Annotated in this window: 53 protein-coding genes and 1 pseudogene (1 of these 54 running past the window's edge); 28 read left to right on the top strand and 26 right to left on the bottom strand. The window is 47.4% G+C overall.

Going from position 1 to position 57,671, the window contains the following annotated elements; translation table 11 throughout:
- Positions 1–121 precede the first annotated feature (121 nt).
- A complete protein-coding gene (locus tag BN3349_RS02070; protein ID WP_040975642.1) occupies positions 122–3,022 on the bottom strand; it encodes a DNA translocase FtsK in 2,901 nt (966 codons plus the stop codon).
- Positions 3,022–3,510, bottom strand: a complete 489-nt coding sequence (gene lrp, locus BN3349_RS02075; RefSeq protein ID WP_040975643.1) for a leucine-responsive transcriptional regulator Lrp — start codon at positions 3,508–3,510, stop codon at positions 3,022–3,024. The genes BN3349_RS02070 and lrp overlap by 1 nt, the downstream gene beginning before the upstream one ends.
- A 146-nt stretch (positions 3,511–3,656) precedes the next feature.
- Between lrp and BN3349_RS02080 the strand changes: the two genes are divergently transcribed.
- The gene (locus tag BN3349_RS02080) at positions 3,657–3,992 is read left to right on the top strand and encodes a PM0253 family protein (protein WP_040975644.1); all 336 of its coding nucleotides are present in this window, start codon (positions 3,657–3,659) and stop codon (positions 3,990–3,992) included.
- A gap of 20 nt (positions 3,993–4,012) precedes the next feature.
- Here the strand turns inward: BN3349_RS02080 and radA are convergent, their stop codons facing one another.
- Together radA and BN3349_RS02090 are read right to left on the bottom strand one after the other, a co-directional pair.
- On the bottom strand, positions 4,013–5,389 hold the full coding sequence (radA, locus tag BN3349_RS02085) for a DNA repair protein RadA (RefSeq protein WP_040975645.1): 1,377 nt from the start codon (positions 5,387–5,389) through the stop codon (positions 4,013–4,015).
- 16 nt (positions 5,390–5,405) lie between these two features.
- Complete coding sequence (locus tag BN3349_RS02090; protein WP_040975646.1) at positions 5,406–6,473, bottom strand: CYTH domain-containing protein; 1,068 nt, start codon at positions 6,471–6,473, stop codon at positions 5,406–5,408.
- 172 nt (positions 6,474–6,645) lie between these two features.
- Between BN3349_RS02090 and BN3349_RS02095 the strand changes: the two genes are divergently transcribed.
- The 7 genes from BN3349_RS02095 to BN3349_RS02125 all read left to right on the top strand — a co-directional run bounded on the left by BN3349_RS02095 (position 6,646) and on the right by BN3349_RS02125 (position 13,252).
- Positions 6,646–7,326: a TIGR00153 family protein gene (locus BN3349_RS02095; RefSeq protein ID WP_040975647.1), complete on the top strand. Its 681-nt coding sequence runs from the start codon at positions 6,646–6,648 to the stop codon at positions 7,324–7,326.
- A 27-nt stretch (positions 7,327–7,353) separates the two neighbouring features.
- Positions 7,354–8,616: an inorganic phosphate transporter gene (locus tag BN3349_RS02100; RefSeq protein WP_040975648.1), complete on the top strand. Its 1,263-nt coding sequence runs from the start codon at positions 7,354–7,356 to the stop codon at positions 8,614–8,616.
- A gap of 122 nt (positions 8,617–8,738) precedes the next feature.
- On the top strand, positions 8,739–9,356 hold the full coding sequence (locus BN3349_RS02105) for a TIGR04211 family SH3 domain-containing protein (RefSeq protein WP_040975649.1): 618 nt from the start codon (positions 8,739–8,741) through the stop codon (positions 9,354–9,356).
- A gap of 59 nt (positions 9,357–9,415) precedes the next feature.
- Positions 9,416–10,678: a multifunctional CCA addition/repair protein gene (locus BN3349_RS02110; protein WP_040975650.1), complete on the top strand. Its 1,263-nt coding sequence runs from the start codon at positions 9,416–9,418 to the stop codon at positions 10,676–10,678.
- Positions 10,679–10,717: 39 nt separating this feature from the next.
- Positions 10,718–11,350 (top strand): lipoprotein insertase outer membrane protein LolB, encoded by a 633-nt coding sequence (gene lolB / locus BN3349_RS02115; RefSeq protein WP_040975704.1) that lies wholly within the window; start codon positions 10,718–10,720, stop codon positions 11,348–11,350.
- Positions 11,350–12,255, top strand: coding sequence for a 4-(cytidine 5'-diphospho)-2-C-methyl-D-erythritol kinase (gene ispE, locus BN3349_RS02120; RefSeq protein ID WP_040975651.1), 906 nt, complete (start codon positions 11,350–11,352; stop codon positions 12,253–12,255). The genes lolB and ispE overlap by 1 nt, the downstream gene beginning before the upstream one ends.
- Positions 12,256–12,304: 49 nt before the next feature.
- The gene (locus BN3349_RS02125) at positions 12,305–13,252 is read left to right on the top strand and encodes a ribose-phosphate pyrophosphokinase (RefSeq protein ID WP_040975652.1); all 948 of its coding nucleotides are present in this window, start codon (positions 12,305–12,307) and stop codon (positions 13,250–13,252) included.
- Positions 13,253–13,440: 188 nt separating this feature from the next.
- On the opposite strand, the gene BN3349_RS02130 is transcribed toward BN3349_RS02125, so the two are convergent.
- The 5 genes from BN3349_RS02130 to mepM form a co-directional block, all read right to left on the bottom strand.
- A complete protein-coding gene (locus BN3349_RS02130; protein WP_040975705.1) occupies positions 13,441–14,355 on the bottom strand; it encodes a siderophore ABC transporter substrate-binding protein in 915 nt (304 codons plus the stop codon).
- A 28-nt stretch (positions 14,356–14,383) separates the two neighbouring features.
- The gene (locus tag BN3349_RS02135) at positions 14,384–15,148 is read right to left on the bottom strand and encodes an iron ABC transporter ATP-binding protein (protein ID WP_040975653.1); all 765 of its coding nucleotides are present in this window, start codon (positions 15,146–15,148) and stop codon (positions 14,384–14,386) included.
- The gene (locus tag BN3349_RS02140) at positions 15,139–16,104 is read right to left on the bottom strand and encodes an iron chelate uptake ABC transporter family permease subunit (RefSeq protein WP_048736520.1); all 966 of its coding nucleotides are present in this window, start codon (positions 16,102–16,104) and stop codon (positions 15,139–15,141) included. Before BN3349_RS02140 ends, BN3349_RS02135 begins: the two co-directional genes overlap by 10 nt.
- Positions 16,097–17,050 carry an ABC transporter permease gene (locus tag BN3349_RS02145; protein WP_281256006.1) on the bottom strand — a complete coding sequence of 318 codons (954 nt, stop codon included), beginning with the start codon at positions 17,048–17,050 and terminating at the stop codon, positions 16,097–16,099. Before BN3349_RS02145 ends, BN3349_RS02140 begins: the two co-directional genes overlap by 8 nt.
- A 168-nt stretch (positions 17,051–17,218) precedes the next feature.
- Positions 17,219–18,781 carry a murein DD-endopeptidase MepM gene (mepM, locus tag BN3349_RS02150; RefSeq protein WP_040975655.1) on the bottom strand — a complete coding sequence of 521 codons (1,563 nt, stop codon included), beginning with the start codon at positions 18,779–18,781 and terminating at the stop codon, positions 17,219–17,221.
- Between the two features lie 196 nt (positions 18,782–18,977).
- Between mepM and znuC the strand changes: the two genes are divergently transcribed.
- Both znuC and znuB read left to right on the top strand, forming a co-directional pair.
- Complete coding sequence (gene znuC, locus BN3349_RS02155) at positions 18,978–19,784, top strand: zinc ABC transporter ATP-binding protein ZnuC (protein ID WP_040975656.1); 807 nt, start codon at positions 18,978–18,980, stop codon at positions 19,782–19,784.
- Positions 19,784–20,569, top strand: a complete 786-nt coding sequence (gene znuB / locus BN3349_RS02160; protein WP_040975657.1) for a zinc ABC transporter permease subunit ZnuB — start codon at positions 19,784–19,786, stop codon at positions 20,567–20,569. The genes znuC and znuB overlap by 1 nt, the downstream gene beginning before the upstream one ends.
- 66 nt (positions 20,570–20,635) lie before the next feature.
- Here znuB and metF read toward each other — a convergent pair whose 3' ends face one another.
- On the bottom strand, positions 20,636–21,520 hold the full coding sequence (gene metF / locus BN3349_RS02165; protein WP_040975658.1) for a methylenetetrahydrofolate reductase: 885 nt from the start codon (positions 21,518–21,520) through the stop codon (positions 20,636–20,638).
- A 234-nt stretch (positions 21,521–21,754) separates the two neighbouring features.
- Here metF and BN3349_RS02170 point away from each other — a divergent pair, with 234 nt between their 5' ends.
- From BN3349_RS02170 to BN3349_RS02230, 13 genes are all read left to right on the top strand, one after another.
- Positions 21,755–23,857 (top strand): hypothetical protein, encoded by a 2,103-nt coding sequence (locus BN3349_RS02170; protein ID WP_040975659.1) that lies wholly within the window; start codon positions 21,755–21,757, stop codon positions 23,855–23,857.
- Positions 23,858–23,997: 140 nt separating this feature from the next.
- Complete coding sequence (gene trhP, locus BN3349_RS02175) at positions 23,998–25,380, top strand: prephenate-dependent tRNA uridine(34) hydroxylase TrhP (RefSeq protein WP_040975660.1); 1,383 nt, start codon at positions 23,998–24,000, stop codon at positions 25,378–25,380.
- Between the two features lie 214 nt (positions 25,381–25,594).
- The gene (queA, locus tag BN3349_RS02180) at positions 25,595–26,686 is read left to right on the top strand and encodes a tRNA preQ1(34) S-adenosylmethionine ribosyltransferase-isomerase QueA (protein ID WP_040975661.1); all 1,092 of its coding nucleotides are present in this window, start codon (positions 25,595–25,597) and stop codon (positions 26,684–26,686) included.
- A 137-nt stretch (positions 26,687–26,823) separates the two neighbouring features.
- Positions 26,824–27,969, top strand: a complete 1,146-nt coding sequence (gene tgt, locus BN3349_RS02185; protein ID WP_040975708.1) for a tRNA guanosine(34) transglycosylase Tgt — start codon at positions 26,824–26,826, stop codon at positions 27,967–27,969.
- Between the two features lie 21 nt (positions 27,970–27,990).
- Entirely contained in the window at positions 27,991–28,503 is a 513-nt protein-coding gene (locus BN3349_RS02190; RefSeq protein ID WP_040975662.1) for a hemerythrin domain-containing protein, read from the top strand.
- Positions 28,504–28,517: 14 nt separating this feature from the next.
- Positions 28,518–28,739 (top strand): sulfurtransferase TusA family protein, encoded by a 222-nt coding sequence (locus BN3349_RS02195; protein ID WP_032109808.1) that lies wholly within the window; start codon positions 28,518–28,520, stop codon positions 28,737–28,739.
- 124 nt (positions 28,740–28,863) lie between these two features.
- Complete coding sequence (gene yajC / locus BN3349_RS02200) at positions 28,864–29,166, top strand: preprotein translocase subunit YajC (RefSeq protein ID WP_032109807.1); 303 nt, start codon at positions 28,864–28,866, stop codon at positions 29,164–29,166.
- Positions 29,167–29,200: 34 nt separating this feature from the next.
- Positions 29,201–31,051, top strand: coding sequence for a protein translocase subunit SecD (gene secD, locus BN3349_RS02205; protein WP_040975663.1), 1,851 nt, complete (start codon positions 29,201–29,203; stop codon positions 31,049–31,051).
- A gap of 90 nt (positions 31,052–31,141) precedes the next feature.
- Positions 31,142–32,035 carry a protein translocase subunit SecF gene (secF, locus tag BN3349_RS02210; protein WP_370738129.1) on the top strand — a complete coding sequence of 298 codons (894 nt, stop codon included), beginning with the start codon at positions 31,142–31,144 and terminating at the stop codon, positions 32,033–32,035.
- A 104-nt stretch (positions 32,036–32,139) separates the two neighbouring features.
- Positions 32,140–34,296, top strand: coding sequence for a transglycosylase SLT domain-containing protein (locus tag BN3349_RS02215; RefSeq protein WP_052461925.1), 2,157 nt, complete (start codon positions 32,140–32,142; stop codon positions 34,294–34,296).
- A gap of 30 nt (positions 34,297–34,326) precedes the next feature.
- Complete coding sequence (gene trpR / locus BN3349_RS02220) at positions 34,327–34,635, top strand: trp operon repressor (RefSeq protein WP_040975665.1); 309 nt, start codon at positions 34,327–34,329, stop codon at positions 34,633–34,635.
- The gene (gene mtgA, locus BN3349_RS02225) at positions 34,613–35,335 is read left to right on the top strand and encodes a monofunctional biosynthetic peptidoglycan transglycosylase (protein ID WP_040975666.1); all 723 of its coding nucleotides are present in this window, start codon (positions 34,613–34,615) and stop codon (positions 35,333–35,335) included. The genes trpR and mtgA overlap by 23 nt, the downstream gene beginning before the upstream one ends.
- An 11-nt stretch (positions 35,336–35,346) precedes the next feature.
- Positions 35,347–36,093: an SDR family oxidoreductase gene (locus BN3349_RS02230; RefSeq protein ID WP_040975667.1), complete on the top strand. Its 747-nt coding sequence runs from the start codon at positions 35,347–35,349 to the stop codon at positions 36,091–36,093.
- Between the two features lie 262 nt (positions 36,094–36,355).
- On the opposite strand, the gene napF is transcribed toward BN3349_RS02230, so the two are convergent.
- The 8 genes and pseudogenes from napF to BN3349_RS02270 all read right to left on the bottom strand — a co-directional run bounded on the left by napF (position 36,356) and on the right by BN3349_RS02270 (position 44,144).
- Positions 36,356–36,910, bottom strand: a complete 555-nt coding sequence (gene napF, locus BN3349_RS02235; RefSeq protein ID WP_040975668.1) for a ferredoxin-type protein NapF — start codon at positions 36,908–36,910, stop codon at positions 36,356–36,358.
- Positions 36,911–36,931: 21 nt separating this feature from the next.
- Positions 36,932–37,525 carry a Tat proofreading chaperone DmsD gene (gene dmsD / locus BN3349_RS02240; RefSeq protein ID WP_032109800.1) on the bottom strand — a complete coding sequence of 198 codons (594 nt, stop codon included), beginning with the start codon at positions 37,523–37,525 and terminating at the stop codon, positions 36,932–36,934.
- A gap of 16 nt (positions 37,526–37,541) precedes the next feature.
- Positions 37,542–38,372, bottom strand: coding sequence for a DmsC/YnfH family molybdoenzyme membrane anchor subunit (locus BN3349_RS02245; protein ID WP_040975669.1), 831 nt, complete (start codon positions 38,370–38,372; stop codon positions 37,542–37,544).
- Between the two features lies 1 nt (position 38,373).
- Positions 38,374–38,994 (bottom strand): DMSO/selenate family reductase complex B subunit, encoded by a 621-nt coding sequence (locus tag BN3349_RS02250; RefSeq protein WP_040975670.1) that lies wholly within the window; start codon positions 38,992–38,994, stop codon positions 38,374–38,376.
- Between the two features lie 10 nt (positions 38,995–39,004).
- Complete coding sequence (locus BN3349_RS02255) at positions 39,005–41,434, bottom strand: DMSO/selenate family reductase complex A subunit (protein ID WP_040975671.1); 2,430 nt, start codon at positions 41,432–41,434, stop codon at positions 39,005–39,007.
- 305 nt (positions 41,435–41,739) lie between these two features.
- A pseudogene (msrB, locus tag BN3349_RS02260) lies at positions 41,740–42,231 on the bottom strand (peptide-methionine (R)-S-oxide reductase MsrB); the annotation flags it as partial.
- Positions 42,232–42,276: 45 nt separating this feature from the next.
- Positions 42,277–42,576 carry a DUF4298 domain-containing protein gene (locus BN3349_RS02265; RefSeq protein WP_040975672.1) on the bottom strand — a complete coding sequence of 100 codons (300 nt, stop codon included), beginning with the start codon at positions 42,574–42,576 and terminating at the stop codon, positions 42,277–42,279.
- A 119-nt stretch (positions 42,577–42,695) separates the two neighbouring features.
- Complete coding sequence (locus tag BN3349_RS02270; RefSeq protein WP_040975673.1) at positions 42,696–44,144, bottom strand: YdgA family protein; 1,449 nt, start codon at positions 44,142–44,144, stop codon at positions 42,696–42,698.
- Between the two features lie 261 nt (positions 44,145–44,405).
- Here BN3349_RS02270 and dnaK point away from each other — a divergent pair, with 261 nt between their 5' ends.
- The 3 genes from dnaK (at position 44,406) to BN3349_RS02285 (ending at position 48,228) form a co-directional block, all read left to right on the top strand.
- Positions 44,406–46,310, top strand: a complete 1,905-nt coding sequence (dnaK, locus tag BN3349_RS02275) for a molecular chaperone DnaK (RefSeq protein WP_040975674.1) — start codon at positions 44,406–44,408, stop codon at positions 46,308–46,310.
- Positions 46,311–46,421: 111 nt separating this feature from the next.
- Entirely contained in the window at positions 46,422–47,543 is a 1,122-nt protein-coding gene (gene dnaJ / locus BN3349_RS02280; RefSeq protein ID WP_040975675.1) for a molecular chaperone DnaJ, read from the top strand.
- Between the two features lie 79 nt (positions 47,544–47,622).
- The gene (locus tag BN3349_RS02285) at positions 47,623–48,228 is read left to right on the top strand and encodes a DUF1919 domain-containing protein (RefSeq protein ID WP_370738128.1); all 606 of its coding nucleotides are present in this window, start codon (positions 47,623–47,625) and stop codon (positions 48,226–48,228) included.
- 73 nt (positions 48,229–48,301) lie between these two features.
- Here BN3349_RS02285 and yfbR read toward each other — a convergent pair whose 3' ends face one another.
- The 4 genes from yfbR to nrdR are packed head-to-tail and all read right to left on the bottom strand — an operon-like array spanning position 48,302 to position 51,538.
- A complete protein-coding gene (gene yfbR / locus BN3349_RS02290) occupies positions 48,302–48,904 on the bottom strand; it encodes a 5'-deoxynucleotidase (protein ID WP_040975677.1) in 603 nt (200 codons plus the stop codon).
- A gap of 1 nt (position 48,905) precedes the next feature.
- Positions 48,906–49,940 carry an outer membrane-stress sensor serine endopeptidase DegS gene (gene degS, locus BN3349_RS02295; protein WP_040975678.1) on the bottom strand — a complete coding sequence of 345 codons (1,035 nt, stop codon included), beginning with the start codon at positions 49,938–49,940 and terminating at the stop codon, positions 48,906–48,908.
- Positions 49,941–49,953: 13 nt separating this feature from the next.
- A complete protein-coding gene (gene ribD / locus BN3349_RS02300; protein WP_040975679.1) occupies positions 49,954–51,087 on the bottom strand; it encodes a bifunctional diaminohydroxyphosphoribosylaminopyrimidine deaminase/5-amino-6-(5-phosphoribosylamino)uracil reductase RibD in 1,134 nt (377 codons plus the stop codon).
- Between the two features lies 1 nt (position 51,088).
- The gene (gene nrdR, locus BN3349_RS02305) at positions 51,089–51,538 is read right to left on the bottom strand and encodes a transcriptional regulator NrdR (protein WP_040975680.1); all 450 of its coding nucleotides are present in this window, start codon (positions 51,536–51,538) and stop codon (positions 51,089–51,091) included.
- A gap of 200 nt (positions 51,539–51,738) precedes the next feature.
- Here nrdR and tehB point away from each other — a divergent pair, with 200 nt between their 5' ends.
- Positions 51,739–52,599 carry an SAM-dependent methyltransferase TehB gene (gene tehB / locus BN3349_RS02310; protein WP_040975681.1) on the top strand — a complete coding sequence of 287 codons (861 nt, stop codon included), beginning with the start codon at positions 51,739–51,741 and terminating at the stop codon, positions 52,597–52,599.
- Positions 52,600–52,635: 36 nt separating this feature from the next.
- On the opposite strand, the gene modC is transcribed toward tehB, so the two are convergent.
- From modC to modA, 3 genes are all read right to left on the bottom strand, one after another.
- Positions 52,636–53,694, bottom strand: coding sequence for a molybdenum ABC transporter ATP-binding protein ModC (gene modC / locus BN3349_RS02315; RefSeq protein ID WP_040975682.1), 1,059 nt, complete (start codon positions 53,692–53,694; stop codon positions 52,636–52,638).
- On the bottom strand, positions 53,681–54,406 hold the full coding sequence (gene modB, locus BN3349_RS02320) for a molybdate ABC transporter permease subunit (protein WP_040975683.1): 726 nt from the start codon (positions 54,404–54,406) through the stop codon (positions 53,681–53,683). Before modB ends, modC begins: the two co-directional genes overlap by 14 nt.
- Positions 54,407–54,485: 79 nt before the next feature.
- A complete protein-coding gene (gene modA, locus BN3349_RS02325; RefSeq protein WP_040975684.1) occupies positions 54,486–55,250 on the bottom strand; it encodes a molybdate ABC transporter substrate-binding protein in 765 nt (254 codons plus the stop codon).
- 128 nt (positions 55,251–55,378) lie between these two features.
- Between modA and BN3349_RS02330 the strand changes: the two genes are divergently transcribed.
- Complete coding sequence (locus BN3349_RS02330; RefSeq protein WP_040975685.1) at positions 55,379–56,155, top strand: TOBE domain-containing protein; 777 nt, start codon at positions 55,379–55,381, stop codon at positions 56,153–56,155.
- 64 nt (positions 56,156–56,219) lie between these two features.
- Here BN3349_RS02330 and uvrD read toward each other — a convergent pair whose 3' ends face one another.
- Positions 56,220–57,671 carry the 3' portion of a DNA helicase II gene (uvrD, locus tag BN3349_RS02335; RefSeq protein WP_040975686.1) on the bottom strand. Its footprint extends 732 nt past the window's final position, so 1,452 of the gene's 2,184 nt are visible here — the last part of the coding sequence; its start codon lies beyond the right edge, outside the window; its stop codon occupies positions 56,220–56,222.

Raw genomic sequence — 57,671 nt, forward strand, 5'->3', positions numbered from 1 at the left:
AAAGTGCGGTGAATTTTAGTGCTGTTTTTTTCATCGTTGCTTTCCTTAAACAAAAAATGAATGGCATCCGTTAGACAATCAAACGCGCGATTAATTCCCTCGCCGGTTTCCGGCGCTCAAGCTAATAATCGGTTTGTCGGGATAAAATCTCGCGCTTGCCGTTTTGCATTGGCGATACGATGCCCTGTTCCTCCAGTTGATCCATAATCCGCGCAGCACGGTTAAAACCGACACGAAAACGGCGCTGAATGGCGGAAACCGATGTCGTTCCGGTGCTGATCACAAATTCCATCACTTCATCAAACAGATCATCCAATTCACCGTCATCAAAACCACGCTCGCCGTCGCTTGATTCCTCATCTTCCGCACTCTCTAAGATGCCGTCAATGTAATTCGGTTTACCGCGTGCACGCCAGTCATCCGCCACGCGTGCTACTTCATCGTCACTCATAAATGCGCCGTGTACGCGAATCAGATCAGAAGATCCCTGTCCCGAATACAGCATATCTCCACGTCCCAGCAGGGCCTCCGCGCCGCCCTGATCAAGAATGGTGCGCGAGTCAATTTTACTTGCCACGGTAAAGGCGATACGGCTTGGGATATTGGCTTTAATCAGCCCGGTAATCACATCCACCGACGGGCGTTGAGTGGCTAAAATCAGGTGAATGCCGATGGCGCGGGCTTTCTGCGCCAAGCGTGCGATCAGCTCTTCAATTTGTTTACCGGCAACCATCATCAGATCGGCAAACTCATCGACGATCACCACAATATAACTGAGTTTTTCCAATGCTGGCGGTAAGGCATCCATGGTATCACCCGGACGCCAAATTGGGTTCGGGATCGGCATGCCCATGGCATTATATTCTTCGATTTTTTCGTTATAGCCTTCGATATTGCGCACCCGCAGCGCCGATAATAGCTGATAGCGACGTTCCATTTCATCCACACACCAACGCAGCGCATTCGCCGCTTTTTTCATATCGGTCACCACTTCGGTCAGCAAATGCGGAATACCGTTGTAAATCGACAGCTCCACCACTTTCGGGTCAATCATAATAAATTTTACATCTTCCGGCTTAACTCGAAACAGCAAACTCAAAATCATGGTATTCACCCCGACGGATTTACCCGACCCGGTGGCGCCCGCTACCAATAAATGCGGCATTTTCGCCAAATCCACCACCACCGGCTTCCCGCTGATATCTTTACCCAGCGCCATAGACAACGGCGATGCGGAACGGCGGAATTCGTCGCTGTCCAGCACATCACGCAGCGGCACCGTCTGGCGCTGCACATTCGGGGTTTCTATCCCAATATACGGCTTGCCGGGGATCACTTCCGCCACGCGAATCGAGCGGAACATTAATGCGCGCGCCAAATCCGTATCAATACCGGTAACTTTCGAGGCTTTCACGCCCGGTTGCAGTTCCAGCTCGTAACGGGTAACGACCGGACCGACCAGTACATCTTTCACCGTCGCTTTCACATTAAAATTGCGCAGCTGCTGTTCAATGCGCTGTGAGGTTTCAATAATTTCTTCCTGCGTAATATCCTGCACTTTGGTAGGACGATGCTCCAGCAAATCTAAACTCGGCAGCGGTGTCGTCGGTTTTGCCGTGGTTGTCACTTTCTTCTGCAATGCCGGATGAATCAGCGAACCACCGTAAGAGGCATATTGAGGCGCCGACGGTGTTGCCAGTTCAGCGGTTTTCTGCGGTTCGGCTAAAATCACTTGTAGCGCATCTTCCGCGTGCATGGCTTTGGCACGCTGTTCCATTTCCGCCAAACGTTGCTGTTCCTGTTCGGCAAACTGACGCGCCAACTCCGCCATTTCCGCTTCATTGTTATCCTGCGTATCCTGTGCCTCCGGTTGCGTGCGCCCGCTATTTACCGTAAATGGAGAAGAATCCTGCGCTGAATTCATATTACGTTCAGGAATAGACACCGTAGGCATTGAAATATCGGTATAAACTGACGAATATCCGCCCTCTACAAAAGAATTCGGGGCAAAATCCACCGCACTTTGCACCGTCGCAGCAGCCTGCTCGGAATAAGGTACCGCAACGGCAGGTGCCGGCGAGGTAATACTGACTTGCGGCAGCTCATTGCTTTGGGCTGTCTCATATGCTGCAAACGCTGGCGCCGATGCAGCTTGCGCTGCTACTGACAACGGCTCGCCTTGTAGCGCGGCGGGGTTGTTGTCATCGTGTAATCCGCTGATATTAATCAAGCTGTTGACATTCACCAAACCATTGCCGGTTTCGTGCTTGCCTTGTTCAGCATCCGTATTTGCCGTCGATTGCGTGTTATCTGCGTCCGATAAAGTCACGCTATCCGACAGCGGTTTGCGGATAATAATTTCTTCCAACGGCTGCGCCACGGTTTCTTTACCGAGGGCATCCACCTGCGGTTCATCAGTGACTGCCATGGGGTCGTGCGGTGGCGTATCTTCGTTTTTCATAGTCAGCCAGTAATAAAATTTCATCAGCACGCGCAGCAATGAGGCACCAGAACAGAAAATAAAGCCCACCACAGCGAAAATTACCGCAGTAAATAAAATACCGAATTTGCCCAACAGCGGGAAAAGCCACACCGTCAGACTTGCGCCCAGCACGCCGCCCGCCAGATAGTAATGCGTATTGGACAGCAGCAAGGTCGCCAGTACGGTTAAACCGCACAACAACAAGACAAAACCGAATAAACGAAAGCTAAACCGCATCCATGTCAGGCTGTCGGTGCGTTTGGTTTTAATAAAACTGATCGGCGCAATGCACAGTACAAAAGGCAGCAGATTTCCAATATGCCCGAACAACGCGAAAAACAAATCAATAATCCAAGCGCCGAGCGCACCGGCTTTATTAATGGTAGCGGGCTGCGAGGTTGATACCGACCAAGAACTGTCCAGCGGGCTGTAACCTGACCACGCGATAATCAAATACAAGCCGAAAAGTGCGGTCAATCCTAACAATAATTCGACGAGATATTGTTGCGGGGTAAAATGATGAGTAATTCGTTTAATCATTATCTATTCATTTTTAATTGTAAAAAATTCGTCTGTTTCACTTCTTCCATAACCACATAGGTGCGGGTATCATTCACGCCGGGCAGACGTAGTAACGTGGTGCCGAGCAATTGCCGGTAAGCCGCCATATCCGCCACTCGGGTTTTCAGTAAATAGTCAAAATCGCCGGACACCAAATGGCATTCCTGAATTTCTTCCAACTGCTGCACCGCCTCATTAAATTCTTCAAACACATCCGGTTTGCCACGCACCAGCGTAATCTCTACAATCACCAGCAGCGGTGAATTCAACAGTTCAGGGTTCAACAGCGCACGGTAGCCCATAATCACGCCTTGCTTTTCCAAACGTTTTACCCGCTCCAAACAAGGGGTCGGCGACAAACCGACTTTTTTCGACAAATCAATATTGGAAATTTTGCCGTTGCGCTGTAATTCATTCAGAATTTTTATATCAATATTGTCAAGTGCTCTCGTTAATTTCTTTTCCATAAAATCTCCAAATTTAACTGACCCGAAATAGGTAAATAACGTCAAAACCACGGAAGAACGTCTGATTTTACACTATTTCATTAGATTTTTATGTGATTTTTTTTATAAAATGTCAGCCCGCAATCATTCATTTGGAGGCTGTTAAAATGACTAATCCGTTTATCGCCCATTGGACCGCCAGCGGCAATACATTATGTTTAGGTCACTGGGAAATTACCTACCGTGACAAAGCACTGGTTCTTCCCGAAAAGATCCGCGAGCACGATATGGGCACCCGAGGAATTTATTATTTTATCGATCCCACCGATGAGCTGTATCTTGAAGGACTGGATGAAGACGACTGGATTTTAGCCAATATCGACTGGCTGAGCGAGCTGTTTATTGACGCGGATATTCCGCTGGAAGAAGAATATATGCGCCTGTTTTATCAGGCGGTCAATAAACAGGACTGGCGCTGCGGCAGTTGCGGCGGCTGTATTTAAACCCAAGCCCGCAACACAGATTAAAAGTTTTCCACAATCGCCAGTGCATCCGCCAACTTTTTCACAGTAAAAACCTGCATATTTTGCACCGCACTTTTCGGTTTATTGGCAAACGGCACAATCGCCCGTTTAAACCCGTGTTTCGCCGCTTCGCTAATGCGCTCCTGCCCGCTCGGCACCGGGCGGATTTCACCGGCAAGTCCTACCTCGCCGAAAACCACCAGATCCTGCGGTAGCGCTCGGTTGCGAAAACTGGAAATCAACGCCAGCAACAGTGCCAGATCGGCGCCGGTTTCCGCCACTTTCACGCCGCCGACCACATTCACAAACACATCCTGATCGGACATTTGCAGTCCGCCATGACGGTGCAATACCGCCAGCAACAGTGCCAGTCGGTTCTGTTCCAGCCCCACCGCTACCCGACGCGGATTTGCCAACATGGAATGGTCCACCAGCGCCTGAATTTCCACCAGCAGCGGGCGCGTGCCCTCCCAGATCACCATAACCGAACTGCCGGCGGTTTGTTCTTCGCCACGACTGAGGAAAATAGCGGACGGATTTTTCACTTCGCGCAGCCCTTGTTCGGTCATGGCGAACACGCCCAACTCGTTTACCGCGCCGAACCGATTTTTATGGCTGCGCAAGGTGCGGAAACGGGAATCCGCTTCGCCTTCCAACAATAAAGACGCGTCGATCACATGTTCCAGCACTTTCGGTCCTGCCAACGTACCGTCTTTGGTCACATGCCCTACCAGAATTATCGCCACCTGACGGGTTTTCGCATAACGGGTCAGGAAAGAAGCACATTCACGCACCTGCGCCACGCTGCCCGGTGAAGACTGAATGTCCGCCAAGTGCATCACCTGAATGGAATCGATCACCATAATCTGCGGCTTTAATTGATCCGCCAGCAGGCAGATTTGCTCCACCGAGGTTTCCGACAGCAGATTCAAGCGATCCGATGGCAGCCCCAGCCGATTGGCACGCATCGCCACCTGTTGCAAAGATTCCTCCCCGGTCACATAAAGTGCGGTCATATTTTTCGCCAAATCGCACATCACCTGCAACAATAAGGTACTTTTGCCAGCACCGGGATGTCCACCGATTAAAATTGCGCTGCCCGGCACAATGCCGCCGCCGAGCACGCGATCCAATTCGTTAAATCCGCTGCTAAACCGCGGCAGCTCCTGCAAACTAATCTCCGACAGAGTTTGAATTTTCGTCTGGGTTTCCCCGGCATAACCGCTGAAACGATCGTTTTTACTCGGCTTTGCTGAGACCAGCCGTACTTCACTGATGCTGTTCCATGCCTTGCAGGCGGAACATTGCCCTTGCCAGCGGGCAAATTCCGCGCCGCACTGATTGCAAACATAAGCAGTTTTAGGTGCTTTCGCCATTCTCGTTTCGTTCCGTTTAATCTAAAGTAAGAAAAATCAAATGCAGCATTCGCTTCACATAAAGTACTGATTGCAGCAGTTCGAGCAGCTTATCCAACGCCTGACGGTTATTTTTATTTTCGCTGTGCAGGCAGATGATCGCCTTAATTTGCGACAACAAACGGGCGTTGCTTTCCACAATCGCCGTCAGATTCTCCTGTTCGTCGTCCGCCGCGCCCTGTTCCAGCCGTTCATGCAGCGCACCTTCAAGTAAACTGCTGTTTTCCGTATAAAAATGATACAAATTGAAAAACGCCCCGATACGCTCGACGGTGCGCAGAAAATCCTGTGCCAAATATTCGGCGCCCAGCGTCATGGTTTCTTCAATCAGCTCCTGTTCCAACTGAAAAAGTGCGGTCAGTTTTTGCCGAGAATTCGCCGCCTGCTGCGCAAACTGCAAAAATTCACGCCAGCTGTCCAGCCAGTTTTTCACCTCTGCGGTGGTTTGTTGCTGCGCCAGACGATAGCCGCGCTGTGCCTTGCTGACCGCGCTTAAGCGTACGCCGTTTTCCAAACTCAATGCGGCGACGAAATGCAATAAATCCTCAATACGCCCCTGTTTTAGCTCAAATTCCACCTCACAAATCGGCTCGCGTTTATCCCCGGCGCGGATCTCGCCCTGATCCAAGGCAATTTCCACCACCACGCCGTTGCCGCATTCCACCAGCCACACACGACGGGCAAAATCGGTGGCAAAAATCGGTTGTAGGGTAAGCGTGCGCCACGCCGGATCAAGTCGGCAGGCATCGACTAACTTCGGCAAATCGGGCTGCGGATTATCCAGCTCAACATTATATTCCGGTCGGATATGCAAGCCGCCTAAGCTTTTTCCGTCGGTTTTCAGGGTAAAGGTATAACCTTCACCGGCTTTGCGTACCCGCAGTCCCATATGCTGCGCGGCAAAAAGACGCTGCGGCGTATCGTAATAACAGTTGCCGAGCAGCTGTGTTTCCTGCGCTAGAATGCGGAAAGCGGAAATCTCCTGACTTAAAAAAGCGGCAAAATCGGCGGATACCGCCAATTTCAGTTCAACTTCATTCTTCATAACATGCCTTGAGAGTAAAAAAATCTACCGCAGTGCGGTCGGAATCGTTCGGAAATCTTGTCGGCATTATCCAATAAATCCGGATCTTTTTCGATTAAAATCGTGAATTTTTCATTCACATAGGGTAATATGCGCGCTGAATTACTTTCAACCCCCTTAAGGAGTTAGCTAAATGGCAGTAAATAATATTTTCGGTTTATTTGCCCACTCGCCTTTAAAGCCGCTGCAACAACATTCGGACAAAGTAACCGAATGCTGTAGCTTTTTGGTACAGTTTTTTGAATACACTTTTGAAAATGATTGGCAGAACGCAGAACAAGTACGCCAGCAGATTTCTGAAGCGGAACGTCAGGCCGACGCGCTGAAACGGGAAATCCGGCTCAAACTGCCGCGCGGGCTGTTTATGCCGATCGACCGCACCGACCTGCTTGAGCTGGTCACTCAACAGGACAAACTCGCCAATTATGCCAAAGATATTGCCGGACGAATGATCGGACGCCAATTCTCATTCCCAACCGAAATGCAAGATGAGTTTATGCGTTATGTCTGTCGCAGTCTGGACGCCACCGTGCAGGCACACAAAGTCATCAACGAAATGGACGAATTGCTGGAAACCGGCTTCAAAGGGCGCGAACTCACTTTCGTCAATAATATGATTCAGGCGTTGGACGATATCGAAGACGATACCGATCAAATGCAAATCAAATTGCGTTTAATGCTGCGTGGTGTGGAAGACCGCTACAATCCTATTGATGTCATGTTTTTATATAAAATTTTGGAGTGGATCGGCGTACTCGCGGATCAAGCGCAGCGCGTCGGCTCCCGCATTGAATTAATGCTGGCACGCTCATAATTATCATTACAAACATAGGGAAACACTATGGAAATTATTCAAGAATATGGCACATTGCTTGTCATTATTACCGCCGCGTTCGGCTTTTTTATGGCATTCGGGGTCGGTGCCAATGACGTATCCAACGCAATGGGAACGTCAGTTGGCTCAGGCACTATTACAGCGAAACAAGCTATTATCATTGCAATGATCTTTGAATCCGCCGGGGCATATCTTGCCGGCGGTGAAGTAACGGAAACCATTAAAAGTGGCGTGATCAACACCGTCGAATATGCCGCGACGCCGGAAATTCTGGCGCTGGGCATGATGGCGGCGCTGTTTTCCTCCGGTTTATGGCTGCTGATTGCCTCCAAAATGGGCTGGCCGGTTTCCACTACGCACACCATTATCGGGGCGATTATCGGTTTTGCCTGCATAACTGTCGGTCCGCATTCCGTGGATTGGGGTTCAATCCGCAATATTATCGGCAGCTGGTTTATCACCCCAGTACTCGCCGGGATCGTCGCTTACGGCATTTTCTTCAGTACTCAAAAACTCATTTTCGATACCGAAAAACCGCTGCATAACGCGCAGAAATACGGTCCTTATTATATGGGCGTGACTATTCTGATTTTGTGTATCGTCACCATGACCAAAGGGTTAAAACACGTGGGGCTGCATTTAAGTGGGCTTGAAACAACGGTGATTTCCCTGTCTATCAGTGCGGTTTCCGTGGTGCTGAGCCGCTTTTATTTCCGTAGCCGCATTTTCCGTCATACCATGCGTTCCGGCACCTTTGGCGCAGTGGAAAAAATCTTTAGTATTCTGATGCTGCTCACCGCCTGTGCCATGGCATTCGCCCACGGTTCGAACGATGTCGCCAACGCCATCGGTCCGGTATCTGCGGTGGTTTCCATTGTGGATCATCAAGGGCAAATCATCGCTAACAGTCCGTTGGCATGGTGGATTTTGCCTTTGGGCGCTGCCGGGATCGCACTCGGACTTATCGTCATGGGTTATAAAGTGATGGCGACTATCGGTACCGGCATTACCGATTTAACCCCAAGCCGCGGATTTGCCGCGCAATTTGCCACTGCCACCACTGTGGTACTCGCCTCCGGTACCGGCTTGCCGATTTCCACCACGCAAACGCTGGTCGGCGCCATTTTAGGTATCGGGTTTGCGCGCGGTATTGCCGCATTAAACCTCACAGTTATCCGCAATATCGTCGCCTCTTGGATTATCACCCTGCCGGCTGGCGCGTTATTTGCAATTCTGATTTATTATATCCTGAGCGCGATTTTCATCTAATCGGCGTGCAGTTCACAACGCAGCGACAATATCGGTTTAGCGAAAACTTTGTCAATAAGTTAAAGTGCGGTACAATCTACCGCACTTTTTTATTTGCTTAATTTATTTAGGATGTTCATATTATGCAAAAAATCACGACTATACTGCTTTCCGCCCTCGCCCTACTGTTTGCGCTTGCACTGCCGACCGCACAGGCGGAAACTCAATATGTTACTGAAAATCTGTCCACCTTTTTACGCAAAGGTGCCGGCGATCAATATAAAATTGCCGGCGCCATTCAGTCCGGCGACGCTGTTACCGTGCTGGATCGCAAAGATAAATATACCCTTATCCGCGACGGCAAAAACCGTGAGGCTTGGATTCTTACCAATGAATTGACTGCCACTCCGAGCAGTAAACAGGAAAATCCGAAATTAAAAGCCCAAATTCAGGAGCTTACCCTGAAACTTAACCGCCTAGACAGCGACTGGCAGCAACGTACCAGCGAAATGCAGCGCCGTACTAAACAGGCGGAAGAACAAAGCAGCCAGCTGCTGGAACAGAATTCACAGCTGAAACGCGAGCTGGAAATCACCAAAAATAAAAATCGCGATCTGGAAGCTATGCTGGATGCGGGCAAACGCGAAATCGCGATTCAGTGGTTTATTTACGGCGGCTCAGTGTTAGGTGTCGGTCTGCTGCTCGGTCTGATCATCCCGCTGATTGTGCCGAAACGTCGCCGTCGCGACGGTTGGGCGTAAGGCTTAGCATGGGCGATATATCTGTTTTATTCTTGTTTGCGCAATAACGGGAATGTTCGATGCAAATTTATCTTGTGGGCGGTGCAGTCAGAGATCAATTGCTGAACCTGCCGGTTAAAGATCGCGATTGGTTGGTGGTCGGCGCCACCCCGGCGCAATTGCTGCAACAGGGCTATCAGCAGGTCGGTAAAGACTTTCCGGTGTTTTTGCACCCGCACAGCAAAGAAGAATACGCCCTTGCCCGCACTGAAAAAAAAGCCGGTCGCGGCTATACCGGTTTTATCTGTGATTTCAGCCCGCACATCAGCCTCGAGCAAGATCTGATGCGCCGGGATCTGACCATTAACGCCATTGCGCAGGATCAGCAAGGTAATCTGCATGACCCTTATCACGGCGTGCGTGATTTACGCCGGCGGATTCTGCGTCATGTGTCGCCGGCTTTTGCCGAAGATCCGTTGCGGGTCTTGCGGGTCGCCCGTTTTGCCGCCCGTTATCATCATCTCGGATTTACCATTGCGCCCGAAACCTGTCGTTTAATGCGACAGATCGCGCAACAGGGCGAACTGGCACAGCTCACCGCCGAGCGGGTTTGGCAGGAAACGGAAAAAGCGCTGAACGAAAAAAATCCCGAAGTGTATTTTGAAACCCTCAGACAAACCGGTGCGTTACAAGTATTGTTTGCCGAGCTTGATGCGCTCTACGGCGTGCCGAATCCGCCGCATTATCATCCTGAAATCGACAGTTTCGCCCACAGCATGCTGGCGTTACAACAAGCGGTACGCCTGACAGAGAACAGCGATTGCCACAAAAGTGCGGTGCGTTTTGCCGCCGTTTGTCATGATCTGGGCAAAGCGCTAACCCCGTCTACTATACTGCCCCATCATTACGGGCACGAACAGGCTGGCATCACGCCACTGCGCAATCTGTGCCGACGGCTGAAAGTGCCGACTTATACACAAACGCTGGCGACCTTGAGCTGCGAATATCACGGTCATATCCATAAGGCTTTTGCATTGCGCCCTGACAGCATTTTGAAGCTGTTCAATCGACTGGATATTTGGCGCAAGCCGTTGCGTTTCAACGAATTACTGCTGGTTTGTCAGGCTGACTGCCGCGGGCGGACAGGCTACCAACAAGCGCCTTATACACAAGCTGATTTTCTGCTGGCACTCTACCGCAGTGCGTTGCAGGTGGATGTCCGACAAGTAATCGCTGACGGCTTCAGCAAACAGGGAATCCGCGACGAACTGAATCGTCGGCGTAAACTTGCCCTGCAGCAAAAACGCGCACAAATCCTACCGCACTTTACTAATCCCGGCTAACACCGTAAAATACGCACAAATTTTTTATTTGTTATGATTATGCCCTATTTGAAAAACCTTTTTTTGCTGTTATTCGCCGCACTGGCGCTCAACGCCTGTACAACCCTTGATATTGACAGCAACCGCCCGACCGGCGTGCAGCATATCGACAACAGCGATCCCGCATGGCAACAACATTTGCAAAAACTCAACAGCATTCAATCTTACCGCGCCGCCGGGCAGCTCGGTTATATCAGCGCGAAAGAGCGTTTTTCCACTCGTTTCGACTGGCAATACCGCAATCCGCAAGCCTATACGCTACTGCTGTCATCTACCATCAGCAGTTCCACTCTGAAATTTGAGATGAATCCTCAGGGCATGACCATTTCCGATAATAAAGGAAACCGACGTTCCGAGGCGGACGCCAAAATGCTGCTGCGGGAGATTGTCGGTATGGATATACCGTTAGAGCAACTGGCATTCTGGTTAAAAGGTCAACCCGATACCAATGCAGACTATCAGGTCGGCACCAACCATTTACTGGCCGGTTTCAGCTACCCGCTCGACGGCACGCGCTGGACGGCGGATTATCTGAATTATCACACCGAGCGCGCCATTGCATTGCCGCGTGATATTCTGTTGAAAAATGCCGCGCAAACCTTAAAAATCCGCGTGGATGATTGGCAATATTAATGAAAACTTATCAATTTTCCACCGCACTTTCGTCGCACAATACGCACGCTGCGCTGCGCTTTCCTTGCCCGGCTAAGTTGAACCTGTTTCTGTATATTAACGGCAGACGTGCCGACGGCTATCATGAATTGCAAACTCTGTTTCAGTTTCTGGATTTCGGCGACTGGCTACGTATTTCTGTGCGTCAAGACGGAAAAATCACCCTGTCGCCGTCCTTTGTCGGGATCAATACCGAAGAGAATTTGATTTACCGTGCTGCTCGCCTGCTGCAACGCGAAACCGGCTGCACGCTGGGTGCGGATCTGCAACTGGACAAAATTCTGCCGCTCGGCGGCGGCGTCGGCGGCGGTTCGTCCAATGCTGCCACAACACTGGTGGTGCTAAATCGTTTGTGGCACACCGGGCTGACAACGCCACAACTCTGCGCGCTGGGCTTGCGCTTAGGTGCCGATGTGCCGATCTTTATTCATGGCAAAGCCGCTTTTGCCGAAGGCGTAGGCGAACAAATTACGTATTGCACGCCGCCGGAAAAATGGTATCTGGTACTCAAGCCGGCAGTCTCGGTTTCTACCGCGCAGATTTTTAATCATCCCGCGCTGCCGCGCAATACGCCAAAAAAAACGCTGGCACAGTTGCTGAGTGAAAATTATGCAAACGATTGCCAAAAACTTGTGCTGGATCAGTATTCGGAGGTTGAACAAGCCCTGCGCTGGTTGCTACAATATGCACCGGCAAGATTAACCGGCACAGGCGCTTGCGTTTTTGCAGAATTTGACGACGAGCAATCCGCGCAGACAGTATTGCGCAATAAACCGGAACAATTATTCGGTTTCGTTGCTAAAGGGGTTAACATTTCGCCATTGCGGCGCATGTTAGCGCATACCTTTAACGGAACCAGTCGATGACTTTATATACACTTTCTTATCATCTAAAATCCTTGAGGTTAAATTTACAATGCCCGACATTAAACTCTTCGCTGGTAATGCCACACCAGAACTAGCCAAACGCATTTCCGAACGTTTATACCTTTCATTGGGGGACGCCACCGTCGGTCGTTTCAGCGACGGTGAGATTCAGGTTCAGATCAATGAAAATGTGCGCGGTAGCGATGTTTTTATCATCCAGTCCACCTGCGCACCGACAAATGACAACTTAATGGAACTGATCGTCATGGTTGATGCCTTACGTCGCGCATCGGCAGGCCGCATTACCGCGGTGATTCCGTATTTCGGTTATGCCCGCCAGGATCGCCGCGTCCGTTCCGCCCGCGTGCCGATCACCGCTAAAGTGGTTGCCGATTTCTTATCCAGCGTCGGGGTGGATCGCGTGTTAACCTGTGATCTGCACGCTGAACAGATTCAAGGCTTCTTTGATGTGCCGGTAGATAATGTGTTCGGTTCGCCGGTACTGATTCACGATATTCTGAAAAAATCCGATCTGCACAATCCGATCGTGGTGTCACCGGATATCGGCGGCGTGGTGCGGGCTCGCGCGGTGGCTAAGCTGCTCAATGATACCGATATGGCGATTATCGACAAACGCCGTCCAAAAGCCAATGTAGCACAGGTTATGCACATTATCGGTGACGTTGCCGATCGCGATTGTATTTTAGTGGACGATATGATCGACACCGGCGGTACCTTGTGCAAAGCAGCGGAAGCGCTGAAAGAACGCGGTGCCAAACGGGTATTCGCCTATGCGACTCATGCAGTGTTCTCCGGTTCAGCGGCAAAAAATATCGCCAGCAACGCGTTGGATGAGATCGTCGTCACCGATACCATTCCGCTTTCACCGGAAATCAAGGCGCTGGGTAAAGTGCGCACGCTGACTCTTTCCGGTATGCTTGCCGAAGCCATTCGCCGCATCAGCAACGAGGAATCCATTTCCGCCATGTTCAACTAAACATCACGCTGCTTATCCATGTAACGGGCGAGATAATCGCCCGTTTGTTTTTTGCTCATTTCGGCGCTGCAAACGACCGCACTTGCGTTCGATACTTTTCGCTGGCGGAGTTCAAATAAAAAAATAACGACCCTGTACTAGGGTCGCAGATTAATTTAATGCAAAGGCTGTCTAAAACAGAAAACGTGCTATTTTTTCACCGCACTTTCCACTTCGTCAATCATAATGGCCATACTTTCCAGCCCGCCGAAAGTTAAATACCAGTTGGCAGCATTCAAATAAACGATATGATTGTTTTTAGCCGCTTTGGTTTGTTTAATAATCGCGTTATCCAGCACGGTTTGCGCGTTGTTGGCTTTATCCGTAATCGCGGCGGTACGATCCACCACAAATAAATAATCCGGATTTTTTTCTAGAATGTATTCGAAACCGATACTCATGCCATGGGTGGATGCTTTGATCGCCTTATCCGCCGGAGTAAAGCCGAAACCGGTATAAATAATCGCATAACGGGAATTATCACCAAACGCGCTGATTTTGCTTTCATTGACTAACGTCATTAACGCCGTTTTGCCTTTCGCCTGTTCAGCCAACTGTTTCATGCGGCTATCGAGTGCAACCAGCTTTTCTTCTGCCAGTGCTTCCTGAGCGAAAATCTGACCGAAGGCGCGGATATTTTGCTGAAAACTCGGATAGAAATTATCATAATCAAGTTTCACGAAAAATACCGGCGCAATTTCTTTCAAGCGATCCAGCACTTTTTCCTGTCGCCCGGTAGCGATGATTAAATCCGGATTTAATTCGTTGATTTTCTCAAATGCCGGTTCCGGCGGCACGCCCACATTGGCATAGTTCGCCGCACCGAATTCGCTTAAATATTCCGGCACTTTACCGGCATTGGTAACACCGACAATGGCGTCTTTCGCCCCCAACAGCCGGATGGTATCCACGGCGGAAAAATCCAGCACCACAACCCGCTGCGGGTTCTGCGGCACAACTTGTTTGCCGGCGGCATTTTCTACCGTAATATCCGCCGCATCGGCGCTGGCGATACCTAACAAGCCGAGTAAGGCGACGGCTAAGGTTGAGAACGTTTTTTTGATCATAGCGATAGCTCCTGTTGTGTTGTGATTAATTTCTAAAATAAACGGCGATTTTATGCTGGTTGATCTCCTGAATCGGAATCGGCATATCGTAAATCGACTGCAATACTGCTTCCTGCATAATGTGATTGACTTCGCCCTGTTGCACCAGTCTGCCGGCTTTCATGGCGACGATATAATCCGAATAGCAGGAGGCAAAATTAATATCGTGGATGACGATAACCACGGTTTTATTCAGCTCGGTGGTCAACGTGCGCAGTACCCGCATAATCTGTACCGAATGCTTCATATCTAAATTATTCAGTGGTTCGTCAAGTAAGATGTAATCGGTGTCCTGCGCCAGCGTCATGGCGATGTAAGCACGCTGTAGCTGACCGCCGCTGAGATTATCGATATAACGCTGGCGCAACGGTGCCAGATCCATATATTCAATGGCATGATTAATAAAAGTGCGGTCATTTTCAGTTAAGTTTCCTTTGCTGTAAGGAAAGCGCCCGAAACTGACCAACTCCTCTACCGTCAGACGCAGATTAATGTGATTGGACTGCTTTAAAATCGACAGCTGCTTCGCAATATCAGCGCTTTTCTGTTCGTTCAGCCGTGTACCGTTAAGATAAATTTCACCGCTGTCGGCATTTTGCAGTCGACTGATAATCGACAACAACGTGCTTTTACCCGCGCCGTTAGGACCGATGAAGGAGGTGATTTTTCCCTGCGGAATCGTCAGTGACACATTGTCCACCACCTTTTTGCCGCCGTAACTTTTATTGATATTTCTGATTTCTATTGCCATTTTTTATTCGCTCGTAATAACAGATAGATAAAATAAACGCCGCCGACAAAATTCACAATAATGCTCAATGTAGTATTGAAACTGAACACCTGTGAGACCAAAAGCTGACCGAACACCAGCGTGATCACGGCAATCAACATCGCCGCCGGGATCAGTATCGAATGCCGATAAGTGCGGATAAATTCGAAAGTGACATTCATCACTAACAAACCGAGAAAAGTCAGCGGACCGACAAGTGCGGTGGACACCGAGGTTAGAATCGCCACCAAAATCAGCAGGCGTTTCGCGATTTTATGATAATCCACGCCGAGGTTAACAGCCTGATCGCGCCCTAAGGACAGCACGTCAAAATAAGGCAGATAGCGGATCGCATAAATGATAGCAGCGATCAAAATTGCCAGAGCAAGCCATAAAATATTGGTGTTGATACGGTTAAAGCTGGCGAAACCGATATCCTGTGCAATCTGAAATTCATTCGGATCAATCAGCACTTCCATAAAGGTCGTCAGACTTTGAAAGAAAGTGCCGAAAATAATGCCGACCAGCAACAGGAAAAAAATATTTTGCTGCGCTTGATTAAATAAAAAATGATATAACAGCAGCGAAAACAGCACCATCGCGCCGGTACAGAGCATAAACAGCAACACCGAGTCGATTGCCATCAACGTGCTGGAACCGAACACAAAAATAATGCTGGTTTGAATCAGCAAATACAGATTATCCAGCCCCAAAATCGTCGGCGTGAGAATTCGGTTGTTGGCGATAGTCATAAAGATCATTGTCGCCAGCGCAACGGACATGCCGGTCACCACAATGGCGGCGACCGCCAACGCACGGCTGTGCAGGGCGTATTCCCAGCGATTAGGTAAGTTGTAAAACAAATATAACGCCACAGCAAGGATGGCCAGCGCCGCCAGCACTATCAATCGGCGCAAGTGCGGTGTTGTTTTAGCCATGTCGATACCGTTTCAATAATAAATACAGGAAAATGCCGCTACCGAACACGCCGACCATGGCATTAATGGAAATTTCATACGGATAGATCACCGAACGCCCCAAAATATCGCACAGCAGCACAAATACCGCGCCCAACAATGCGGTATGCGATAAGATTTTTTTCAGATTATCGCCCAGATACAGGGTGACGATATTCGGGATAATCAGCCCCAAAAATGGAATCACGCCCACCGAAACAATTACAATGGACGACACCGTCGCCACAATGGCCAAACCTAGATACAATACCTGCTGGTAATTCAACCCCAGATTGGTGGCAAAATCTTGCCCCATGCCGACAATGGAAAAACGGTTGGCGAACAAATATGCGATCAGCAAGGCGGGAATACTGAAATAGAGGATTTCATAGCGCCCGGACATCACCAGCGAAAAATCCCCTTGCAGCCAGCCGGAAAGATTTTGCAGCAAATCCTGCTGATAGGCGATAAACGCGGTAACCGAACTGATAATATTGCCGAACATGATGCCGACCAGCGGCACGAAAATCGTATCTTTAAACTTCAAGCGGGATAAAATCGTCATAAACAACAGTGTACCGACAAATGAAACCACAATGGCGACCGCGGTTTTTAACAACATGGAAGCGCCTGGAAACAGTAATATCGCAATTAAAATGCCTAAACGCGCGCTGTCCATAGTGCCCGCCGTGGTCGGTGAAACAAAGCGGTTGCGGCTAAGTTGCTGCATCACCAAACCGCAAATACTTAAGGCGGCACCGGCGATAAGAATGCTGATCAGGCGCGGAATGCGGCTGATTAAAAAGATTTGCCATTGCATAGGATCAAAATGCAATAACCCTTGCAGATTCACCGTGCTCACTCCGAGAAAAAGCGAAATCACAGAAAGCAACAATAATAAGATAAACAGATAACGGCGTTTAATCATAATATGTCATCTAAGTCATACAAAAATTAAAATGAGAATAATTATTATGAATAATAAAGCATGATATCATGCCTTATTTCAAGTGCAATAACAAGCATAAAAAATGCAGCGGAAACGTCGATTTTTCCACCGCACTTTTGCTTACTACCAGGAGAAAACTAAATAAGTTTACATTTTTAACTGCCGCTCCGCTTCTTTCGCGCGCAACAGGAATTGACGACGTTCCGCCGTTGACATTTCACTGCTGGTGCCCGGCAATTTGACCGTCAACGGATTAACCGGGCGACCGTTAATATGAAATTCATAATGCAGGTGCGGTCCCGTAGAGCGCCCGGTATTGCCCGATAACGCAATGCGTTCGCCACGTTTTACGCTTTGACCGGCTTTCACCAACGGCTTGCTTAAATGCATATAAACAGTCTGATATTCACGACCGTGACGGATAACAATATAGCGTCCCGCACCGCTTGCCTGATACGCCACTTTTTCTACCCGCCCGTCTGCTGGCGCAATCACCGGTGTGCCGATTGACATTGCAAAATCCACGCCGTTATGCGGACGAATACGCCCGGTGACAGGATGCCGACGAGCCGGATTAAACGGCGAGGAAACCCGCGCCTGACGCTGCATTGGATAACGAGCAAAGCCTTTTCCCAGTGTTTCGCCCTGGCGATTGTAGTAGCGTCCGTTACCGGCTTGAATGGCATAATAGCTTTTTCCGCCGGAAATAATGTGAATCGCCTCCACATTCCCTTGACCGGTTAATTTGTTATCCAGATATTCGCGCGACACCAATACGGCAAATTTATCGCCTTTTTTCAGTCTGTTCATGCTGATCTGCCATTGCAGTGCCGTGGTTAACTGGCTGATCTGCTTGCCGTCCAGCCCCAATCGGCGCAAACTCGTCGCAAAAGAACCGGTAATCTGACCTTTTAGTGTCTCTTTTTTCCAGATACTTTTCTTTTCCAGAATCTGACGTTTGAATGTTCCGTCTTGCTGCCGTTCGTAAATGCGTTCTTCTTTTTCCGAAACCAGCCAGTTTAAATATTCCAGCTCATTGTCTCGGTTTAAAATCCAGTAAAACTGCTGTCCGGCTTTCAGTTTTTTCAGTTCAGGGTAGGCAGCGATTAAGTTCTTACTGGTTTCATCCTCAAGCCCAGACTGTTCCAGCACATCTCTTAGCGTATCACCGCGCACAACGGTATGGCTGAACTGATTTTTGATTCGTAGCGCCTGATCCGCCACATCCAGCAAATCATTCAGCACGCTTTGCGCATCTTCCGGCAGTTGCGACATGCCGTCATCTTCATCTAGATTGACCTGATCCACTTCGTCATCCTGCCCCTGCAAATCGTCATCATAGGAGGTAGCGTCCTCCGTCGGTGGCGGAAGCGGACTTTGGCTCGGCAAATTGTGCAACAAGGTTACGCGCATCGCGGTGTTCAACGCCATAGAAACAGCATTGGCTTCGGTTGATGCGGGCGCATCGGCAAGCTCCTTCACATCGGTAAACTGCGTGCTCACCGAATCGGGCTCAGGCGGTGTGGTATCGGTTAAAGAGCGGTATTGGTTTTGATCGCTGACAACTACGGTATCCAGTTTGGTTTCCACGGTTTCTTTCAGACTTAGCAACATTCCAGCCAGAATAGATAGAATCGCCAAAAAGAAAATCGCTGCTTTAATCCGCGATTTTCTTTTTCGTCTGTCTCTTGCCAACTTAACGTGCCGCACTACCTATTTTTCCTTTGATGACCACTGTATAAGATGATTGCATGCTATTCAGACCAATGATAGTGCAAAAAATTCAGCGCGAAATTGAAAAAAACCATTAACCGAATAAATTATAAACATAATTCATGTTCAACTTGTTAAAAAAGGGAAAATAAGCTATTTTAAGCCGATTATTTGGCAGTTGAATACAGCGACAATGCAGACCCGTTCCCTAACACAGCCCCTGATTGAGTTAAAGCATATTAATGTGCGTTTTGAGCAGAAAAATGCTTTACAGAATATCAATTTAACCATTTATCCCGATTCGGTGATTACCATTGTCGGTCCGAACGGCGGCGGTAAATCCACTTTATTAAAGGTGCTGCTGAAATTGCTGCCGCCCACCTCCGGCGAAGTTATTTATCACCGCAATGTGCGGATCGGCTATGTGCCGCAGAAAATTCATCTGGATCACAGCCTGCCGATGACGGTGGAAAAATTCCTGTCGCTGAAAAAAGGGATCAGCAAAAGCGCAATTCGCGATACGCTGGCGTTATTATCAATCGGCGAATTACTGCACAACAGCATGCAGAAACTGTCCGGCGGGGAAATGCAGCGAGTATTACTGGCGCGCGCCATTTTAAACAAACCGCATCTGCTGGTGTTGGATGAACCGACGCAGGGCGTAGATATTAACGGACAGGCGGAACTGTATCAGTTAATTCATCAAACTCGACAGACGCTTAACTGCGCGGTGTTAATGGTTTCCCATGATCTGCATATCGTTATGGCGGATACCAACGAAGTGCTGTGCATTAACCAGCACGTATGCTGCGCCGGCAGTCCGGAAAGCGTGTCCAATGATCCCACTTTTATTCATTTTTTCGGAGATCAATTATCCAAAAATATCGCTTTTTACACCCATCATCATAATCATAAACACGACATCCACGGCGACGTCTGCTGCAATCGTTATTTTCATTCGCAGCAATGCGCCCATCGGCTAAAAAACAAGGATAACTAATGTTTGATATTTTGCTTCCCGCTTGGCTGACCGGGATTTTACTGTCATTGATTACTGCCCCGCTCGGCGCTTTTGTGGTCTGGCGTAAAATGGCTTATTTCGGCGATACGCTGGCGCATTCCGCGCTGCTTGGCGTGGCGCTGGGGATGTTTCTGCATATCAATCCTTATCTGGCAATCGTCGTCCTTACCCTGCTGATTGCGGTGATGATGGTCTGGCTGGAAAGCAACACCCAGTTTTCGGTCGACACACTGCTTGGTATTATCGCGCACAGCTGCCTTTCTCTCGGGGTGGTAACGGTTGGGTTGCTGCACAATGTGCGGGTAGATTTGATGGCGTATCTGTTCGGCGATCTGCTGGCAATTAGTTATGAAGACTTATATTTTATCGGCGGTGGAGCAATTTTCGTGATGCTGGCGCTGTTTTATTTCTGGAAACCGCTGCTGTCTACTACCGTCAGCCCGGAACTGGCGCAGGTGGAAGGGATCAATATTCGCCGGATGCGGTTTATCTTAATGATGCTGACCGCGCTAACCATTGCACTGAGCATGAAATTCGTCGGCGCGCTGATTATTACTTCACTGCTGATTATCCCCGCCGCAACCGCTCGACGTTTCGCCCGCACACCGGAAACCATGGTGGGGATCGGCATACTAGTCAGCATGCTCTCCGTGTCACTGGGCTTAACCTTATCGGCATTCTACGACACTGCCGCCGGTCCGTCTGTGGTGATTTGCTCGACCTTGCTGTTTTTATTGTCATTATGCAAGAAAGAAACGAATTAAAAATCGACCGCACTTTGAGCATACGATGCAAACAAAGTGCGGTGTAAAATTCGACTGCTTTGTGCCTTATTCCGTCGGACGTACGCCTAAGGTATGGCAAATCGCATACGTCAGTTCACTGCGGTTTAGGGTATAGAAATGGAAATCCTTCACGCCTTCGCGCGACAATACGCGCACCATATCCATCGCAACGCTGGCGGCAACCAGATTGCGCGTGGTTTGATCATTGTCCAGTCCATCATACATTTTTGCCAGCCAGCCGGGAATTTTGACATTGGTGATCGCCGCCATTTTTTGCAATTGTTTGAAATTCGTCACTGGCAAAATGCCCGGTACGATTTCCGCATCAATCCCCACCGATGCACAACGATCACGAAAGCGCAGGTAGCTGTCCACATCAAAGAAAAACTGGGTAATGACATGATTGGCGCCAGCATCAATTTTGCGTTTCAGGTTGATTAAATCCGCCTGCGCCGATTTGGCTTCCGGATGCACTTCCGGATATGCTGCCACCGAAATGTCAAAATCGGCAACGGAACGCAACAGTGCCACTAAATCCGCGGCATAAAACGGTTTTTTGGCATAACCGGGCGGCTCGTCGCCGCGCAGTGCCACAATGCGACGAATACCGCTGTTCCAATAATCCTGCGCGATTTGTTTTAACTCCGCCGGCGTGGCGTCAATGCCGGTCAAATGCGGCGCTGCTTCTAGACCGGTTTCCTGCTTAATCCGCTTCACTACGCTGTGTGTGCGATCACGTTCGCCGGAATTGGCGCCGTAAGTCACCGAAACGAATTTCGGCTTCAATACTTTCAAGCGCTGAATGGAATCCCACAGAATCTGTTCCATTTTTTCGTTTTTTGGCGGAAAAAACTCAAATGACACATTAATTTTTCCGTTGATATCGGTAATATGATTGTTCAACGTATCAATTTCTTTGGCATAACTCATAATCTTTTCACTCCCCGTTCTGCCGTATTTTCGGTCGCTTATTATCAATCATCCATCCATGTGAATATGAATAATCAACGGATTTCAGTATTAAAATTAACCATAAAATGAATATGTGTCAATTTCAAATATTTCATTATTTTTATGAGCGGAATTCATAATAAACTTATTTGTAGTCGTCTGGTGAATTCGCTATACTCAAGAGAATTTCAACTTGTTAAGCTTAGGAATAAGATGAATAAAAAAGCCAAAGTCACCTTGACCTTATCTGCCATCGCCGTCGCTTTAGGGATCGGCGCTCAATTTTACACCAATTACAAAATTGATCAGGTTTTACAGAATTTTCCTTATTCGTTGCGCGATCAGCTGACCTTGAACGTCAGCCAGCAAAACGCCAATTTCTTCAGCCGGGAACTGATGTTCAGCATTACCGACGCCGACGCGCAAAAAACCGATATTATCAGCACCAAACTGACCGCACTGCCTTTCGCCGTAACTGCGGAATCGGAGCTGCCGCAAAATCTGGTGCGCGAGTTGAATAAAAAACTGAAGATCACCATTGATAAAAATATGATCAGCAGTAAATTTTCGGTGATCGGTGATTATCTGCAATCCAGCATTTCCACTCAATTCCGTGATTTGGCAAATACCTCACAGACGCTGGAAATTGATCTGAATTTTGCATCCAAAACGAAATTTATGGAAATTCAAAGCAGACTAACGGGCTTTAATTATGACGCCAATTCTAAACTCAACGGGTTGAAAACTAATCTGACCCTCGTTCCAGTCGGGCGCAGCCAGTATGATCTGGCGGATCTTGATCTCAGCCTCAACGATGCAGATATTTATCTGCTGGACGGTGATAACACGCACATTCGGCTCAACAAACTCAATTACAGTGTGAATAAATCGGTGTCCGCCGATACTTATGATCTCAATACGAATCTCAGCGGAGAAAAAGTGTATCTTTCCGACAAAAACCGCAAAGAGGATAAAATCGAAATCAGCGGATTACAAATTTCCACTGCCCAAAACGGCATCCCAAACGAACTGGTTTTCGCAAATATCCTAAATACGTCGGACAAAAACAGCATTGATTATCCGAAAGCGATCAACCTGTTATTGGATCTTTTATTTAATAACCGGCAATCGGAAGCCAATATCAGCATCACGGCATTAAATGTGCCGCAACAACAGCAAACCACCTTTGCGCTGAAAAATGCCAATTTGGCGTTTAAAGGCAATTATCAGGATAAACAAAATGCCGAATTTAATCTGACCTTTCGCCTTGACGAACTGAACGCCAATCCGCAAACAAAACGACCGCTGAAGATAAGCGGCATTGAGCTGGAAAACAACGTCTCCCGTTCCGATTTAGCCGCCCGTTTAACTTGGCTGAAAGGCGCTTTTGCGTTATTTAACCGCACGCCGGATAACAATGAACACCAAGCACCGACAAAAGATAATCCGGAATTTTTGACGGCATTAACGGATTTCGCACACAATTTCAATGAAACCACGGCGCTCAAATTGCGTGTCAACAGCCTGTCTTGGCAGGAAAATACGCAGGCTAACGGATTAAACCTAAACTATAGCGAAGCACCGACAGCGCAGAACGGCTATGCCATTCAACTTAACGGCAGCTTGGAAAAATACCGCAACGAACAAGACGGGCTGCAACTCAGCAACCTTAGCCTGAACCTGCCAGCGAAGGTAGACGATTTTCAGCGCCTGCTGCCGTATTATATTTGCTCTCAGCACCTTATCGACACTTACTGCGCCGCCAATTTGACAGAGCAAACCTTAGCCAAACAATGGGTTGATGTGATCAATGTCGGCTTTAGTATAACCGGCGATATCAGCGCCAATTTGGATTCCGTGCCGGCAAGCGAAAATGCCGACATCAACGCGTCGTTGAAGGTCAATATTCCGCCGTCGGCAAACGATAAAAGCGAAAATCATGCAACCCTGATAGGTGAACGTCTGGAACAAGCCGATACGGTTATTACGCTGACTGTGCCGACCTTATTGCTCAGCGACGAAAACCCAATCAAAGCCAAGCTGAAAAGCGAAAGCCGCTTCTGGCGCGGGCTAAATACTATCATCAAGCCGGACAATCAGTTATCCCGTTACTTCGTAGAGGAAAATGATCGCTATACGTACCGTTTTGAGAAAAATGCAAACGGTGAATTTGTTAACGGCAAACCGTTGTCGCAGCTGGAACAGGAAATAGAACCAGAACAGCAACAGACCACACCGCAAACGGAAGAACACCAACAGCACCCGGATCCGGCAATCGCACCGGCAGAAACCGACGCACTACAGCCGACACAATAAAGTGCAAAGTGCGGTGAAAAAATTGAAAATTTCCACCGCACTTTCTTTACAAATCGGAAAATCCTCCTACAATAGCCTTTCCCTAAACGACCTGCCCACGCGGCAGGTTCTGACTTGTAATCAGACACAAAGAGACATTTATGACAACTCCGTTCAAGCCCGAACTGCTTTCGCCGGCAGGTTCGCTGAAAAATATGCGCTATGCTTTCGCTTACGGCGCCGATGCGGTATATGCCGGTCAACCCCGCTACAGCCTGCGCGTACGCAACAATGAATTTAATCACGCCAATTTAAAAATCGGTATCGATGAAGCCCATGCCTTAGGCAAAAAATTCTATGTGGTGGTCAATATCGCGCCGCACAACTCCAAATTAAAAACGTTTATCAAAGACTTACAGCCGGTCATCGAAATGAAACCCGACGCGCTGATCATGTCCGATCCCGGTTTAATTATGCTGGTACGCGAACATTTCCCGCATATGGATATTCATCTGTCGGTGCAGGCTAACGCAGTCAACTGGGCAACGGTAAAATTCTGGCGGCAACTGGGGCTGACCCGCGTGATTCTCTCGCGCGAGCTGTCGCTTGAAGAAATCGGCGAAATTCGTCGACAGGTGCCGGATATCGAAATTGAAATTTTCGTACACGGTGCCTTATGTATGGCTTATTCCGGACGTTGTCTGCTGTCTGGCTATATCAATAAGCGCGATCCAAATCAGGGCACTTGCACCAATGCCTGCCGCTGGGAATATTCCGTTAGCGAAGGCAAAGAAGACGAAATCGGCAATATCGTTAACGCCGCGGAGCACATTCCGGTCAAAAATATTGCCCCGACCTTGGGCGACGGCGCGACAACCGATAAAGTGTTCCTACTGGCGGAAAGTCAGCGCCCGGAAGAAAAAATGTCTGCTTTTGAAGACGAACACGGCACCTATATTATGAATTCAAAGGATCTGCGCGCTGTACAGCATGTGGAACAACTGACAAAGCTGGGGGTTCATTCGCTGAAAATCGAAGGGCGCACTAAATCCTTCTATTATTGTGCCAGAACCGCACAGGTATATCGTAAAGCCATTGACGATGCGGCGGCGGGCAAACCGTTTGACCCAAGCCTGATGGATACGCTGGAAAGCCTTGCTCACCGCGGTTATACCGAAGGTTTTCTGCGCCGCCATACGCATGACGAATATCAAAATTACGAGTACGGCTACTCGATTTCCGAACGTCAGCAGTTTGTCGGCGAGTTTACCGGCATGCGCAAAGGCGGTTTGGCGGAAGTGGCGGTAAAAAACAAATTTTTACTCGGCGATGAAGTGGAATTAATGACGCCACAGGGCAATATCGTATTTACTCTCAAGCGCCTGCTTAACCGCAAAGGTGAAAATGTAGATACCGCTCCCGGCGACGGACATTTTGTCTTTCTCGACGTGCCGGAAGAAATTGATCTAAATTACGCCCTGTTAATGCGCAATTTAATGGGTACGGATACCAGAAATCCGCATAATAAAAAAGCGGCTGAGTGACAATAATATTTTGTTAAAAATATGTTGCAATTGTAAAACTTATGTATATAATAGAGCCGTACCCTAAAAAGTATGACTCCAAATATATTCGCCCTTTCTGTTGAAAGGGCATTTTTTTGCGACAATATTAAAACCGAATTTTACTTGTACTCACCGACAATTCGCACTAGACTACGCCATTCAGTTTTTTAATCTGCAAACAAAAAGTTATTCTATGCGTGTTTCCGATTTTTATTTTGATTTACCAGACGAATTAATCGCCCGTTACCCGAAACCCGAGCGCACCGCCAGCCGTTTGTTACAGCTAAACGGCGAAAACGGTGAAATTTTTCACCGCACTTTTACCGATATTGTGGCATTGATTAATCCCGGCGATCTGCTGATCTTCAATAATACTCGTGTCATCCCGGCGCGGATATTCGGTCGCAAAGCCAGCGGCGGCAAAGTAGAAGTATTGGTCGAGCGAATTCTGGCAGAAAACCGCTTGCTCGCGCATATCCGCGCCTCCAAAGCACCAAAAGAAGGCGCCGAATTATTGCTGGGCGAAGACAAATTAGGCGCAGGCAATGGTATTGCCGCTACTATGATTGCGCGTCAGGGCGCATTATTTGAGCTGGAAATTGCCGAAAAAAACACCGCACTTTTCGATTTGTTGCAGCAAATCGGTCATATCCCGCTGCCGCCTTATATTGATCGTCCCGATGAAGAAGCGGATAAAGAACGCTATCAAACGGTCTATAATAAAGTGCCGGGTGCGGTAGCCGCGCCAACCGCGGGGTTGCATTTCGACGATGAATTACTGGCTAAACTAAAACAAAAAGGCGTGAATTTCGCTTTCGTCACGTTGCACGTCGGCGCCGGCACATTTCAACCGGTGCGAGTGGAAAATATCGAAGATCACATTATGCACGCCGAATACGCGCAGGTGTCACAAGAAGTGGTCGATGCCGTGCTGGCGACCAAACAACGCGGCAAGCGTGTTATTGCCGTCGGTACCACGTCCGTGCGTTCCATCGAAAGCGCTGCATTAGCCGCAGAACAGCAAGGTTGCGGACAATTACTTGTACCCTATTTCTCCGATACCTCGATCTTTATCTATCCCGGCAAAACCTTTCGAGTTACCGATTGCTTAATCACAAACTTCCACTTGCCGGAAAGCACCCTGATTATGCTGGTCTCAGCATTTGCAGGTTATTCGCACACCATGGCGGCGTATCAAAGTGCGGTGAAAAATCACTACCGTTTTTTCAGTTACGGCGATGCGATGTTTATCACCAAAAATGCGCATGTGGTGGGATTGGATTAAGTTTTTCAATCTAAAAAATAAATTTTGCTGATCATACTTTCTTTTGTGCAAGCAAAAGAAAGTAGATTCACACAACACCGGATATAAAGACAAAAGCCCTCGAACTGTTTATTCGAAAAGGAAAAATAACAATGACTATGAAATTTACACTGCATAAAACCAACGGTACGGCTCGTCGCGGTACGATGACATTTAACCGCCCGCAGGGCGAATTTGAGGTTCAGACCCCCGCATTTATGCCGGTCGGCACCTACGGCACAGTAAAAGGCATGACACCGGAAGAAGTGCGCGCCAGCGGTGCTGAGATCTTGTTGGGCAATACCTTTCATTTATGGCTGCGACCGGGGCAGGAGGTCATGCGTAAGCACGGCGATCTGCATGATTTCATGCAATGGCATCGTCCGATTCTGACCGACAGCGGCGGTTTTCAGGTATTCAGTCTGGGCAAACTGCGCAAAATTAGTGAGCAAGGGGTGAACTTCCAAAATCCGATTAACGGCGAGCGGATTTTTCTGTCACCGGAAAAATCCATGGAAATTCAATATGATCTTGGCTCCGATATTGTAATGATTTTTGATGAATGTGCGCCCTATCCGTCCACGTTCGACTATACCAAAAAATCCATGGAAATGTCGCTGCGTTGGGCGCAACGCAGCCGTCAGCGTTTTGACGAACTAGGCAACGGCAATGCGCTGTTCGGCATCGTGCAGGGCGGCGTGTTTGAAGAGCTGCGTAAAATTTCCCTTGAAGGGCTAATCAATATCGGTTTCGATGGTTATGCGGTAGGCGGTCTGGCGGTGGGCGAACCGAAAGAAGATATGCACCGCATTCTGGAATATGTCTGTCCGCAATTGCCGACAGATAAACCGCGCTATTTAATGGGAGTGGGCAAACCGGAAGATCTGGTGGAAGGCGTGCGTCGCGGTATCGATATGTTTGATTGTGTTATGCCGACCCGCAATGCTCGCAACGGTCATTTGTTCGTCAGTGACGGAATTGTGAAAATCCGCAATGCGAAATATCGCGATGATACGACACCACTTGATCCGGAATGCGATTGCTATACCTGCACGCATTACACCAAATCCTATTTGTATCATTTGGATAAATGCGGAGAAATTCTGGGGGCGCGATTGAACACCATTCATAATCTGCGTTATTATCAACGCCTGATGCAACAAATCCGCACCGCGATTGAGGAAGACCGCTTTGAGCAATTCGTACAGGATTTTTATGCTCGCATGGGTAAGCCCGTTCCGCCGCTGCAATCCACCGCCGCATAGTGTAAAGAGAAAGAAAACAGAATGCTTAATTTCAATACGCCGCCTTCCGTAGGCTGGGATGATCCCATTGATATGCTATATGCCTGTCACGGTAAAGTGAAAGGGTTCTGCCGCCAACTGCGGATTCTGCCCGAGTATTTACAGACGAAGGGAATCAATCAAGCGGTAAAAAACGATGTGCGGCAAATTCTGACGTATTTCAATCACTCGGCGCCGCTGCATCATGAAGATGAAGAAAAAGATTTTTTCCCGGCGTTGCTTAGATATGTGCCTGATGCCCAACAGGATATTGATGCTCTTGAACGGCAGCATCTTGATTTGCACCAAAACTGGACGCGCCTGTCCGTCCAGTTGGAAGCGCTGTTAAATGATGAACGTATGGATGTTGACCGCACCTTAATTGATGCTTTCATCGCCGCTTATGACCGCCATATCGCGCGCGAAGAGCCGTTGTTTGAATTAGGCAAGCAGCAACTGTCGATAGACGAACTGCAAGCCATGGGAAAAATAATGGCGGCGCGACGGAAAATATAAGGCGAGCGCACAAGATGACTGAATATGCACTGGATTTAACCGAATTCAGCTGTCCGATTCCGTTATTAAGAACTAAACGGGCACTGGCTCAATTACATCCACAGGATATTTTATACCTGCACTTGAATCTTTTCAGTTCAATTGATGATTTTCAATTATTATGCCGCCAAACAGGCTGGCGACTTATTCGTATCGAGCAGTTTCCCACATATCAGCGGCTGGTGATCGGAAAATAATTCCGCAGCGCCGTTTTTGTGCGCCTCCAACATAAAATATTTTTCACATTAAGCCGGTTTTATGCTATTTTAGCCACCTGTTTTTTCTGGAATTATGATTAATTTAACTTAAAAAGGATAAAAAATGGAAGCTCAACAAGGTAGCCCAATGTCAATGTTGTTTATTTTCGTGATTTTCGGTCTGATTTTCTACTTTATGATTTATCGTCCGCAGGCGAAACGCAACAAAGCCCATAAACAATTAATGTCCGAGTTGGCAAAAGGAACCAAAGTGCTGACTTCCGGCGGATTAATGGGCAAAATTACTAAAATTTCACCGGACAGCGATGATGTAGTGATCGCCTTAAATTCTAAAACCGAAGTCAGTATTCAACGCAACTTTATCGTTTCCGTCTTACCGAAAGATCAACCAATCAGCGATCTTTAATGTTTAATCTATTCCGCAAGGGAACAGGAAATCTATGTTAAATCGTTACCCTTTATGGAAGAATATAATGGTGATCCTTGTGGTCGCCATTGGTCTTTTATATTCTCTTCCGAACCTTTACGGCGAAGATCCCGCCGTACAAATCTCAGGAACCCGCGGACAGGAAGCAAATACCGCACTGCTCAGCGAAGTTCAACAGGTATTAAGCCAAAATCAATTACCGCTTAAATCGATCATACTGGAAAACGGTTCTATTTTAGCCCGTTTCAATAACACCGACGATCAGCTGTTAGCGAAAGACAAAATCACCGAAAAATTAGGCAATAATTATTCCGTCGCCCTTAATCTGGCCCCGGCAACCCCTAAATGGTTAACCGACATCGGTGGCAACCCGATGAAATGGGGCTTAGATTTACGCGGCGGAGTGCGCTTTCTGATGGAAGTGGATATGAACACCGCATTAGGCAAACGTCAGGAACAGCTACAGGATAACCTGCGTACCGAACTGCGCAAAGAAAAATATCAATACAGCGCTATTCGCGGTGGCGAAAACTTCACCACACTAGTCACACTGGCTAAACCGGAGCAATTATCCGACGCACAGCGTTTCTTGCGTAAACAACATCCGACCCTTGAAGTCAACGAAGTTTCAAGCAACACCCTGTCTTTGGGCTTATCCGATACCGCACTGAACGAAGCGCGCGATCATGCCATCGAACAGAACCTGAGCATTCTGCGTCGCCGTGTGGAAGAATTAGGTGTATCTGAACCGGTGATTCAACGCCAAGGAGCAGAACGTATTGTGGTGGAATTGCCGGGCGTACAGGACACCGCACGGGCGAAAGAAATTCTAGGTGCCACGGCGACGCTGGAATTCCGGCTGGTCAACCAAAATGCTAATCTTGAAGCGGCGGCACGCGGTATGGTGCCTTCCGATTCGGAAGTAAAACTGGATCGTAACGGCAATCCGGTCGTGCTGTACAAGCGTGCAGTTCTCGGCGGCGAACATATCACTAACGCCAGTTCCGGTGTCGATCAGAATACTGCCTCTCCACAAGTCAGCGTCACGCTGGACAGCGAAGGCGGTGAGATTATGTCGCAAACTACCAAGCTGAATCTGAAAAAACCGATGGCTACCTTATATGTGGAATATAAAGACAGCGGTAAAAAAGATGAAAACGGCAAAACCATTCTGGCAAAACACGAAGAAGTGATTAATGTCGCCACCATTCAGGGACGTTTCGGCAGCCAATTCCAAATCACCGGCATCGACAGCCCAGCAGAAGCGCAAAATCTGTCCGTGTTACTTCGCTCCGGCGCGTTAACCGCACCAATCCAAATTGTTGAAGAACGCACTGTCGGTCCGTCGTTAGGTGCACAAAACGTTGAACAAGGTCTGAAAGCCGGCGTTTGGGGGCTGGCTATCGTTATTCTGTTTATGCTGGTGTACTACAAACTGTTCGGTCTGTTCGCCAATATCGCCTTAATGGCAAACATGGTGCTGCTGGTCGGTTTAATGTCACTGTTGCCGGGCGCAACCCTGACGATGCCCGGAATTGCCGGTATTATTCTTTCGGTCGGGATGTCCGTTGACGCCAATGTGCTGATTTTTGAACGCATTAAGGAAGAAATGCGTAACGGTCGTTCCGTTCAACAAGCCATTCACGAAGGCTACAACGGCGCTTTCACCAGTATTTTCGACGCCAACCTCACCACTATTTTGACTGCCGTCGTGCTGTACGCCGTCGGTACCGGACCGGTGAAAGGGTTTGCCATTACGCTGTCTTTAGGCGTGGCGATTTCAATGTTCACCGCAATTACCGGAACCCGCATGTTGGTTAACTGGTTGTACGGCGGCAAAAAAGTAGAAAAACTGTCAATTTAACGTGAGGATAAGATTGTGAGTTTATTAACAAAACAGAAAAAAGTTCACGAGTTCCAAGGCGTTAAATTACCTTTCGAACTGATTGAATTTATGAAATACCGCAAATGGGGCTACCTGTTTTCGGTGATTGTCATTGCCGTTTGTTTCTTTTTTATCTTCACCAAAGGCTTTAACTGGGGATTGGATTTTACCGGCGGCACCGTAATTGAAACCCATTTCTCGCAGCCGGCAGAACTGGAGAAAGTGCGCGCAACCTTAAAAGAAAACGGCATTGAAAGTGCGTTGGTACAAACCACCGGCGGCGTGCGTGATGTAATGATCCGCCTGCCGGCAACCGCCAGCGATGCGGAAATCGGCAATAAAATTCAAACCATGCTCGGCAAATTGGATAATAACATCCAAATTCGCAGCGTGGAATTTGTCGGTCCGAATGTCGGCGAAGAACTGACTCAAGGCGCTATTTACGCCACCTTAGCCACGCTACTGATGTTGCTCGGTTATGTCGGAATGCGTTTTGAATGGCGCTTAGGCACCGGCGGCGTATTGGCGCTAGCGCACGATGTGATCGTAACGCTGGGCGTGTTTTCCTATCTGCAAATTGAAATGGATCTCACCTTTGTGGCGGCGATTCTTTCTGTGGTCGGCTATTCACTGAACGACAGTATCGTCGTATTCGACCGCGTGCGTGAAAACTTTCGTAAAATCCGCCGTATCGGAACGATGGATGTGATTGATATTTCCTTGACGCAAACCTTGTCAAGAACTCTGATGACGTCAATCACTACCCTGTTTGTGGTTATCGCGCTGTTCGCATTCGGCGGACCGACCATCCACAGCTTCTCATTGGCATTATTGATCGGTATCGGTTTCGGTACTTACTCTTCAATTTTCGTTGCTATTGCGATTGCTTTTGATCTCGGCTTAAAACGCGAACATATGATCGTTCAAAAGGTAGATAAAGACGCAATTGACGAAATGCCGTAAAATTTCACCGCACTTTTAAACCAAAGTGCGGTCTAATTTAACGTTGTTTATTCACGCTTAAACCCGATTTAGTCGGGTTTTGTGCTATTTAACAGGAATACATTATGCATGCAAAACGGCTTTTACTAGGGCTTCTGTTTTCATCAAGCGCCTGTGTGAGCTTGGCGGCGTATAACCAAAGCGCAACGGTAACAGTCCAAAATCCGACCGCACAAGTGTCATCGGAACAAATATCCGCCGCTTCAGCAAGCCAGCAAGCGCGCGATCCGAATTCAACCGCACAAAAAATCAGCGCGCTGGAACAAGCAATCCAGCGCCTACAAAAGGTCCAGCAGACACAACAACGTCTTGCCCGACAACGCGCCGATTACCAGCGGCTGAGTCAAATGTTAAGCGCATCTTCCAGCGAGAATACCCGTCGCATTGCACGAGATTTATTGGCAGGATTAACCGATTATCCGCTTTATCCTTACGCCGCATATCAGTTGCTTAACGCCAACCAAGACAATATCACGTTGGCTGAAATTCTCGCCTTCCATCAACAAAATCCAAATTTTTCTGTGACGGAGCTCAGCACTAACTGGCTGCAACAGCAGCAGAAAAATCGCAACTGGCGAGAGATTCTGAATAACGCCGAATCGCTGCCGTCGGATCAACGCAGCCGTTGTATTGTCATACAGGCAAGACAGGAAATCGCCAAAACGGATAAAAAACAGACCGCACTTTCCGCCCAAGATCTCACCCAACTTTGGCTGACCGGCAACAGTCTGCCGAGACAGTGCGATCCGCTGTTGGAGCAATGGTCAAAAACCGGCGGCATCACACCTGAGCTGGTTAAACAGCGTGCCTTGCTAGCATTTGAAAAAAACAACGGCAATCTGATTACGCATCTGGAAAGACAGGCGGCTGACGATACACTGAAAAAGTGGCTGGCGGATCTCAACCAACTACTGAACGCGCCGCAGAATCTGCACAATCCACAAAATACGTTTTATATTGACAAATTATCGCCGCATAACGCCGAACACAAACGCCTGTTGCTGACCATAGTCCCGGCGTTCATTAACAAATTAACAGAAACAGAGCTATCCGCCACCGCACCCTTTGCCGTATTTGCCGAGTGGGCGGAACGTTTTGCTTTAACGCCAGCGCAAACCGCGCAGTGGAAAAAACGCTTGCTCGGTCGGATTTTTGATACAGACGATGTCAAGCTACAGCAATGGCGGGACAGTGCATTATTGAATTTAAAAGACGATGGGCTGCTGGAACGGCGCATTCGCCTCGCCATTCGCCAACAAAGCGAAATAGCACCTTGGCTACAGGCCCTGTCGGATAAAGCCGCCGCCAAAGATGAATGGCGTTACTGGTCGGCAAAAGTCTTGCAAAAACAAGGGAAAAATGTACAGGCTCGCGCTATCTTGCAGGCGATGCAAAAAGATGCCGCCGGTTTTTACCCGATGCTGGCGGCTGAAGAACTGGGCATTGACTATCAACCGCAAATGAAAGCACCGACAGCAACGCAAACTCAAACCGAGGTTGCTCAACAATATGCTGAACCGCTGACCCGCATTCAGGAATTGCGCAAGGTTAACGATACGGCAAACTCTAACCGCGAATGGCGGCAGTTACTTGAACGCGCGGATTTCGAGCAAAAATTGCAGCTGGCGGAATACGCCGGACAACAGCAATGGTACGATTTGCAGGTGGAAGCCACCATTCGGGCAAAAGCGTGGGAATTCATTCCATTACGTCTGCCAAATGCTTATCAGGACTGGTTTGATCTGTTCCTAAAAGATAAAAAAATCGACCGCACTTTCGCCATGGCAATCAGTCGGCAAGAAAGCGCATGGCGCCCCGATGTCTCTTCCTCCGCTGATGCGCGCGGATTAATGCAGCTGCTGCCAGCGACCGCCAAACTGACCGCGCAGAAATTCCGCCTACCGTATAGCAATGATAAGCAACTGTTCGATCCGTTTATCAATATTATGCTGGGAACCGCCCATTTGCAGGAATTGTACGATCGCTACGGCAATAACCGTATATTAATCGCCGCGGCCTATAATGCCGGTGCACGACGCGTTGACAGCTGGCTGGAAAAATCTGCCAGCAAGCTGAGCATGGCGGAATTTATTGCATCAATTCCGTTCTACGAAACCCGCGGCTATGTACAAAATGTGCTGACTTATGCCTATTATTATCAATTATTGCAAAATCGTCCGATACAAAAATTTACCCAACAGGAATATAATCGATTATACTAGTGCAACAGTACTATGCTATGAGGGAAATTTATGTATGTAAGTCGTAATATGGCACAGTGGCGCGCATTTATTACTATTTTGCGCCACGCCTTTGAACAGGGGAAAGAACAGGAGCTGCTGACCCTGCTGTTGACGGCGGATGAACGGGACGCCGTGGGATTGCGGTTACAAATCGTTGCTCAATTACTAGACAAAGCGTTGCCGCAGCGGGAAATTCAACAAAATTTGAATACTAGCGCCGCCACCATTACACGCGGATCGAATATGATCAAAACCATGCCGCCTGATTTTATGCAATGGGTAAAAGAACAGCTTGATGGGCAAACGGAAGAAGATTAATGTGCGAAAAACAGTTCGCTTACTGAAACAAAACAGCTGGCGCTGGCTGTGCCGTCTGGTATTATTATGCTGCGGTATCACCTTGTTTTTTCGTTTTGTGCCCGTTCCGTTCTCTGCTTACATGGCGCAACAGAAAATCGCTCATCTCCTACAATGGGAAAGCTACGAACTGCATTATCGCTGGACCAGTATTGAAAATATCGCATGGCAAATGCAGCTTGCTGTGATTGCCGCTGAAGATCAGGTCTTTCCGGAACATTATGGCTTCGACTGGCAGGCAATTGAAAGCGCATTCAGGCATAATCAACACTCAACACGGATTCGCGGCGCCTCGACCATTTCGCAGCAAACGGCGAAAAACCTTTATTTGTGGCACGGTCAAAGCTGGCTGCGTAAAGGGCTGGAAGTGCCCGCCACGCTAATGCTTGAATTGCTGTGGTCAAAACGACGGATTTTAGAAGTCTATTTAAATATTGCCGAATTCGGTAACGGTATTTTCGGCGTTGAAGCTGCCAGCCGGCATTACTTCAAAAAATCGGCAAAACAGCTGACTCAACAGGAAGCGGCGCTGCTTGCCGCAGTGCTACCGAATCCGCTGTTATTTAAGGTCAACCGACCTTCTGCCTATGTTCAACAACGACAACGCTGGATAATCCGGCAAATGAACGCATTAGGCAAACATTATCTGCAACAACTGTAAGGAGTAAAGTTATGACTGTTCTCGTTACCGGCGCATCTGCCGGTTTTGGTAAAGCGATCTGCACCGCGTTTGTTAATGCAGGCTATCAAGTTATCGGCGCTGCACGTCGCACGGATAAATTACAGGCGTTAAAACAGGAATTAGGCGATCATTTTTATCCGTTGCAAATGGATGTCTCTGATCCTGCAAACATTGACAGCGCACTTGCTCAACTGCCTGAAAATCTAAAAAATATTGAGTTATTGGTGAACAATGCCGGCCTGGCTTTAGGGTTAGAACCCGCGCATCAGGCGGATTTCAATGACTGGCAGACGATGATCAACACCAATATCGTCGGACTGACCTATCTGACCCGTCAAATCTTGCCGCAAATGGTCAAGCGCAATCAAGGACACATTATAAATCTGGGTTCCATCGCCGGTACCTATCCTTATCCGGGCGGTAACGTGTACGGCGCGACCAAAGCCTTCGTCGAACAATTCAGTTTAAATTTACGCGCCGACTTAGCCGGCACGCAAATCCGAGTTTCCAATATTGAACCGGGACTATGCGGTGGAACGGAATTCTCCAACGTACGCTTTAAAGGCGACGACGCCAAAGCCGCGGGGCTATATCAAAATGTGGACTACATTCGACCGGAAGACATCGCCAATACGATTTTATGGATTTATCAACAGCCTGCGCATGTAAATATTAACCGTATTGAGATCATGCCGGTAGCCCAAACTTTCTCGCCGCTGGCTGTCAGCCGTAAATAATAATTCGCATGTAGAAAGTGCGGTTTTAGGCTACCCTGTAAAAACTTAGGGCGTCACATGCTCCTCAAGGAATAGGTGAATGCTGACAACCGCACAATAACGCTCTGATTTATCCCTCAAAGGAGAAGTTACATATTCTTTCTTTAATAAATCAGCTCATGGCTTAAGCACGTTGGCTCCATTCGCATAGCTTAGAATTTTTTAAACATAGACTTCATTTGATTCCAATAAAAATTTCATAAAAAAAACCGCACTTTTGCGCTTATAAATTGCGCTCCCAATTTTGAAGTTTTAACCTGATTGCCTGAACAAAGCAACTTATTTGACACTGACCGCAACCATTGCATCGTTCAGTATCAAGCTGTAAATCTGACAAAATCGCTTGTTTCGGGCAATCTTGCTGGCATTGTTGGCAAGGTTGCCCTTGCTTTTGCAGGCAATTTTCTAAAAACTGCGGACGCCAATGAGTATCGGCAGGAAAGGCAATGTGCAATGCTTGAGTTGGGCAAGCGTTGGCGCAGGCTTGGCAAAAATCACAAGCCGAAAAATCCACCTGAAACGCTGCTTTGCCTTGTTGTATTTGAATTAAACCGTAAGGACAAGCGGCTTCACATTGACCGCAGCCCGAGCAAATATCAAAAAATAAATGAGCGGGCGCGGCAAAAGGTGGGCGAGCTTGATGAGATTGCGCTGAATTTTGGTTCGAATTTTGTGCCGCAGCAGGCGAAAACATGCCGCGAAATAAACCTCGGCGAGAAATGCGATGGTGGTTTAAATAGGCTTGATAATATTTTTCGTCTTTTGGCGGCACAGTCATGATGTTTCCTTCGTGGCGCGTTTAGCGATAAAGCGGCAATGTTTCCGGTTCAAGCGCCAGCTCCCTTTGCCACGTTTGTAAGCTTTCTTTGGTTAATTGCGCCAAATTGCGATAAAAGGAGGAAATGCGCTGCGCAATCATCAAATCTAAAAATCGATAAGCCCAAGGCAAAAAATGTTGCGCTAAAAATGGTGTGATAAGCGCTTGATGTTGCTCACTTAAATAAGCGGTCAAAAACAACATTAAGCCAATGTGATCTTCCGGCGCATGGTCCGGTGCCACAAAATGAAGTTGGTTTTGTTGCAAAAATTCACGCAACTTCAACAAAGATTCGCCAAAAATCACACCATCTTTATCTAAATATACTGAGCCCCAAGGCGGTGCGGGCAGCGCATTCGGACCGATAAATAAGGCTTGATATTGTTGCGCCAGGGTCTCTAAATCCGCTTCAAAAAGTGCGGGTGTTTTTTGCGCTGTTTTGAACACCCAATTATCTTGCCAATTTTCTTGCTGAAAGAAATCAAGGACTTGCTCATTGCGTGGATCGTCGGGGGCGTAATAAAACAGCGAGCCGAGTAATCGGCCGCTGATAGCAATTTTCGGATGAATGTCCATTCCTAACCCTTAAAACTTAACCGTTAATCGCCATGCCCTGCGTGAGGTGTACGGCATAAAACAGCGCTCGGCCAATAAATTCTGCAACGATGACTAAAATCGCAGCAAAATATAAAGTGGCAGTGTTCGGCGCTTTAAGAATGAGCCAAGTGGCCAAACCAAGCAAGCTAAAACGTAACGCCGTTAAAGGGGCATAATCCGGCACAAGGTTAAGCGCCGATTGAATGGCGGATTGGGTTTGCGCTAAATGTTGCAATTGATACACCGCACAAATGATCACCAGCACAAAGGCCACAAAATACACCACCGGGAAGCCTTTTAGGCAATAATTTGCCTCTGGGTTATTGGCTAAAAATGCATAAGCCAAAGCACTTCCACCCAATACCAGCGTTAAATAAAATTGCCAACTGGTGAGGCTGGTATGCCAAGTCGGCACTGTTGGAATTTGGTATAAATTAGCCATCATATACATAAACACTAAGCCCAAAAGTGCGGTACAAATTGCGCCGATTTTAAGCAATGAAGCAGACAGTTTATGGAGAATCGCTAACAACCAATAAATACCTGCCGCGGCAAAGAATAATGCGCCCGTTGCAATTTCATTACTCAACATGGATTGCCCCACTCTGTTGAGCGAATTAAAGGCACGCCATGGCGAACCTAAATGCAACACTGAAGCAATAAAACCAATAGCCAATAAAATCAATAAGATAAATTGACCTCGAACAATATGCTGCTGTCCATTTTGGGTTTGACATAGCGCCACAGCACACAATAGCCAAGCGCCCACTACCACTTGTGCAAGGACGGTAAAAATAATTAAAGGAAGTTCATGTAATCCGTTCATCTTACACCTCTCTTGGATTGCCTAAAAAGCCGGCTTGATCGCCACTTAAACAAGCATGTTTATTGGCTTTCACCACTAAATTTGGGCTGGTTAATACTGCTGGTGGAAGTGGCGCAATAGAGGCTTCGGTGCCATATTTGGCTCGTAATTCCTCAATGGGCGCAAAATCCAAGGCTCGCAACGGGCAGGCCTCCACACAAATGGGTTTTTGCCCTGCTTTGACTCTGGAATAGCAGCCGTCACATTTGGTCATGCAACCTTTTTTAACGTCGTATTGCGGCGCATCATAAGGGCAAGCCATGTGGCAATAACGACAACCGATACAGGTTTGCTCGTTCACAATCACAAAACCATCGGTATTTTTGTGCATGGCGCCACTTGGGCACACCTTCACACAAGCAGGGTTTTCGCAATGGTTACAAGAAATGGACATGTAATAAGCAAAGACATTTTGTTGATAACAGCCGTCTTTGTCCTGTGACCATTCGCCACCCGTGTATTCATAAATACGACGGAAATTTACTTCGGTATCTAAATCTTTGTAATCTTTACAGGCTAACTCGCAAGTTTTACAACCGGTGCAGCGCTCGGAGTCAAAATAAAAACCATATTGTTCGCTCATTTTTCACTCCTTACAGTTTTTCAATTTGAACAAGATTTGAGTGTTGCGGGTTGCCTTTTGCCAACGGCGACGGACGCTGTGTAGTCAGGACGTTAATACAACCTGAATGATCTACGCGATTGGCATCGGGTGCATACCACGCCCCTTCGCTTAAGGCAATCACCCCCGGAATAATGCGAGGCGTGACTTTGGCATGAATGCGCACTTCGCCACGATCATTAAAAATTCGAATCATATCGCCGTTTTTAATGCCTTTTGGCTCAGCATCTATCGGATTAATCCAAACTTCTTGCGGGTTCGCCGCTTTTAATACGTCCACATTACCGTAAGTGGAATGCGTGCGAGCTTTATAATGGAATCCGCTGAGTTGCAACGGATATTTTTCCATTAGCGGATCGCCAAAATGTTCAAAGCTGTCCGCATGAACAGGTAACGGATGAATCACTTCATCTTCTTTCAGCACCCAAGTTTTAGCAATTTCAGCAAGGCGAGAAGAATAAATCTCGATTTTGCCTGACGGGGTTTGCAATGGTTCTTTCTCAGGATCTTCTCGGAAATCTTTATAAGCAATATAAAAGCCTTTTGGATCGACTTTCTTGAAAATACCTTGTTGGCGGAATGCTTCAAAGGTTGGTAATTCAGGAAGATTGGTGCGAGATTGCTCATATAAATGGCGCAACCAACCTTCTTGGCTGCGACCTTCGGTGAATTTTTCTTTCACACCAAGTTTTTCTGCTAAATCGCTCATCATGTCATAAAGATTGCGGCATTCAAAAGACGGCGTCACTACTTGATCAGCAAAAATCACATAGTTCATATTGGCCACAAAGGCATCTAAACAGAAATCCATTTGCTCGGAAGTCATGCAATCCGGTAGCAAAATATCGCTGTATTTTGCGGTAGATGTCATATGATTTTCAATCGTCACAATCATTTCACATTGGCTTTCATCTTGTAAAATTTTGTGAGTACGGTTAATTTCCGCATGCTGATTAATCAAGCAGTTACTGGCGTAATTCCAGATAAATTTAATCGGTGCCGAAAGTTTTTCTACGCCCCGAATACCGTCGGTTAATGCTGTCATTTCAGGACCGCGAATAATCGCATCCGTCCATAAGAACATTGGAATACTGGCTTGCACAGGGTTCTCTAAGGTTGGCATGCGTACAAAAGGCACACCATAAGCACTTTCACGCGCCCCGGTATTACCACCGCTAATGCCCACATTACCCGTTAAAATCGGCAACATAGCAATGGCACGAGAAATCAACTCGCCATTACTACGGCGCTGCGGACCCCAGCCTTGAGAAATATAAGCGGGTTTAGTGGAGCCGATTTCACGGGCAAGTTTAATAATGCGATGTGCTGGAATACCGGTAATTTTTGCTGCCCATTCAGGTGTTTTCGCCACACCATCATCGCCCTGACCTAAAATATAAGCCTTATAATGACCATTTTTCGGTGCATCCGCCGGCAAAGTTTTCTCATCGTAGCCCACGCAATATTTATCCAAGAACGGCTGATCTACCATGTTTTCCGTAATCAACACATAAGCAATGGCAGAACAAAGCGCGGCATCCGTGCCTGGGCGAATCGGGATCCATTCATCTTCTTTGCCCACGCCGGTGTCGGTATAACGCGGATCAATAATGATCATTTTGGCACCTGAGCGCGCCTTGGCTTGTTCAAAACAATAGGTTAAACCGCCACCGCTCATGCGGGTTTCTGCGGGGTTATTACCGAACAGCACAATTAATTTGGTATTTTCAATGTCTGCCATACCATTGCCCAGCGCCCAGCCGCCACCGTAGGTATAATCCAAACCCACGGCAATTTGCGCGGTACTGTAATCACCGTAATGATTTAAATAACCGCCGATACAATTCATTAAGCGAGCCACGAGGGTGGAACCCGGTGGCCAAGATTTGGTCATGGTACCGCCTAAAGTACCGGTACCATAATTCAAATAAATACTTTCATTACCATATTGTTCAATATTTTTACGCAAGGATTGAGCAATTTCTGTTAAAGCCTCATCCCAGCTAATGCGTTTAAATTTTCCTTCGCCACGTTTACCCACACGTTTCATCGGATATTTCAAACGATCGGGATGATACACACGGCGGCGCATGGAACGTCCACGCAAACAAGCTCGCACTTGGTGATCCACATTATAGGTATCCGTTCCCGTATTATCGGTTTCTACATACAAAATTTGATTATCTTTTACATGCATGCGAAGTGGGCAACGGCTACCGCAGTTTACGGTACAAGCTGACCAAACTACTTTTTCTTCGGAATCTGTCTGTGGCGCTGCAAGCGGCATTGCGGCTTTCACCTCAAAAGGCAAGGCAATATCCGCCGCCACCGCAGCGGCCCCCAAAGAAGCGTTCTTTAGAAAGGTTCTTCGATTAAGCGGTGGATTAAATTTATGACTCATTTTTATTCCCCACAATTTATGATTAATTTAACAATAAAAATTAAAGCCAAATTTAATCATAAAGAGGGAGAAAGCTGTTGTGATTAAGATCACAAAAAATTGCTATAAAATAAGAAAATGGATAAAAAGATGATTAGGATCAATGCGTTAATAAAATGGGAATTATTATCACTTAAATTAAAAGAGCAGTGTTTTCCAGTAAAATTTTTTTACTAGAATTGAGTCTATAATCCCGCGACAAATAATAACCGGCAAAAAACAACGAGATAAAAAATTTTTGCTTGTATGGAATTCATTTTATTGGTTTATTTGTTGTCCAACCATGGAATTAAATAACCGTAATTTTCCTCTTCCATTTTATGCAATGGGATAAATCGGATTGCCGCACTATTAATGCAATAACGCAACCCGCCACTTGCCGCCGGACCGTCATCAAACACATGACCTAAATGCGCCTTGCCCGAGCGGCTCAACACTTCCGTTCTGATCATATTAAAACCGATATCTTTTTTATAATTCACGACTTCCGGTACAATCGGTTTGGCAAAACTTGGCCATCCGCAGGCAGAATCAAATTTATCCGCCGAACTGAACAAGGGTTCGCCAGTGGTAATATCTACATAAATTCCCGGTTCAAAATGGCGCCAGTATTCATTATGAAACGGGCGCTCCGTATCGCCTTTTTGGGTCACTTGATATTGTAGTGCACTCAACCGCACTTTCAATTCCGCTTCACTTGGTTTCGGATAGGCTTGCGGATCAATGAGGGCTTTTTGGGCGTTAGCCAAATCACTATGACGCGAATCGTCGCGATAACTCATCAGCTCACCTCCTTACCGTATTTAATCATTTTCCAACACGGCAACAATCTGTTTCAGCCATTCGATTGCCAGTCGCCGTCTGTCATGCAGCGCGTTCCAAATCGCATCCTGTGATAATACGCTATAATTACCGTGCATAGTTAACTGGCTTTCATCCACCGTTTCACATAATTCCAGCCATTGCGGGTCAAAATAAAACGCCTGTAACCGGTCAAGAATTTGCGAGGCGCTTTTCCATTGTGTCATGCCCTTTTCCAATTCGGGCAACAACTTCATCCATTGAGCATACAAATCCTGCATTTCCTGCACTTGCCGAAGCATATATTCTCCTTAATAACGTGATTATTCCGCTCATTGGCAGCAAGTATGCTGCATTGCGGATTTACGACGAAATATCGTAATTTCGCACCGCACTTTTCAGTCAAACGGTGCGAAATAAACTATCTGCCGAACATCATAATCGCGGCAAACAGCGCCATTTGCACTTCTTGATCGGAAAGCGGTGTGCCATTGAAATTCAATTGGTTATTTTCCAATAACAAATGTAGGCTCAGTTGGCTGTCGGTTTCTTTGAACAGATTGGCTTGTCTTGCCTGACGCAACAGTTCTTCCGTCTGAGTTTCGGCAAGCGTCGCCGCAGCTTCACGGCTTAAATCTGCCGAATTGGTTTGTTCGATAAGGGTCAGATATTCGGTTAACGCCGCTTTATCCAACGTAATATTCAGTCCCAGTTCGTTAAACAAACCCAGCACGGTTTTCTGCTCTCGCGCCCGCTGTTCGACATCTTTACTCAACACCAAATTAAAATCCGCCGACAGCTTTCCTTTCGGATTGGAAAATGTAAAGGGGGTGATTTTAATTTGCGGCGAGTTATTCAAAATCACTTTCGCCGCCTCATCGGCAAGCGGTGTAAACGCTGTTTTATCGTCATGCTGTTTATTCATTTCATCAATAATGACATTTAAGGATTGCGTATCCAAATGATTAAACTGCATAATCATATCGGCATTGCCGAAAGACAATCCGTTATGTGCGATATCTTCCGCCTTATACATCACCGCCACATCTACAAACGCCTTATCCTCTTTTAGAGCAAGTCCCAGCTCGGCATTTTTAACTGTCGTGTTCACCTCCTGACCGGCGCGATTTTTACCCTTTAGATGCAAATTTTCCGCTTTCATATAATAAGAACCCGGAATCGGCTCATTCAATTGCTCATTCGCAACCATATCCAGCTCAATATGGCTATTGGTCGCGGTGATCACCGCATTTTGCAGCTCGTCACGCTCAGCAGGCGCATTGTGCTGCGATTCGTCCAGCGTTATTTTTAGCAGCGGCACATCAATGTTGGTTTTGCCGTAGCCGTCTTGATCCGTATCGAAAACGGCCGCCAATGACCATTCCAGCTCGCCGTTATCTTGTCGGCTGAATACCTCGGAATGCAGCTCGCCTTTAACGCGTTGATCATAAGTCAGTTTAAACGCACCTTTCAGCGGATTGGTGCGTTCATCTTTAAACCAGTGTTGAGTTTGGGTATTCTTCACCATTGCCACATCTGCCGAAAACAGTGCAATAGAAAAATCATTAATTGTGAGCGGACCATGATACATGGTTCCGGCAAACGGAATGACATAGGTTTTATCATTCTTTTTTGAGCGAACCGTCACATCATAGCTCACGGCGGAACTAAAGAAACCGCGCTCAAAGACGACATTTTCAAGACGCGCACTCAGCTCGCCGCCAAGATTGAGTTTTGCCAGTTTTTGATTGCTTTGTTCCAACTGCTGTTGATACTGCGCCTCCGCCGTTTTTCCGGTGTACCACGCCCCGCCGGTCCACAGTGCGCCGAATGCCACTATAATACCGAGCACAATTGATGACTTTCTCATAATCAGTTCCTTTATCTTGAATATTATTTTATCTATGTCGTTTAAATTAGCATAAATACGTAATAAGTTAAAAAATTTTTACGCTTTCCCCTTGAATTCCGTTTTTCTGCTCGCATTTACTGTGGCAAGAGCGAATGGCGTCCGGAAATACGGTTTTTTATTACCGCACTTTTTCAAACTTTTTATTGAAACTCACTTGAAATAATAAAACCCGGCCCAATCTTAGCGACATGCAGCAAATTTAACAGGAGAAAACATATTATGGGAAAAATTATTGGTATTGACTTAGGTACAACAAACTCTTGTGTTGCCGTTATGGACGGCGACAAACCGCGCGTAATTGAAAATGCGGAAGGTGATCGTACTACTCCGTCAATCATTGCATACACGAATGATAACGAAACCTTAGTGGGTCAGCCGGCAAAACGTCAGGCGGTAACTAATCCGAAAAATACATTATTTGCGATCAAACGTTTAATCGGTCGCCGTTTTGAAGATCAGGAAGTGCAGCGCGACGTCAACATTATGCCGTTTGAAATTACCAAAGCGGATAACGGCGATGCGTGGGTTTCGGTTAAAGGTGAAAAAATGGCACCGCCGCAAATTTCTGCCGAAGTACTGAAAAAAATGAAGAAAACTGCAGAAGATTTTCTGGGCGAAGCAGTTACCGAAGCAGTTATTACCGTACCGGCATATTTTAACGACGCACAACGTCAGGCAACCAAAGATGCCGGTCGTATCGCTGGTCTTGAAGTGAAACGTATTATTAACGAACCGACTGCGGCGGCACTAGCTTATGGACTGGATAAAGGCAAAGGCAACCACACTATCGCCGTTTATGACTTGGGCGGTGGTACATTCGACTTGTCTATTATTGAAATCGATGAAGTGGGCGGCGAAAAAACTTTTGAAGTATTATCCACCAACGGTGATACCCACCTCGGCGGTGAAGACTTTGATAACCGCGTGATCAACTACTTGGTTGACGAGTTCAAAAAAGAACAAGGCGTTGACCTGCGTAACGATCCGCTCGCAATGCAACGTTTGAAAGAAGCCGGTGAAAAAGCGAAAATTGAACTGTCTTCCGCACAGCAAACCGATGTCAATCTGCCATATATTACGGCTGATGCGACCGGTCCTAAACATTTGAACATTAAATTGACCCGCGCGAAATTAGAAGCATTGGTCGAAGATTTAGTAGCGCGTTCATTAGAACCGGTGAAAACTGCATTGGCGGATGCTGGATTAAGCGTCTCACAAATTGATGATGTGATACTGGTGGGCGGTCAGACTCGTATGCCGTTGGTACAGCAGAAAGTTGCAGAATTCTTCGGCAAAGAACCGCGTAAAGACGTTAATCCGGACGAAGCGGTGGCAATCGGTGCTGCGGTACAAGGCGGCGTATTAGCCGGTGACGTGACCGACGTATTGTTGCTGGATGTCACGCCGTTATCCTTAGGGATCGAAACCATGGGTGGTGTGATGACAACCCTGATTGAGAAAAACACTACGATTCCGACTAAAAAATCGCAGGTATTCTCAACCGCAGAAGACAACCAAAGTGCGGTCACAATCCATGTGCTGCAAGGCGAACGGAAACAGGCTTCCGCCAACAAATCGCTGGGACAGTTTAATCTGGAAGGCATTAATCCGGCACCGCGCGGTATGCCACAAATTGAAGTGACATTCGATATTGACGCGGACGGTATTATCCACGTGTCGGCGAAAGATAAAGGCACTGGCAAAGAACAGCAGATCACCATTAAAGCCTCCTCCGGCTTGAGTGATGAAGAAATTCAGCAAATGGTACGAGATGCGGAAGCCAACGCGGAAGCCGACCGTAAATTCGAAGAGCTGGTTCAGGCACGTAATCAGGCGGATCATCTGGTTCACAGTACCCGTAAACAGTTAAGCGATGCGGGCGATAAATTGCCAGCAGCAGATAGAGGAGCGATTGAATCAGCGGTCAACGATCTTGAAAGCGCAGCGAAAGGCGAAGATAAAGCGGCTATCGAAGCAAAAATTCAAGCCTTGATTCAGGTTTCGGAAAAACTGGTACAAGCAGGTCAGCAGCAAGCGCAGGCAGACGCTCAGGCGCAAACCCAAAACGGCAAAGGCAACGATGATGTTGTAGATGCCGAGTTTGAAGAAATGAAAGACAAATAATCTGAGTCTTTAAATCATTACAAGGGCGTAGCGATACGCCCTTTTAGCATATAAACCTTCTGCAAAGGCAAAGACCTTGCGGTTTTTGGTAAAAAATCTCAAATAACGATTATGGCGAAAAAAGATTACTACGAAGTTCTTGGTGTAGATCGGAATGCAGACGAAAAAGCGATAAAAAAAGCCTATAAACGTCTGGCAATGAAATATCATCCTGACCGCACAAAGGGCGATAAAGAAAGCGAAGAAAAATTTAAAGAGGTGAATGAAGCCTACGAAATTCTCGCCGATAAAGAAAAACGCGCGGCTTATGATCAATACGGCCATCAGGCGTTTGAACAAGGCGGTGCCGGTGGATTCGGTGGCTTCGGCGGTGCCGATTTTGGCGATATTTTCGGTGATATGTTCGGTGACATTTTCGGCGGCGGACGAACTCGCCAACGTGTTGTGCGCGGTGAAGATTTACGTTATGACATCGAAATCACACTGGAAGAAGCAGTACGCGGCGCTAAAAAAGATATTCAGATCAATACGCTTGCCGAATGTGATCATTGTCATGGTTCCGGTGCGGAAGCCGGTTCTAAGGTGGAAACCTGCCCGACCTGTCACGGTTCCGGTCGCATACGTCGGCAGCAAGGCTTCTTTATGACCGAACAAACCTGCCCGACTTGTCACGGCAGCGGTAAGAAAATCGAAAAACCTTGTACCCAATGCCACGGCGAAGGTCGTGTACATAAACGGAAAAACCTTTCTGTCACCATTCCAGCTGGCGTGGATACCGGCAATCAGCTGCGTCTGGCAGGTGAAGGGGCGGCAGGAGAAAACGGCGCACCGGCAGGCGATCTATATGTGGTGATCCATGTTAAAGCGCATCATATTTTTGAACGCGACGGCAACAATCTGTATTGTGAAGTACCAATCGGATTTACCATGGCGGCGTTAGGCGGTGAAATTGAAGTGCCAACCTTAGACGGTCGTTTGAAGGTGAAAATTCCGGAAGAAACGCAAACCGGCAAACTACTGCGGCTGCGTGGTAAAGGCGTCACCTCAGCACGAGGTGGTTATGTCGGCGATTTAATCTGCAAAATCATCGTTGAAACGCCAGTTAAATTAAATGAAGAACAGAAAGAACTGTTACGCAAGTTGGGTGAAAGTCTCGGCGGCGAAAAACACAGTCCGAAATCTTCCAGCTTTCTCGACGGAGTGAAAAAATTCTTCGATAATTTAGGCAAATAAGCAAAAGTGCGGTAAAATTGACCGCACTTTTTTCTTTTGTGGTATTGCTATGTTTCCGTGTTCCTTCATAAAAAAAGCGATGAATGTATTTTTTCGCCAAGGCATTAACGAAAAAAACCGCCAAACCCTGCATAACCACAATATGTCGGTTATCGCCAGTAACTGCAACGGCGCATTTATTCTGCACGATCTGGGCGAACGTTTTAACTCTCCTTTCGTCAATCTATATTTAAGCCCGCGGGATTTTATTAAATATCTGCAACAGATTGATTACTATCAATATCATCCGCTGCGCTTTGCCGACTCGAACTCTTCTCCCTATCCGATCGGCTATTTGGACGATCTTGAAATTCATTTTATGCATTATCACTCTGCACAGGAGGCGGAAGCGAAGTGGCAAGAAAGAAGCCGGCGTATTGATCCGAACAATCTGTTTATTATGATGACCGACCGCGACGGCTGCACCTATCAGGATTTGTTGGATTTTGATCGTCTGCCTTTTACGCATAAAGTGGTGTTTACCCGCAAACCTTATCCGCATATCCAATCGGCATTTTATATTACAGGCTTTGAGAGCGAGGAGTCGGTCGGCGATTTATTTGCATATTCCGGTCTTTTCGGCAAAAAATATTATGATCAGTTTGATTATGTGGCATGGTTTAACCGCACACAAACAGCGCAATAGACGCCGATTTAATAGCCAATTTAGCCCAAAGTGCGGTGAAAAATTCTCGATTTTCGACCGCACTTGCTGGGTGTTATAAGGTAATCTCGTCAATGCTGCGCCCGAAACTCGGCACGAATACTCGGATAAAATAATCCATTTCATCGCTGTGCCAGTCATTCATCAGCTTTTCCAACCGCACTTTTGCCTGCGCAAATTCCTGATTCCCATTTTCCAGTTCAAATTTCACTTTAATATAGGCACATAGTAAATCCGCTTGTTTGACAATGTGTTTTTCCTGTGCGGAGAACCGTTCGCTGTCAAGATAAGGCGCAAAATCCTGCTGTAGCTGTGCTGGCAACAGACTGAGCAAATGCAACTCGGCGGCACTTTCGATTTGCTTATAGGCTTGGGTAATGGCGGGATTAAAGTATTTAATCGGGGTCGGTAAATCACCAGTAAAAATTTCCGAGCTATCGTGATACATCGCCATCACCGCGATTCGCTCCGGGTTCAGCTTGCTGGCGTAAAATCTGTTTTTGATTACCGCCAGCATATGCGCTACAAACGCCACCTGCAAACTGTGTTCAGCAAGATTTTCCTTTTCGATATTACGCATCAGCGACCAACGTTGGATCAGTCTTAAACGATCCAAACAAGCAAAAAAATGGCTGGTTTTTATTTCCGGTTGCCGCATATCAGTTCACCGTATATTCCTCAATAGTGACCGGCATCACCAACGTTTTACCCAAGCGGGAAATCACGACATTAATGGTGGTGTTGGGTCTGATGTTGCTGATCACATTCATCATCTGTGCCGGCGATTGAGCCTCAACATCGCCGAATTTTAAAATCACATCACCGGGCTGAATACCGGCTTTCGCCGCCGGGCTGTTTTCCATTACGCTGGTAATCACAATGCCTTTTTCTGTTCTGGCACCCTGTCCGTTGCTGAACAAAATATCGCTTTGCACGCCGAAAAAGCCGCGGATGACCCGCCCGTCGCGGATAATTTTGTGCATAACATCACTTGCCAGCTCAATCGGAATAGCGAAATTCAGTCCTTCGGCGATTTCATTCGCGTTTTTGCCGATACTTAGCGTGCTGATGCCCACCAACTCACCAGCCGAATTAATCAATGCGCCGCCGGAATTGCCGCGGTTAATGGAGGCGTCGGTCTGAATAAAATTCTGTCGCCCAATAAAATCGCCCACCGCATTGCGCCCCAACGCACTAATGATGCCCTGCGATACGCTTTGTCCCAGATTGTACGGATTACCGATCGCCAGCACAATATCGCCCACATGCGCCTGACGGTTCGGATTCTGCGGAATCGTGGATAAATTATCCGCTTTAATTTTCAGCACAGCAAGATCGGTCAGATTATCGGAACCGATCAGGCTCGCTTCAAAAATTCTGCCATTTTGCAAAGCAACCACGATTTGATCGGCATTTTGAATCACATGTTTATTGGTCAGAATATAACCGTCTTTCGACATAATCACACCCGATCCCAGATTATTTACCTGAGACTGGTAATTATTGTTGGCGGAGGCAAACGCCTGATTATATACATTCACCACCGCCGGTGAGGCGATTCGCACCGCCTCTTTATAAGAAGCGATATCCGTTTGGATAAGGGACGGCGAACTGCGAAACCACGGCAAGACAAACAAAATCAGGGCGGCGGCAAACAAACCGATAACAATTGATTGAATAATTTTCTTTAACATCACAGCTCCATGTTTAACTGTTGTCCTGACGCCGATAAATCATTTTAACGTCCATATCAATTTGCCGTACGGACTGTAACGCCCATAAGGGCGCGTCGGCAAGCCGCTGAATATGAGATAAATCATATAATCCGCGCGCCTGATTGCCCAGCAATTTTGGTGCCACATACACGATTAGCTCATCCACTAGATTCCGTTCGATTAATGCGCCAGCAAGCCCGGCACCGGCTTCGACCCACAAACTATTGATTTGTCGTTGACCTAACAGGGATAGCAAAGCGTACAGAGAATCCTGTCCGTCCTCAACTTCCAGGCGAATATGCTGGCAGAAGTCGGGAAAGTCAGACATATCACGCGCATCGCGACTGACCAGCCATACCGGCGCAGGAATGTGAAACAGCCGGTGGATGGGCTGAACCAAATGCTGATTATCCAGAATAATTCTGACCGGCTGGCGCAGATTCGCTTGCCGGTACTGATGCCGCACCTCATCCGGCAGTTGCTGCCAACGTACATTCAGCAACGGATCATCAGCGGCGACGGTTTTTCCAGTAGATAAAATTGCCGAGGCTTTCGCCCGTTCCGTCTGTACATCCCGACGTGACAGCTCGCCAGTAATCCATTTGCTTTCGCCGCTTGCCATCGCAGTTTTACCGTCGATGCTAATTGCCATTTTTAACTGCACAAAGGGCATACCGCAGCGCATTCGCTTGAGAAAACCTTTGTTCAGCAATTCCGCTTGTTCCTGTAATAATCCAACCGCCGTTTCCACCCCGCCGGCGCGTAGCATCGCCAGCCCTTGACCGGCAACTTGCGGATTGGGATCCTGCATAGCGGCAATCACTCGGCTCACACCGGCATCAATCAATGCCTTGGCGCAAGGCGGCGTTCGCCCGAAATGGGAGCAGGGTTCCAAGGTAACATAAGCGGTGGCGCCACGCGCTCGTTCACCAGCATCCATCAGCGCCATCACTTCCGCATGAGGTTGTCCCGCTTTAAAATGAAAACCTTTGCCCACCACATTACCGTCTTTCACCAACACACAGCCGACCGCCGGATTCGGCGCAGTAGTAAATATTCCGTTGCCAGCAAGCGCCAACGCCTGCTGCATATATTGCACATCATGTTCGGTAAATTGAGGTTGCATATTAATCCTTTAACTTCTCAATTTCTTGGCTAAACTGATTAATATCGTCAAAACTCAAATACACCGAAGCGAAACGGATATACGCCACTTTATCCAAGCTTTTCAACTCATTCATTGCCAACTTGCCGATCAGTGCGCTCGGCACTTCCCGCTCACCAGTCGCGCGCAGCTGATGAATAATATGACTGATCGCCTTTTCCACATCATCGGAACTGACCGGGCGTTTCTCCAACGCATGTAAAATACCGCGACGCAGTTTATCTTCATTAAAAGGCTCACGGCTATGATCGCTTTTGATCACTTTGGGAATAATCAGCTCTGCGGTTTCAAAAGTGGTAAAACGTTCATGACATTTACCGCATTCCCGCCGGCGGCGAACCTGATAACCGTCGGACACCAAACGGCTATCGATGACTTTGGTTTCTTCAGTGGAACAAAAAGGACAGTGCATAAAATCCTCTGGACATATAACAGACATAGACCGCTGCATTTTAACAAGATTTACATTGATTTACGATATTTTTCAGCCGCGGATAACAATCCGAACAAAGATGCGGGCGAATACCTTGCAATATTTTTTTACCCGCCGCTTGCATATCAGTCGGTTATTTCCTACTATAACGCTCAACTTTTTTATATTTGGAGAAAAACATGCAAAACGAACTCATTTGTTACAAAAAAATGCCACTATGGGATAAACACAGCCTGCCACAAATGTTTCGAGAAAAACATAATACTAAAGCCGGCACTTGGGGCAAGCTGACCGTTATTACGGGCAAGCTTAAATTCTCTCTGTTGACGGAAAACGGCGAGCTTATCAGCGAACATATTTTCACAGCCGATCAAAACACCCCATTGGTAGAACCGCAGCAATGGCACAAAGTGGAACCTTTATCCGATGATTTGACATGCTATCTGGAATTTTACTGTAAGAAAGCCGATTATTTCAGCAAAAAATATAATATGACTGCCACCCATTCGGAAGTCAAAAGTGCGGTACAAATACTCAAACCTTGCAAAACGCTGGATCTCGGCTGCGGACAGGGGCGCAATGCCTTATTTTTGAGCCTGTTGGGCTATACGGTGACAGCGCTGGATCATAATGAAGCCAGCCTTGCCTTTTTAACTCAGACCGCGGAAAAAGAAAATTTAATAATAAACACCGCACTTTACGATATTAATTCGGCAGCCATTCGGGAAAATTATGATTTTATTCTGTCTACCGTGGTCTTTATGTTTTTACAGCGCAGCGCAGTGCCGGCGGTTATTGAAAATATGCAGCAACACACCAATCCAGGCGGTTATAACCTGATTGTCGCGGCAATGAGTACCGATGACGTTCCTTGCCCGCTGCCATTTTCCTTTACTTTTCAAGAAAATGAGCTAAAAACTTACTATCGTGATTGGGAACTGGTGAAATATAACGAAGAAATGGGCGAATTGCACAAAACCGACGAACACGGCAATCGGATTAAAATGAAATTCGTGACTATGCTGGCAAGAAAGCGATAAGTCGCGATAAGTGTGATTTAAGGGTGCCAAGCACCCTTATTGCATTACCGATACGGCTTTAATCTGGGCATAAACCGTCTGCCCGACCTGCAAATTCAATTCCTGCAAAGACCATGGGCTGATCGTCGCCCAAATCGACTGTTCAGCCACTTCAATCCGTACATCCACCTGATTTTCCCGCGTGAAAAGTGCGGTGATTTTTCCGCGCAAAATATTACGAATACTGCTTTTCTGCGGCAACGTCAGCGCCACAGAGACATCGGAGCCGGCAATACAAATACGTACCTTTTCCCCTATCCGCCGTGAAACCGCCCCGACCCACAACGCTTGCTCGCCCAGTGCCAGGGCGGTCATTGGATACAGCGGATGATGCAAATAAACCGGCAATGCCAACACCGCACTTTGTTCATTCTCACTTTTCCACGGAGCAAACAACGGGCTTTGCCAGATATTTTCCAGCACATCATAGGCGCGAACGCGACCATCGTCCAACAGCACCACTCGTTCCGCCAAACGCAGCAATTCGTCCAAACTGTGAGTAACATATAAAATGGGAATATTAATTCGTTCGGATAAGGTTTCCAGATAATTAAGCAGCTCCCGTTTGCGCGGCAGATCCAAGGCAGATAACGGCTCGTCCATCAACAAAATTTCAGGATCTGTCAACAATGCCCGTCCAATCGCCACGCGCTGCTTTTCCCCGCCGGATAAGGTTATCGGATAACGTTTCAGTAAATGCCCGATTCCCAGCAACTCAACAATATCGTCAAATTCCTGCCGACTTGCGTTTTTAATGCCGTAGCGTAAATTGCCTTTTACCGTATAATGCGGAAACAAACGGGCGTCCTGAAAAACATAACCGATCTGCCGCCGATTCGGCGCCAAATTGATATTGGCTTGCGTATCCACCAAAGTGCGGTGATTTAGTCGAATATATCCTTCATCGGGCTGCAATAACCCGCCGATTAAATTGATTAAGGATGACTTTCCAGAACCCGATAACCCAAACAATGCGGTAATGCCCTGATTCGGAATCTGTAGATCGGCGGCAAACTTCATCTGCCCCAAGGTTTTACTGACATTAATTTCCAACATGCATTTGCCCCAATTTTTGCTGAGTACGTTTTGCCAGCCATTCCGATAACAATAATGAAACCAGTGAAATCACAATCGCAATCAAACAAAGCCGTGCCGCCGCACTTTCCGCACCCGGCGTTTCAATAAAGGAAAACATCGCAAGCGGAATTGTCTGAGTGACTTTCGGAATATTGGAAACAAAAGTAATGGTGGCGCCGAATTCACCTAAAGAGCGGGCAAAGCCGAGAATCAGCCCAGCCAATATTCCCGGCAAAGAAAGCGGTAAAGTAATGGTAAAAAAAGTTTTTACCCCGGAGGCGCCCAATGTTCTTGCCGCCTGCTCCAGCCGAAAGTCCACACTTTCCAATGCCAGACGAATAGAACGCACCACCAACGGCAGTGCCACAATTGCCGATGCCAGCGCCGCACCATACCAGTTAAAACCAAAACTAAAATCAAACCATTGCTGCAAATAACGTCCGATAATGCCGTTGCGCCCCATGATAACCAACAGCAGATAACCAATCACCACCGGCGGCAATACCAGCGGCAAATGAATAATGCCATTTAACACCGATTTTCCCCAAAATGTTTTGCGCGCTAGCAACCAAGCAAGAAAAATCGAAAGGGGGAGACTGGCAAAAATAGAAATCAACGCGACTTTAAGACTCAATAAAATCGCGTTGATCTCAGGCTGAGAGAGTTGAAAATAATCAAACAATGATGACATAAAGACGCCGGGTGAGCCGTTTTCCTATAATCGCGTAACGAAAAATGCGGAGGCTATTGATTTCCTCCGCCCGTCTTTATTATTTACTGGAAAAACCGAACTGTTCAAATAGTTTTTTCGCCGGTTCGGATTTTAAATAATTCAAAAAGTTCCGACTTGCCGGATTATCATGACCGGCGACGATCGCAGCGGGATATTCTACCGGCGGATGCGAACCATCCGGGAATACCGCAACCACTTTCACTTTTTGGCTTGCTGCCGCATCAGTGGCGTACACTATGCCTAACGGCGATTCGCCCTGCTCCACTAACGCCAGCGCCGCACGCACATTATTCGCACGCGCAAGTTTGTCTTCCAGCGCATTCCATTGGTTTAAATGAGTCAATGCCGCTTTGGCATATTTACCTGCCGGAACATGTGCTGGATCGCCAACCGCCAGATAGCTGCCATTTAATGCGGCTTGCCATTTATCATCAGTTAAATCAACATGTTCAATCTGGCTTTTTTCCGGCGCAATCATCACTAATTTGTTGCCGACCAAATCAAAACGGCTATCCGCCACAATAGCATTTTTTTCTGCCAGGAAATCCATCCATTTTTGGTCCGCGGAAATAAATACATCCGCCGGCGCCCCTTCAGTAATCTGGCGGGCCAGTACGGAAGAAGAAGCAAAGGAGAAATCAATTTCTTCATTCGGATTGGCTTTCAGATATGCCGCTTTCACATCTTCCAACGCATTGGTCATTGACGCCGCGGCAAAAACGGTGATTTTCGCTTGAACAGATAACGCAAGTACTGCGCAGCTCAACATAACGGCACGGGCAAATTGTTTAATATTAGGCATAATGTTCTCCATAAATGTAACATAGAAGCAATATGCATGGGATTATATAACGAATCGAAAAATAAAAGCTACAGAAAAAAAGAACTTTCCATTAAAATAAATCAACCGGTCAACATGGAGCAATACTTATGTCGGAAACAGAAATTCTTCTCACAATAAAACTGCAACGACAACTTTTTGTCGATCCGAAACGGATTCGTCTGCTAAAAGCAATTCAGCAATACGGTTCAATTAATCAAGCGGCGAAAAATGCACAGGTCAGTTATAAAAGCGCATGGGATCATCTGGAAGCAATGAATGCGATCAGTCCGAAACCCTTGCTCGAACGCAATATCGGCGGCAAAAACGGTGGCGGTACAATGTTGACGGTGTATGCCCAACGCTTGCTGCAACTCTATGATTTACTGGAACAAACCCAACAAAAAGCGTTTGCCATCCTGCAAGACGAAAGCGTACCACTCGACAGCCTACTTTCCGCCACCGCCCGCTTCTCTTTGCAAAGCAGTGCCCGAAACCAGTTTTTCGGTCAAGTCAAACACTTGCGTTTACAAGATATTCACTGTTATGTGGAAATCAGGGTTAATGGCTTTCCGCAGCCGCTCATCGCCTCAATTACAGCGCAAAGTGCGGCGCGTTTACAGCTTGTTTGCGGCAAAGAAGTGATGATTATGGTGAAAGCGCCTTGGGTAAAACTGCACCATAGTCCACCGTCAGAGACGCAAAACTGCTTTCCTGCAAATATCAGTGCAATAACCGACAAAGCGCAGGTCAAAGAAGTGATTCTCTCGCTCGGAAACAAGACCGAATGCTGCGCGACCGTCAGTAAAAACGAACAATTCCGTGTGAATGAAAACGTTTACTGCACGATTGATCCGGAGCAGATCGTATTGCTCACGTTATATTAAACCAACGTAACGGCAGCCTGCAGCTCAAAGCTGCCTTTCCCCATGCGCAAAGTGCGGTGTTTTTTCACAGTTTTTCCAACTTCGCCAGTGCGGCAATCAGCCATTTAATACCTTGTCCCTGAAATGCAATTTGCAAACGGGTTTGATTGTCCGCGCCTTCCACGTTGATGACGGTTCCTACGCCGAATTTCGCATGTTTTACTTTTTGTCCGCTTTTCCATTCGCTTTCTGACAATGCGGATGTCGGCACAATACTGCCCACCGCACTGCGGTTATAGGCGCGGGTCACGGTGCCGCGCAGGCGCACTTCCTGAATACAGTCGTTCGGCAATTCGGCAATAAAACGCGACGGCAAATGACGCTCTTCTTTGGCATATAAACGGCGGCTTTCCGCATAACACAGGGTCAATTTTTTCTTTGCCCGAGTAATGCCTACATAAGCCAAACGGCGCTCTTCTTCCAGTCTACCTGGTTCTTCAAAGGAACGGAAACTCGGAAACAGCCCTTCTTCCACCCCAACAATAAACACGCGGGCAAATTCCAGCCCCTTCGCCGAATGCAGCGTCATCATCTGCACGCAGGATTGGTGCGGCGAAGCCTGTTCTTCGCCAGCTTCAAGGGAAGCGTGAGTTAAAAAGGCGGTCAAATCCGACATCTCTTCCGCCTCGTCCGGTTTGATAAATTCTCTGCTGGCAGTCACTAATTCTTCCAGATTTTCGATCCGCACTTCGCCTTTCTCGCCTTTTTCCTGTTTATACATATCATATAAACCGGAATGCTTAATCACGAAATCCGTTTGTGCGAATAATGGCATCTCTTCTGTGTCACGCTGCAACGAGTTAACCAGTTCGAGAAAACGCACAAGCGCGGTCGCGGCGCGCGCGGACAGCATATTTTCCTGAATTGCCACCTGCGTTGCCTGCCACAGCGTGAGCTGCCGTTCACGGGTTAACGTTCGCAGACTGTCGAGCGTGCGATCACCGATACCGCGCGGCGGCGTATTGACCACGCGTTCAAAGGCGGCATCATCCTGACGGTTGGCGATCAAACGTAAATAAGCCAACGCATCTTTAATTTCCTGCCGTTCAAAGAAACGCATGCCGCCGTAAATACGATAGGGAATTTTCGCCCGAATCAGCGCTTCTTCAATCACGCGCGACTGGCTGTTGCTGCGATACAATACGGCGCAATCATCCAGTTTGCCGCCCTCTTCCTGCCAGATATTAATTTGGCTTGCCACAAACAGCGCCTCATCCAGTTCATTGAACGCCGCATAAATGCCGACGGGTTCGCCCTGCTCGCCGTTCGTCCATAAATCTTTACCTAATCGGTTATTGTTATTGGCAATTAAGTGATTGGCGCTTTGCAAAATATTGCCCGTTGAGCGATAATTCTGTTCAAGGCGGATAGTCTGCGCGTGATGAAAATCCTGTAAAAAACGGTGAATATTCTCAACCTGCGCGCCACGCCAGCCATAAATCGACTGATCATCATCACCGACAATCATCAGCTTGCC

Origin of the sequence: Necropsobacter massiliensis, assembly GCF_000827595.2 — a bacterium.
GTDB classification, from domain to species: domain Bacteria; phylum Pseudomonadota; class Gammaproteobacteria; order Enterobacterales; family Pasteurellaceae; genus Necropsobacter; species Necropsobacter massiliensis.

Bases quoted from the DNA above. Each gene is read 5' to 3' on its own strand.
- BN3349_RS02070 (WP_040975642.1), bottom strand. From the start codon at position 3,022: ATGATTAAACGAATTACTCATCATTTTACCCCGCAACAATATCTCGTC.
- lrp (WP_040975643.1), bottom strand. From the start codon at position 3,510: ATGGAAAAGAAATTAACGAGAGCACTTGACAATATTGATATAAAAATT.
- BN3349_RS02080 (WP_040975644.1), top strand. From the start codon at position 3,657: ATGACTAATCCGTTTATCGCCCATTGGACCGCCAGCGGCAATACATTA.
- radA (WP_040975645.1), bottom strand. From the start codon at position 5,389: ATGGCGAAAGCACCTAAAACTGCTTATGTTTGCAATCAGTGCGGCGCG.
- BN3349_RS02090 (WP_040975646.1), bottom strand. From the start codon at position 6,473: ATGAAGAATGAAGTTGAACTGAAATTGGCGGTATCCGCCGATTTTGCC.
- BN3349_RS02095 (WP_040975647.1), top strand. From the start codon at position 6,646: ATGGCAGTAAATAATATTTTCGGTTTATTTGCCCACTCGCCTTTAAAG.
- BN3349_RS02100 (WP_040975648.1), top strand. From the start codon at position 7,354: ATGGAAATTATTCAAGAATATGGCACATTGCTTGTCATTATTACCGCC.
- BN3349_RS02105 (WP_040975649.1), top strand. From the start codon at position 8,739: ATGCAAAAAATCACGACTATACTGCTTTCCGCCCTCGCCCTACTGTTT.
- BN3349_RS02110 (WP_040975650.1), top strand. From the start codon at position 9,416: ATGCAAATTTATCTTGTGGGCGGTGCAGTCAGAGATCAATTGCTGAAC.
- lolB (WP_040975704.1), top strand. From the start codon at position 10,718: ATGCCCTATTTGAAAAACCTTTTTTTGCTGTTATTCGCCGCACTGGCG.
- ispE (WP_040975651.1), top strand. From the start codon at position 11,350: ATGAAAACTTATCAATTTTCCACCGCACTTTCGTCGCACAATACGCAC.
- BN3349_RS02125 (WP_040975652.1), top strand. From the start codon at position 12,305: ATGCCCGACATTAAACTCTTCGCTGGTAATGCCACACCAGAACTAGCC.
- BN3349_RS02135 (WP_040975653.1), bottom strand. From the start codon at position 15,148: ATGGCAATAGAAATCAGAAATATCAATAAAAGTTACGGCGGCAAAAAG.
- BN3349_RS02140 (WP_048736520.1), bottom strand. From the start codon at position 16,104: ATGGCTAAAACAACACCGCACTTGCGCCGATTGATAGTGCTGGCGGCG.
- BN3349_RS02145 (WP_281256006.1), bottom strand. From the start codon at position 17,050: ATGATTAAACGCCGTTATCTGTTTATCTTATTATTGTTGCTTTCTGTG.
- znuC (WP_040975656.1), top strand. From the start codon at position 18,978: ATGCAGACCCGTTCCCTAACACAGCCCCTGATTGAGTTAAAGCATATT.
- znuB (WP_040975657.1), top strand. From the start codon at position 19,784: ATGTTTGATATTTTGCTTCCCGCTTGGCTGACCGGGATTTTACTGTCA.
- metF (WP_040975658.1), bottom strand. From the start codon at position 21,520: ATGAGTTATGCCAAAGAAATTGATACGTTGAACAATCATATTACCGAT.
- BN3349_RS02170 (WP_040975659.1), top strand. From the start codon at position 21,755: ATGAATAAAAAAGCCAAAGTCACCTTGACCTTATCTGCCATCGCCGTC.
- trhP (WP_040975660.1), top strand. From the start codon at position 23,998: ATGACAACTCCGTTCAAGCCCGAACTGCTTTCGCCGGCAGGTTCGCTG.
- queA (WP_040975661.1), top strand. From the start codon at position 25,595: ATGCGTGTTTCCGATTTTTATTTTGATTTACCAGACGAATTAATCGCC.
- tgt (WP_040975708.1), top strand. From the start codon at position 26,824: ATGAAATTTACACTGCATAAAACCAACGGTACGGCTCGTCGCGGTACG.
- BN3349_RS02190 (WP_040975662.1), top strand. From the start codon at position 27,991: ATGCTTAATTTCAATACGCCGCCTTCCGTAGGCTGGGATGATCCCATT.
- BN3349_RS02195 (WP_032109808.1), top strand. From the start codon at position 28,518: ATGACTGAATATGCACTGGATTTAACCGAATTCAGCTGTCCGATTCCG.
- yajC (WP_032109807.1), top strand. From the start codon at position 28,864: ATGGAAGCTCAACAAGGTAGCCCAATGTCAATGTTGTTTATTTTCGTG.
- secD (WP_040975663.1), top strand. From the start codon at position 29,201: ATGTTAAATCGTTACCCTTTATGGAAGAATATAATGGTGATCCTTGTG.
- secF (WP_370738129.1), top strand. From the start codon at position 31,142: ATGAAATACCGCAAATGGGGCTACCTGTTTTCGGTGATTGTCATTGCC.
- BN3349_RS02215 (WP_052461925.1), top strand. From the start codon at position 32,140: ATGCATGCAAAACGGCTTTTACTAGGGCTTCTGTTTTCATCAAGCGCC.
- trpR (WP_040975665.1), top strand. From the start codon at position 34,327: ATGTATGTAAGTCGTAATATGGCACAGTGGCGCGCATTTATTACTATT.
- mtgA (WP_040975666.1), top strand. From the start codon at position 34,613: ATGGGCAAACGGAAGAAGATTAATGTGCGAAAAACAGTTCGCTTACTG.
- BN3349_RS02230 (WP_040975667.1), top strand. From the start codon at position 35,347: ATGACTGTTCTCGTTACCGGCGCATCTGCCGGTTTTGGTAAAGCGATC.
- napF (WP_040975668.1), bottom strand. From the start codon at position 36,910: ATGACTGTGCCGCCAAAAGACGAAAAATATTATCAAGCCTATTTAAAC.
- dmsD (WP_032109800.1), bottom strand. From the start codon at position 37,525: ATGGACATTCATCCGAAAATTGCTATCAGCGGCCGATTACTCGGCTCG.
- BN3349_RS02245 (WP_040975669.1), bottom strand. From the start codon at position 38,372: ATGAACGGATTACATGAACTTCCTTTAATTATTTTTACCGTCCTTGCA.
- BN3349_RS02250 (WP_040975670.1), bottom strand. From the start codon at position 38,994: ATGAGCGAACAATATGGTTTTTATTTTGACTCCGAGCGCTGCACCGGT.
- BN3349_RS02255 (WP_040975671.1), bottom strand. From the start codon at position 41,434: ATGAGTCATAAATTTAATCCACCGCTTAATCGAAGAACCTTTCTAAAG.
- BN3349_RS02265 (WP_040975672.1), bottom strand. From the start codon at position 42,576: ATGCTTCGGCAAGTGCAGGAAATGCAGGATTTGTATGCTCAATGGATG.
- BN3349_RS02270 (WP_040975673.1), bottom strand. From the start codon at position 44,144: ATGAGAAAGTCATCAATTGTGCTCGGTATTATAGTGGCATTCGGCGCA.
- dnaK (WP_040975674.1), top strand. From the start codon at position 44,406: ATGGGAAAAATTATTGGTATTGACTTAGGTACAACAAACTCTTGTGTT.
- dnaJ (WP_040975675.1), top strand. From the start codon at position 46,422: ATGGCGAAAAAAGATTACTACGAAGTTCTTGGTGTAGATCGGAATGCA.
- BN3349_RS02285 (WP_370738128.1), top strand. From the start codon at position 47,623: ATGAATGTATTTTTTCGCCAAGGCATTAACGAAAAAAACCGCCAAACC.
- yfbR (WP_040975677.1), bottom strand. From the start codon at position 48,904: ATGCGGCAACCGGAAATAAAAACCAGCCATTTTTTTGCTTGTTTGGAT.
- degS (WP_040975678.1), bottom strand. From the start codon at position 49,940: ATGTTAAAGAAAATTATTCAATCAATTGTTATCGGTTTGTTTGCCGCC.
- ribD (WP_040975679.1), bottom strand. From the start codon at position 51,087: ATGCAACCTCAATTTACCGAACATGATGTGCAATATATGCAGCAGGCG.
- nrdR (WP_040975680.1), bottom strand. From the start codon at position 51,538: ATGCACTGTCCTTTTTGTTCCACTGAAGAAACCAAAGTCATCGATAGC.
- tehB (WP_040975681.1), top strand. From the start codon at position 51,739: ATGCAAAACGAACTCATTTGTTACAAAAAAATGCCACTATGGGATAAA.
- modC (WP_040975682.1), bottom strand. From the start codon at position 53,694: ATGTTGGAAATTAATGTCAGTAAAACCTTGGGGCAGATGAAGTTTGCC.
- modB (WP_040975683.1), bottom strand. From the start codon at position 54,406: ATGTCATCATTGTTTGATTATTTTCAACTCTCTCAGCCTGAGATCAAC.
- modA (WP_040975684.1), bottom strand. From the start codon at position 55,250: ATGCCTAATATTAAACAATTTGCCCGTGCCGTTATGTTGAGCTGCGCA.
- BN3349_RS02330 (WP_040975685.1), top strand. From the start codon at position 55,379: ATGTCGGAAACAGAAATTCTTCTCACAATAAAACTGCAACGACAACTT.